The sequence below is a fragment of the Comamonas sp. Z1 genome (assembly GCF_008121555.1).
Classification (GTDB): domain Bacteria; phylum Pseudomonadota; class Gammaproteobacteria; order Burkholderiales; family Burkholderiaceae_C; genus Comamonas; species Comamonas thiooxydans.
This window is the reverse complement of the sequence record NZ_VOQT01000005.1, coordinates 115,091-172,761: the sequence shown is the minus strand read 5'-3', so window position 1 is coordinate 172,761 and position 57,671 is coordinate 115,091. Positions and strand designations below refer to the sequence as shown.

Genomic DNA, 57,671 nt, shown 5'->3' with positions numbered 1-57,671 from the left:
TTGTCGTTGGCCTGGAGATTGATCAGATTGGCGTCGGCAAAGCGGTCGGCTTCACGCTTTTCCTGTGCGAAGGCCTTGACCACGCGGATGCCGGGAATGGTGTCGGCCAGCACATTGGTCACCTCGGACCAGACGCGGTCTATCTTCTCGAAGCCCGTGCGCAGGCGGTCGCGCACGGTGTGGATCATCCAGGCGATGAAGGGCAGCGGCACCAGCGTGACCAGCGCCAGCCAGGGGTTGATGGAGAACAGGATGGCCGATGTCATCACGATCATCAGCACATCGGTTGCAAAATCAAGTGCGTTGAGCGACAGAAACAGATTGATGCGATCGGTTTCGGCACCGATACGCGCCATCAGATCCCCCGTGCGCTTGCTGCCGTAGTAATCCACCGACAGGTTCAGCAAGTGGTTGTAGGTGGTGGTGCGCAGATTGGAGCCTATGCGCTCGGACACCTTGGCCAGCACGAAAGTACGTGCCCAGCCCAATGCCCAGGCAAGCAGCGCCGACAGCAGCAGCATGCCCAGATAGAAGAAAACCAGATCCCGGTCGATTTTTTCACCGTTCTGGAACGGAATCAGTATCTTGTCCATCAGCGGGATGGTCAGATAAGGAGCCACCAACTGGGCCGCCGTGGTGGCCAGGGTCAGCAAGAAGCCCAGCAGCAGCTGGCCCTGATAGGGTTTAGCAAAACGCCACAGGCGCAGCAGCACCCAGGTGGAGGTCTGGGGCGCCTGCTGGCGTGCGCAGGCCGGGCATTCCTCGGTATCGGGCGGCAGCACCGAGTGGCAGACCGGGCAATGCGGGACATCCTCATCGCTGACCGCGCTATAGGCCTCCTGACGTGCGATGCGCTCGCGCTGGCGGTCGAACTGCTGCATCAGCTGCAGCATGGAGGTCTGATGCTTCAGCGTGATCAGCCACTGTGCAAGACGCGCGCTCCTGTCATGCAGTTCCAGGTTGCCCACACCGCCATGATCCTGCAGGCGCAGGCTTTGATCTACCGCCAGGGCCCATTCACGCCACTGCCGGGTCTTGGGATCGCAGGCCAGCAGACGCTCCTGGGTCAGGGCCAGAAGGCCGCTGCCGAACTGCAAATCCGCACTCAGGTCAACCGGGACGACGGCTAATACGTTTTCATGTTCAGCGAGTCTTGCTCGCAGCTCGCCCCCCAGGGGGCCGGCAAAGACTGCCGAGGCGTCCACAGTATGGTGATGTTGCATGTTGAGTTATTTTTCTCCGCCGATGGCGGCTCCAAGAGTCATGCGGGCAACCGCATCGGCATGGTGAATATGGCTGCGCCTGACGTCCGATATATCCTGGTTAACGCGCGAACCTGCATTTAGGCTGACAAGCTTCACAATGCAGATTCTGGGCGCACAATGCCAACCTATCAGGGGCAGGAGTTTAAGAAAACCTGCTCTCCTCATTCCTATCCGCTGATCAACATGGCGAAATTCAACGACATCCAACTCTTGCGCACAACTTTCCTGCGTGGCCCCAGTGTCTGGACCTACCGCCCGGTACTGGAGGTCTGGCTGGATCTGGGAGAGCTGGAAGACTATCCGTCCAACAAGATCCCCGGCCTCAACGAGCGCCTGACCAGCTGGCTGCCCGATCTGATCGAGCACACCTGCGGCGTCGGTGAACGCGGCGGCTTCATCCAGCGCCTGGAAGGCGGCACCTGGATGGGTCATGTGATGGAGCATGTCATCATCGAGCTGCTGAACCTGGCCGGCATGCCCGCAGAATTCGGTCAGACCCGCGAAATTTCCAGGCGCGGCGTGTACCGCATGGTGTTCCGCTGCCCCGAAGAGGCCGTGGCCCGCGTGGCGCTGGAATATGGGCACAAGCTGCTGATGGCGGCCATCAATGACGAGCCGTTCGACCTCAAGCCCGCCGTACATGCCATCAAGACGGCCATCAACGACCGCTACCTGGGCCCCTCGACCGGCTGCATCGTCGATGCCGCCAGCGAGCGCCGCATTCCCCATATCCGCCTCAACGACGGCAACCTGGTGCAGCTCGGTTATGGCGCGGCACAGCGCCGCATCTGGACCGCAGAGTCCGACCAGACCAGCGCCATCGCCGAAGGCATTGCCCAGGACAAGGACTTCACCAAGCGCCTGCTGGCCGCCTGCGGCGTGCCCGTGCCCGAAGGCCAGATCGTGGCATCGCCCGAAGAAGCCTGGGAAGTGGCGCAGGACATCGGCTTTCCCGTGACCGTCAAGCCCTCGGACGGCAACCATGCCCGTGGCGTGACCCTGGAGCTGTCCAAGGAAGCAGACATCAAGGCCGCGTTTGCACTGGCCCAGCCCGAAGGCTCGGACGTGATCGTCGAAAAATTCATCGACGGCGTGGAGCACCGCCTGCTGGTCGTGGGCGGCAAGGTGGTGGCCGCGACCAAGGGCGAGACGGTTTCCGTCTACGGCAATGGCAATGCCACGCTGCGCGAGCTGGTGGAAGTGCTGAACCAGGACCCGCGCCGCGGCCCCGAGCAGGAATACCCGCTGGACTGGATCAATCTGGAAGCCGGTGCCGTCAAGCTGGAACTCAATCGCCAGCATGTGACGCCCGACAGCGTGATTCCCCAGGGTCAGGGCGTGCTGCTGCAGCGCAACGGCAATATGGCCATCGACTGCCTCGACGATGTGCACCCCGACGTGGCTTACTACGCCGTGCTGGCCGCCAAGATCGTCGGCCTGGACATTGCCGGCATGGACATGATCCTCAAGGATGTCTCCAAGCCCATGCAGGGCCAGGGAGCAATTCTGGAAGTCAACGCCGGCCCCGGCCTGTTGATGCACCTCAAGCCCACCAGCGGCGCACCGCGCCCCGTGGGCATGGCGATTGCCGACCATCTCTTCCCCCGCGAAGACGGTGCCGGCGCCGGTCGCATCCCCGTGGTCGGCATTGTGGGCACACGCAACAACGCCTTCATTTCGCGCCTGGTCGGCTGGCTGCTGCAGCTGTCGGGCAAGCTGACCGGCGTGGCCAGCAGCGAAGGCATGTTCCTCGCCAATCGCCATACGCAAAAGACCAATACCGCCAACTGGGCCGGAGCCCATCGTCTGCTGACCAACCGTCTGGCCGAAGCCGCCGTCATCCAGACCACGGCCCGTTCCATTCTGGAAGAAGGCCTGGCCTATGACCGCTGCCTGGTCGGCGTGGTCACCGACATGGACGGCTACGAGCAACTGGCCGATCACGATGTGCTGGAGCCCGGCCAGATGCGCCGCGTGATGCGCACCCAGATCGACGTGGTACTGGACGAAGGCGCGGGCGTGCTCAACGCCGACCTGCCCGAAGTGGCCGATCTGGCCGAGCTCTGCGACGGCGAAGTCATTCTGTACGCCACCGGCGCCGACAATGAATTTGTCGCCGCCCACCGCGCCAACACCGAAGCCCGTCATGAAGGCGGCCGCGCCGTCTTCCTCAAGGGCAACAACGTGGTGCTGGCCACCGGCACGCAGGAACGTGTGCTGGGCACGCTGGAAGCGTTGTCCCTGGCCGGCGGCAAGCGCCCCGACACCAGCGCGCTGCTGGCTGCGATTGCCTCCGCCTGGGCGCTGGACATCACACCCGAGCTGATCGGCGCCGGCATCAAGACCTTTGAATACCAGGCTTGATTGCCCCATAAAACGCTTCAACAGATATAGCTGCTGACGCTTTCCTCACAAGCGTCAGACCAAGAAAAAGCTTGAAATTCAGCTGAAAGAAACACTATGCAGATCACTCGCAACCGAGCCTTGCGCGGCCCCAACCTCTGGACCCGCAGCACAGCCATCGAAGCCATCGTGCACTGCGAAGACAGCGAGCTGCTGTACACCGCCATGCCCGGCTTTGAAGAAAAGCTGCGCGCGCGTTTCCCCACCATCGGTACGCTGCAGCCGCATGGCGCAGACCAGCGCCTGTCGCTGGCCCATGTGCTGGAGGTTGCCGCCCTGTCGCTGCAGGCCCAGGCTGGCTGCCCCGTCACCTTCAGCCGCACCCACGAGACCGTGGAGCACGGCACCTTCCAGGTGGTGGTCGAGTACACCGAAGAATCCGTGGGCAAGCTGGCCATGGAGCGTGCCGAAGCCCTGATTCAGGCGGCATTGAACGACACGCCCTTTGACGCCGACGCCACGATTGCCGAGCTGCGCGAGCTGGACGAGGACGACCGCATCGGCCCCTCGACCGGCGCCATCGTCGATGCCGCCGTGGCACGCGGCATTCCCTTCCGTCGCCTGACCACCGGTTCGCTGGTGCAGCTGGGCTGGGGTTCGCGTGCGCGCCGCTTCCAGGCCGCCGAGATCGACTCCACCAGTGCCGTGGCCGAATCCATTGCGCAGGACAAGGATCTGACCAAGCGCCTGCTGCATGCAGCCGGCGTGCCCGTGCCCATGGGCCGTCCCGTCACCGACGTGGAAGACGCCTGGGCCGTGGCCCAGGAAGTGGGTCTGCCCGTGGTGGTCAAACCCCAGGACGGCAACCAGGGCAAGGGCGTGGTGGTGAACATCACCACCCGCGAAGGCCTGGAGGCCGCTTACAAGACCGCCAGCGAATTTGGCGACGAGATCCTCGTCGAGCGCTTTTTGCCCGGCCATGACTTCCGCATGCTGGTCGTCGGCGGCCAGCTGGTCGCTGCCGCCCGCCGCGAGCCTCCCCAGGTGCTGGGCGACGGCCAGCACACCATCCGCGAGCTGGTGAACATCGTCAACCAGGACCCGCGCCGCGGCTCCGGCCACGGCACGGCACTGACCAAGGTGCGGCTGGACGATATCGCCATCGCCCGCATCGCCAGCGAAGGCCTGACGCCTGACAGCGTGCCCGCCCAGGGCCAGCGCGTGGTGCTGCGCAACAACGCCAATCTGTCCACCGGCGGCAGCGCTACCGATGTGACCGATGATGTGCATCCCGAAATCGCCGCGCGCGCCATCGAGGCCGCACAGACCATAGGCCTGCATATCTGCGGCGTGGACGTGGTCTGCGAAACCATGCTCAAGCCTCTGGAAGAGCAAAGTGGCGGCATCGTGGAAGTCAACGCCGCCCCCGGCCTGCGCATGCACCTGGCGCCCTCCTTCGGCCGTCCCCGCAATGTGGGCGTGCCCATGGTGGACGAGCTGTTCGCGCCCGGCGACGACGGCCGCATCCCCCTGGTCGCCGTCACCGGCACCAACGGCAAGACCACGACCACGCGCGTGATCGCTCACCTGTTCACCTCGCATGGCTGGCGCACTGCCATGACCAACACCGATGGCGTGTACGTCAACGGCCGCCAGATCGACAGCGGCGACTGCTCGGGCCCCAAGAGTGCGCGCAACGCCCTGGCCCACCCCGAGACCGATGCGGCCGTGCTGGAATGCGCACGCGGCGGCATCTTGCGTGAAGGCCTGGGCTTTGACCGCTGCCAGGTCGCCGTGGTCACCAATGTGGGCGAAGGCGACCACCTGGGCCTGAACTTCATCACCACCAAGGAAGATGTCAGCGTTCTCAAGCGCGTCATCGTGCAGAACGTGGCTTCCACGGGCTATGCCGTGCTCAATGCCGCCGATCCACTGGTCGCGGCCATGGCCCATGTCTGCCCCGGCAAGGTCATCTTCTTTGCCGCCGACCGCCACCACCCCGTCATGGCCACGCACCGTGCCCAGGGCAGCCGCGTGGTCTATGTCGATGGCGACGCCATCGTGGCCGCAGAAGGTTCCTGGCGCGAGAGCATCGCGCTGCGCGACATTCCGCTGACCCGTAACGGCACCATCACCTTCCAGGTGGAAAACGTCATGGCCTCCATCGGCGCCGCATGGGCCGCAGGCCTGCCCTGGCAGACCATCCGTCGCGGTCTGGCAGGCTTCCTCAATGACAGCGACAACGCCCCTGCCCGCTTCAATGTGATGGATTACAAGGGCGCCACCATCATTGCCGACTACGGCCACAACCCCGACGCCATCCGCGCGCTGTCGCAGGCCGTGGAAGCCATGCCCGCCAAACGCCGCAGCGTGGTGATCTCGGGCGCCGGCGATCGCCGCGACCAGGACATCACCGAACAGACCCAGATCCTGGGCAAGGTGTTCGATGATGTGGTGCTCTATCAAGATGCCTGCCAGCGTGGCCGCGTGGATGGAGAAGTGCTGGCCCTGCTGAAAAAGGGCCTGGAAGGCGCTCCGCGCACCAGCTACAGCACAGAGATCCATGGCGAGTTCCTTGCCATCGACCATGCCCTGGCGCGCCTGCAGCCCGGCGACCTGTGCCTGGTGCTGGTGGATCAGGTGGAAGAAGCTCTGGAGCATCTGCGCAAGCATGTGAATGGACAGTGACCCCCTGAGGCGCTGACGCGCCTTCCCCCTGAGGGGGACGACGGCCTCGCCGCGAGGCGGCGCGGCCGGCCAGGCTCTTGCTTGCCATCTCTCGCTTGAGCGAGTGCCTATATTCCAGCCCAGGAGCCGTGCATGAACCCTCGGCACCTCCATACAGAACCCGGCCTTGCGCCGGGTTCTGTATTTGAAGTCACAGCACTTTGCACCTGCGGCAGGGCTTGCGCGGCGGTTTTCACGCATGCTCTGAGGCGGCGGACGACGTATGATGCGGACGCATATCAGCACCGCCCACCCATGACCTTGCAACAGCTTCGCCGCATTGCCACCTGCCTGCTGGGCCGGTGCGTGCTGGCATGGATGGCACTGTCCATGGGGGTGGCGGCAGCCGCGCCGCTGATCCAGTCTCAGGGGTTTGAGCTGATCTGCACCAGCACCGGCGCGGTCAAGCTGATCGTCAAGGGCGAAGACGGCGGCAGTGCCCTGGGTGCGGGCCACCTCGATTGCCCCATGTGCCTGCCCCATGCAGCACCGCCTCCGCCCGCGCTGCAGCTGCCGCCGCCTACCGAGTCGCCGCTGTGGCATGCGCTGCAGCCCGTGGAGCGGGCGCGCATTGCCTCACTCACCGCAGCCCCCCTGCCTGCGCGCGGGCCGCCCCCCGCTTACCTTTGAACCATTTCGGGCTCTAGCGCAGTTCCGATCTGCGCCGGCCGCTATCAGATTCATAGGGACGACCACGTCCCAAGGTAAGCATTCATGAAACAGATTTTTCTGCCACTGGTTGTCAGTGGTATCGCATGGCCGTGCCTGGCCCAGACCTCAACCGACTCCGCCGACCTGCCTGAGCGCTCCAAGACCCTGGGCGTGGTCACCGTCAACGGCGGCCAGCCCAGCTCGCTGCCCACGCAGATTCCGACCACCATCGAAGGCATCACGCGCGAGGAGATAGAGACCCGCATCAATGCCACCGACAGCGAGGACGCGCTCAAATATCTGCCCAGCCTGCTGGTGCGCAAGCGCTATATCGGCGACTACAACCACGCCATCCTCTCCACGCGGGCCTCGGGCACGGGCAATAGCGCGCGCTCGGCCGTCTATGCCGACGGCATTCTGCTGTCCAACTATCTGGGCAATGGCATTGCCAACGGCAGCAACTATGCGCCGCGCTGGGGCCTGGTGACGCCCGAGGAGATCGAACGAGTCGATGTCATGTACGGCCCGTTCTCGGCCGCCTACCCCGGCAATTCCGCCGGCGCCGTGGTGGACTATGTGACGCGCATGCCCGACAAGCTCGAAGCCCATGTGGCCGCCGGCTATGCCCACCAGAGTGCCGACGTGCTGGGCAGCAGCGGCCATTACCGCAGCTGGAATACCAGCGCCTCCATCGGCAGCAGAAGCGGCGACTGGTCGTACTGGATCAATCTGAGCCGCAGCGACAGCCAGGGCCAGCCCATGACCTTCCCCACCGTGCTGCAGTCCGCCGGCGTGGCGGGGGGTGCCGGCACGCCCGTGACCGGGGCGATTGCCGGGCTCAACACCACCAACCAGCCCTGGTACATCCTGGGCGCGGGCACGCAGTACCGCACCCGGCAGGATCACGCCAAGATCAAGCTGGCCTACGACATCACGCCCACGCTGCGCGCCAGCTACACCCTGGGCTGGTGGCAGAACAGCGCCAGAGGCAGCTCCGAGACCTATCTGCGCGGGCCCGACGGTCAGCCGGTCTATAGCGGCAACATCAATATCGACGGCAAGACCTACAAGCTGGCCGACACCGCCTTCGGCCTGAGCCAGGACCAGCAGACACACACCATGCATGGCGTCTCGCTCAAGAGTCATGCCCAGGGCGAGTTTGACTGGGAGCTCAGCGCCAGCCTCTATGACTACGGCAAGGATCAGCAGCGCGTGCCCGCCGTCGCCCAGCCGGCTGCCAATCTAGGCGGCAAGGGCACGCTGCAGGATCAGGACGGCACGGGCTGGAACACGCTGGCCGCCAAGGGCACATGGCGACAGAACGACATACTGGGCCTGCAGGGCACACATATCGTGGACTTCGGCCTGGGCCGCGATGCCTACAAGCTCAACATCAGCAAATACAACGTGCTGGGCGACTGGCAGTCCGGCCCGGCCAACGAGCAGGCTGTCGTCAGCCAGGTCGGCGGCAGGGCCGAGACCCGCTATGCCTGGGCACAGGACAGCTGGCAGCTGGCCAGGGACTGGAAGGCCGTGCTGGGTCTGCGCTGGGAGGACTGGACGGCCAGCCAGGGCCATACCGCCACGACCAGCAGCCAGCTGAGTTACGCCCAGCGCAGCGAATCGCATTTCTCGCCCAAGGCCGCGCTGGCCTACCAGCTGGCCCGCAACACCACACTCAAGGCCTCGCTAGGCCGTGCCGTGCGCTTTCCCACCGTGGGCGAGCTGTATGGCGCGACTTCGGGCGGCGCGCTGTCGTTCATCAACGACCCGAATCTGAAACCCGAAAAGTCCTGGACGGGCGAGCTGACGGCCGAGCAGGATCTGGGCAATGGTTTGCTGCGCGCCACCTGGTTCCATGAGCGCACGCGCGATGCGCTCTACAGCCAGCTGATTGCCGGCACCACTATCTCTGCGGTGCAGAACGTGGATCAGGTCCGTACTTCGGGGCTGGAACTGGCTTATTCGGCGCAGTCGGTGTGGATTCGCGGGCTGGACCTGGGCGGCAGCCTGACCTGGGCCAACTCGCGCATCACGGCCAATGCCGCCAATCCGGCCAGCGTGGGCAAATGGCAGCCGCGCGTGCCACGCTGGCGTGCCACAGCCTGGGCCACCTACAAGCCTGATGAACGCTGGGCCTTGACTGTGGCCGCGCGCTATAGCGGGCGCCAGTACTCGAATCTGGACAACAGCGATGTGCATGCCGACACCTATATGGGTGCCAGCCAGTACTTCAGCGTCGATCTGCGGGCCCGCTATCAGATCGACAGACAGCTGTCGGCAGCCTTTGGCATAGACAACGCCAACAATGCCAAGTACTGGAACTTCCATCCCTATCCGCAGAGAAGCTTTAGCGCCTCCCTGCGCTGGGATCTTTAAGCGGCCATAAGCCCGTGGGTCTTGCGCATTCTGAAAGTGCCCAGGCAGGCCAGCAGCGCCAGGGCCAGGCCCAGGGCGCAGGCACCCTGCCAGCCATTGATGCGCCAGGCGAGAGTCCCCAGCGCCGAGCCCGCCGCCGCGCCCGTGAAATAGCCCGTCATGTAGACGGCATTCATGCGGCCGCGCGCCGCGGGCAGGAGCTGGGCCACCGTGGCCTGGTTGGTGATGTTCAGGCATTGCAGGCCCAGATCGATCACCACCATGCCCAGCACGAACCAGCCCAGATGCGCTCCGCCCACCCATAGCAACGGCCAGGACAGCAGCAGGGCCAGCGCCCCGATGGCGCAGCTCACGCGGCCCAGGCCCTTGTCCACCAGACGCCCGGCCTGCGTGGCCACCAAGGCACCGGCCGCGCCAGCCAGACCGATCAAGCCTATCTGCCCGTCATCCAGGCCCAGGGGACCGCTGGAGAGCTGCAGCGCCATGGTCGAGAACAGCACGCTGACCGAGGCGAACGCAAGCGCGCTGACCAGGGTACGCTGGCGCAGACCCGGCTGACTGCGCAGCAGATGCCACATGCTTCTCAGCACCTGTGGATAACTGACAGGACTGGGGTTGCGCGATGCCGGCAGCGCCTTCCACAGCCACAGCGCGACCACGGCCATCACCAGCGCAGCGCCCTGGTAGACGGCCTGCCAGCCCCAGGCCTCCGAGACCATGCCGGCCACGCTGCGCGCCAGCAAGATGCCCAGCAGCAGACCGCTCATGACCCAACCCACGGCCCGCCCGCTTTGCCCCGGCTGGGCCAGGGCCGCCGCCATGGGCACCAGCACCTGGGCTGCAACCGAGAACAGACCGGCCATCAGCGTGCCCAGCAGAAACAGATCGAACTGGTCCGCCAGGCCGCATAGCGCCTGCCCCAGGGCAGCCAGCAACATCAGGCTCACGGCCAGGCCGCGGCGCTGCAGCTTGTCGCCCAGCGGGGCCAGCAGCAAAAGACCTGCCGCATAGGCCACCTGGGCCAGCGTCACGCTGGTCGCGGCCGCCGACTCGCTGACCGAGAAATGACCGGCAATCGAGTGCAGCAGCGGCTGGTTGAAATAATTGCCGCCCGCGCACAGGCCGCAGGCCAGTGCCATCAGCAACAGGGAGGAAGCGCTCAGACCGGGCGCGGAAACGTTAACCGACATAGATAACAGCCACATCCGGTGGATGCGGCGCTTGCATGGAGCCACCGCCCTGGGGGCCGTCGCAGATCAAAGAGGGAGTTAGCAAGTCCGGCATGCGCTGTGTCATGCCTGTGGCAGCGTCTCAGCTGCCGGTGCCCGCCAGCAGGCAGGGACAAACCGTGATGCAATACAGAAAGCTCTGCAGCAGCCGGTATTGTCCTAAGGCCGGCTGCCAATCCCTTGCCCGGGACACAATGCCCTGTCAAAAGACAAGGGTTAACCCTTAATTCACTGTATGCACACCACCATGAAATTGCTCTCCGCCGCTCTGGCCATTGCGACCGCCACCGTAGGAACCATGGCCTTTGTCGGCATGAGCCATGCCGAGCAGATCGGCGCCGTGGATACCGTCTTCAAGTGGATTGGTCCGGATCACAAGATCGTGGTCGATGCCTATGACGACCCCAAGGTGCCGGGCGTGACCTGCTATGTCTCGCGCGCCAAGACCGGCGGCATCAAGGGCGGCCTGGGCCTGGCCGAGGATCGCTCGGAAGCGTCTATCTCCTGCCAGGCCACGGGCAATATCCAGTTCCCCGCGCCGCTCAAGCAGCAGGAAGAAGTGTTCACCGAGCGTACCTCGCTGCTGTTCAAGCGCCTGCGCGTGGTGCGCATGGTCGATGCCAAGCGCAATGCCCTGATCTATATGACCTACTCGGACCGGGTGATCGAGGGCTCTCCGCAGAACAGCGTCACCGCCGTGGCCGTGCCCCAGGGCACGGCTATCCCGTTGAAATAGAAATCAGAGCAGGCTGCGCTTGTGCAGCCTGCGTTTGAGGTAGTTTTGACTGAGACCCAGCCCGGCGACTTACTGACTGAAAGTCAGGCCACCCGCGTCCAGCGCCGGCGGGCGCAGCAAATCCTCGTTCACGCCCATGGCCTGGCTGGCGCGCTCCACGGCCTGCCAGAGTCCGGCAGGCATCTGCAAAATGGCCTCGGGGGACTGCGCATCGTCGATCCAGTGGCTGATCTGCAGATGCTGTTCATGGGTGAGCAGGTCCAGGTGCAGCATTTCATCGATGGTTTTCATGGTGTTCCTCCCTGCTTGTGGAAGCCGGCGCTGTGCAACCCGCGCCCGACTTGTCTATCCAATATAGGGGCAAAACCGGCGCCGCAAGCAAAATCATTGTCAAGAAAACCATAGCTGCCTGCGACTGTCATTCAAGCGCTACAGCGTGTTTGGCGCTTGGGCTGTGGACGGCTCGCCGGCCTTGCAGGCATCGACAAAGGCCTGCAGCGCGGGCGAGCGGCGCTTTCCGGCGCGCTGCACCAGAGAGAAGTTGCGCCACATGCGCGGCAAGGTGGTGGGCAGAATCTCCAGCGCACGAGCCTGCAGCTGTGACTGCACCAGCACGCGCGACAGACAGCTGATGCCCAGCCCCTGCTCGACACAACGTGCAATGGCCTCGGAGCTGCCCAGCGTGGCAGCCGCAGGCAACTGGTGCAGATGCGGCAGCAGCGCATGCTCGACCATCTCGCGCGTGCCAGAACCCGCCTCGCGCAGCAACCATGCCGCCTTGCGCAGCGCTGCCACGCCCAGCGGCTTGCTGCGCGCCTGCTCGGCCAGCGGGTCCTGTGGCGATGCCACGATGACCAGTTCGTCGCGCAGCCAGGGCTCGACCTCCAGCCCCTGCCAGTGGCTGCTGCCCTCGATCAGGCCCATGTCGACCTCCATGGCCAGCACGGCTTCTCCCACTTCCTGGGTGTTGGCAATCTGCAGGTCCACGCGCACCAGCGGATGCGAGCGTGCCAGCCGCGCCAACACCTCGGGCAGCGCATAGGTGCCGATGGTGGTGCTGGCCGCCACGCGCAGGCGCACCGGCATATTGGCCGCACGCGCGGAAAACGTCTGCTCTATGCCTCTGGCCTGCTCCAGCACGCCCAGGGCCTGGGGCAGCAGCGCACGACCCGCATCGTTGAGCACCAGGCGCTTGCCCACGCGCTCGAACAGCTGCACGCCCAGGCCTTGCTCCAGCTGCTGCAGCGCGGCACTGGTGGCCGACTGCGAAAGCGCTACGGCCTCTGCGGCCGCCACCGTGGTACCGCTTTGGGCCACGGCGCAGAAGATCTCGAACTGACGCAAGGTGAGGTGCAGCATGACGATGATTCGTATATTCGTATCGATGACAGCAGGCTCGCCAGCAGCCCCTGCCTGCCAGCAGAAAACGGGCAGCCCGGCCATTCGATAGCGACTCAGGCCGTCAATGATTGAGTCAAATTGCAGGCGCCAGAAAGCCCAATCTACCTGTTTTATAGGTTGTTCTTACAAAAACTATTAGTTATACAAATATAACCAAGAAATCTAAAGTGATCTCCATGCCGGCAATCAGACCTGTTGTCTTGCCTGCTGCGAAAGGTCACGATGAACACTACAACACTGAAAAACTCCGCACCCTCGCAAGGCTGGATGCACAAGACCGGCGGGATGATTCCCGGCCTGCTGCTGGCGGGCGCCATCGCTGCCGTGGCCACCTGGGCCGCGCAGTTTCCGGCCATCAAGAACAACGGCCTGAGCGCGCTGACGCTGGCCATCATCATCGGTTTGCTGGTTGGCAACACCGTCTACCCAGCCATTGCCAGCCAGTGTGCCAGCGGCATCGCCTTCACCAAGGCCCGCCTGCTGCGCACCGGCATCGTGCTCTACGGTCTGCGCCTGACCTTCCAGGACATCGGCCAGGTCGGCATGGCCGGCGTGGTGATCGATGCGCTGGTGCTGTCCAGCACCTTTTTGCTGGCGCAGTGGATAGGCCAGAAGCTGCTGGGCATGGACAAGCGCACCACCATGCTGGTGGGGGCTGGCGCCTCCATCTGCGGCGCTGCCGCCGTGCTGGCCACCGAACCCGTGGTCAAGGGCCGTGCCGAGGACGTGGCCGTGGCCGTGGCCACCGTGGTGGTGTTCGGCACCATAGGCACTTTTCTCTACCCGGCGCTGTTCCACTGGAATGCCGAGTACGGCTGGATAGACACCAGCATGCAGCAGTACGGCGTTTTCGTCGGCTCCACCGTGCATGAGGTGGCCCAGGTCGTGGCCGCCGGCGAAGCCATAGGCAGCCAGGCTGCGGACACGGCCGTGATCGCCAAGATGGTGCGCGTGATGATGCTGGCTCCCTTCCTGCTGGTGCTGTCCATGTGGCTGACGCGCAGCGAACGGGCCCTGGGCGTGAACGACGGCCAGCCCGGCAACCGGATCACCATTCCCTGGTTTGCCGTGGGCTTCGTGGCCATGGCCGGCGTCAACTCCCTGGGCGTGCTTCCCAAGGAAGCGGTCAGCGTCGGCATTCAACTCGACAACGCGCTGCTGGCATTGGCCATGGCCGCTCTGGGCCTGACCACCCATATCCGCGCCGTGCGTGCTGCCGGCACCCGGCCGCTGATTCTGGCCCTGGCGCTGTTCGCCTGGCTGCTGATCGCCGGCCTAGCATTGAACCTCTGGATTCCAACACTGTTTTGATAGCAGCTTACGCCTGACTGGATTAAAACTAGAAAATCTACAGGTCTGAAACCCTTTGAAAGAGAGCGCTTGGCGCTCTCTTTTTTTGCTGCATAAATACAAGGGAATACCCTTGCTATAAATGCAGACTCAATTAATTTGAATTGCAAATTAATTGAGCAAGCATCAAAATTCGGCTATGTCTTTTGCCGATGCTCCCTCCCGCGACCGCCTGGGCTTTCTCATGGTTACCCTGACCCGCCAATGGCGGCGTTTTGTCGAAGAACAGCTGGCGGCCAGCGGCCTGACCGACGCCACCTGGACGCCGCTTCTGCATCTGCGCGCCTGGGGCGACGGCGTGACGCAAAAGGAGCTGGCCGAGCGCGTGGGCCTGGACGGCTCCAGCCTGGTGCGCCTGCTGGACATTCTCGAAGGCAAGGGCTGGGTGGAGCGCCGCGCCGATGCTGCCGACCGCCGCAGCAAGCGCATCTTTCTCACGGCCGAAGGCAATAGCGCCGTGGACAGCATCCGCGCCACCATGCTCGAGGCCGAGCTCAGTCTGCTGCAGGACCTTGAGGACTCCGAGGTCGAGGCCATGCTGGACGGCGTCAACAAGATTCGCGCCCGCATCGAGCAGATGCACGAGCAGCGCTCAGCCCAAGCCCAGCCCGACACCGAGGAGCGCGCATGAGCGTGGCTGCCTACGACCGCCTGCTGGAGAGCGCCACGCGATGGGGCTTTGACAGCGCCCGCCTGCGCCAGCATCTGCGCACGGCTTTTGCAGCCTGTATTGCCGTGTTCGCCGCCTGGGCCCTGGGGCTGGAACATCCGCAATGGGCGGGCATGACGGTCTGGGCCGCCTCCCAGCCGCTGCGCGGCCAGTTGCTGGAGAAAAGCTTTTTCCGTACCACGGGCACGCTGGTCGGCACGGCCGCCGGCGTGGTGCTGGTGCTGGTGGCCAATGGAGATCTGCTCTGGCTGGTCACGGGGCTGGCGGTGTGGATAGGCATATGCGCGGGCCTGGGCAATCTGCAGCGCAGCTTTGCCTCCTACGGCACCATGCTGGCCGGCTATTCGGCCTCCATGGTGGCCCTGCTGGACAACGGCAACCCCGCCCATGTCTACGCACTGGGCTGGGATCGTTTGTTCACCGCACTGACCGGCGTGGCTGCCGCCCTCGTCGTGGGCTGGCTGTTCACGCCCGTGGGAGCTGAAGTCCCCGGCGACGGCAGGGTACGACGACTCTGCGCGCGTCTGCTGCGCGATATCGCCGATGCGGCACAGGCCACGGCTAGCGGGCATAGCGCCCTCAGCCCCAGGGACCTGGCCGAGCGACTGGCCGTGATGGCTGCCATCGAAGAAGGGCTTGACCCGCATGCAGCGGGCTCGCAGCGTTCACGCCGCGCCGTGCGGGCGCTGCGTCGCCTGATCAATACCCAGATCTCGGCCCTGCTCTGGCTGCGCGACAGCACGGGCAAGACCATCACTCCCGAGTTCTCGCCCGACCACGCCCAGGCCATGACGGCCGCACTGGAGCAGGCTGCCATGCTGCTCGAAACCCAGCCCGCACCGCTGGCCGCCATCGACGCCATTGCCACGGCCCGCAACGCCGCCGCAGGCTGGGGTCATGCCGAGGAAATCCTGGGCAATATCGGCCTGGCCCTGCAGGCCCACTTTGTGGCTGCCAGCGACCTGACTCTGCCGGCCCACCATCGCGCACGCCAGTTGCCCGTGGTCCTGCACAGCGACTGGGTGGGCGCACGCCGGGCCATGCTGCGGGCCTTCAGCTCCATTTTTCTGGTCGGCCTGATCTGGGTCGTCACGGGCTGGCATGGCGGCGCCTATATGCTGCTGGGCCTGTCGGTGATGATCACCGTGTTCTCCTCGTTCGAGAACCCGGCCTTCACCATGCGCTTTGTGATTCTGGGCCAGGCCATGGGCGCGGGCGTGGCGCTGGCCTGCCAGTGGTTTGCCTGGCCGTTTGCCAACAGCCAGTTGCAGATGGTGCTGATGATGCTGCCCTTCATCTTCCTTGGCGCCCTGCTGCTCAGCCACCGCCGCACCACGCTGTACGGCTTTGACTGCAATATGGTGATCCTGCTGGCGCTGTCGCCGCATTTCCCCTATCAGCTCGATGTGGGCCACTCGCTGTCCATGGCTTTTGCCATCGTCACCGGCCCTCTGGCCGGCTGGGCCGCCTATCGCTTCATCCTGCCCGTCACCGCGCAAGGCAGGCTCAACGGCCTGCGCGCCATGATGGTTCATGAGCTGCAGGACATGGCCTGTGCCCCGGTGCACGCCCGCGACGTGCGCGTCTGGCGCGCCCGCCTCTACCACCGCCTGCTGCGCCTGGTGCGCGCCTCCGAAAAAGTCAGCGCCCCTGCCGTGCAGGATGCTGCCGACTGCGGTCTGGCCGCGCTGCGTGTGGGCAAGGCCGTGCTGATCCTGCACCAGCTGCAAGCGGATGTACTCCTGTCCGAAAGCAGCTTGCGCGGTGTGCGCAGCGCGCTGCAGAGACTGCAGCAACTGCCCACCAGCGCTCCCGCCAGGGCCGTGCCGCTGCTGCAAGCCCTGGCCCGGCGCATACAGCAGCGCCTGCCCGAGCAGGCGCTGCAACTGCGGCTGGCCGCCCAGGACATCAGCGAGCATCCGGCCTTCTTTGCCTCCAGCGCCGCGTTGCGCTGAGCGCTTCAGCGGCCGCCCGATAGATGGGCGGCAATCGCCGCTTCGCTGACGTCATAGAGTTCAGCCAGCGCTGCGGGCGTGGCCACGGCGCGCGGCTCGCCCACGCCCAGCAGCCGCCCGTGGCCCAGCAAAGCGATCCGGCTGGCCACACGCAAGCCGTGCTCGGGCTGGTGGGTGGACAACAGCATGGCCATGCCCTGGGCGCTCAGCGCCTCGATCTGTTCCAGCACGCGGATCTGGTTGCCGAAGTCCAGGCTGGCCGTGGGCTCGTCCATGACCAGCAGCGCCGGCTCCTGCGCCAGCGCGCGTGCAATCAGCACCAGTTGCCGCTCGCCGCCGCTGAGCTCCGTGTAGCGGCATGCGGCCAGATGGGAGATCTGCAGCCGCTCCATGCAGGCCAGTGCCATGGCCCGGTCTGCGCCGGAGGGCCTGGCCAGCAGGGGCAGGCGCGCAGCGCGGCCCATGAGCACCATGTCCAGCGCCTCGAAGGCAAACACCCCGGCCTGGGCCTGAGGCACATAGCCGACGCGGCGCGCGAACTCCGCGCGCGGCCAGTGCTGCACCGGCTGGCCCTGCACCAGCACCCGACCCGCCAGTGGCGGCAACAGGCCCAGAACCGTGCGAAACAGCGTGGTCTTGCCACAGCCGTTGGGGCCGAGCAGACACAGTACCTCGCCGGCGGCAATGGACAGATCCACCGCTTCGCTGACCACGCTGCGGCCATGGCCGGTACGCAGACCCTGCAAGTCCAGCACCGTCATCAGGTATCTCCTTCGCGGTGGCCCGTGCGGGCCAGCAGATACAGAAAGAATGGTGCACCGACCAGGGCCGTCAGAATGCCCAGCGGCAGCTCGATACGCGCCATGGTACGGGCCAGCGTATCGGCCGCGACCACAAAGCCCGCGCCCAGCAGAGCCGAAGCCGGCAGCAGCCGCACGAAATCGGGACCGACCAGCAGGCGTGCCACATGCGGCACCACCAGCCCGACCCAGCCAATGATGCCGGCCAGCGACACGGCCGCCGCCGTGCCCAGCGTGGCGCAAACCACCAGCACCAGGCGCAGCCGCCCGACCGGAACGCCCAGAGCCCGTGCTTCCTCATCGTGCAGTGCCAGCAGATTGATACGCCAGCGCAGCAGCAGCAAGGGCAGCAGGGCTGCCAACATCACGGGCGTCGTGGCGCCCACTTCCTGCAGCGTCACGGCCGACAGGCCACCCATGAGCCAGAAGGTGATGGACGGCAGCTGGGTGTTCGGGTCGGCCAGGGTCTTGATCAGGGCAATGCCGGCACCCAGCAAAGCGCCCAGAGCAATACCTGCCAGTACCAACACCAGCACCGGATCGTGCCTGCGCACGCAGGCGCTGATAGCCACCACGACGGCCACTGCGACCAGTCCGCCGCCAAAGGCCAGCCACTGCACGGCAAACATCGACAGGCCCAGATAGATGGCGACGACGGCCCCCAGGCCGGCACCGGCCGAAACGCCCAGGATGTCAGGCGAGACCAGCGGGTTGCGAAACATGCCCTGGTAGGCCGCACCGGCTGCAGCCAGCATCGCACCGACCGCCACGCCGGCTGCGATGCGCGGCAGCCTGATGTTCCAGAGCACGGTTTCGGCCGCTGGCGGCAGCGGCGAAGCCGCCCCCGTGGCCCGCGCCCACAATGCTTCGACCAGTTGTGCCGGCTCGAGCGCAAACTGGCCCGAGCCCAACGCCCACAGCAGCACCAGAGCCAGCAGGACCAGGGCCAGCCACCAGCCCATGCCCACACGCAGATGACTGCGCTGGCGACTATGCCCGGAGGCATTGCTGGATGCCGCGCTTTCCGGGCTTCCCGCTTCTTTCGGGCTTTGAGCGCCTTCGCTGATATCGAATGACTTCATGCCAGCCCCATGCATTCAGCGCGCCGCCTGCAGCAGCGCTTGCAACTGCGCAGGCGACAGCTGGACACCATAGAACAGCGCATAGAACTCACGCACCGCCTGCTCCAGGGGCGTGGCGCCATGCCGCGCAGGCCGGCCAGGATGCAGCTTCTCAAGCAGCCAGCGTACGCCGATCAGCCGGTTCACGCTGGGCGGGCCGTCCAGCCAGCCGAAAGGCAGCACGGGCGCACAGTGCACTCTGCCGCTGCGCACGGCGCTGATGCCGCGCCACAAGGGGTCCTGGCGCACGCGCTCTGCAAAACCCGCCTCCTGGGTAAGTATGACTTCGGGGTCCCAGGCCAGGATCTGCTCCATGGAAACGCGCGTGAGTCCGCCCCTGGCGGCCTGAGCTGCCACATTGCGGCCGCCCGCATACTCGATCACCTCGACATTGATGGAGCCGGCCAGCCCGGTTTCCAGGCCGTTGGCGCCGCGCCCCAGATAGATACGCGGCCGGGCCTGCTCCCCCAGCCCTGCGGTCACGGCGCGCACCAGTCTGGCCACTTCGTCGGCATGTCGGGCCAGGGTCTCGCCACGTTCGGACGCACCCAGCAAGCTACCGACCTCGCGCAGCTGGCGCGCATGGTCGCTCAGACTGCCCTGCACCAGCACACATGCCAGGCCCGTCTGGCGGGCCAGACGTTCAGTGGCAGAGACATGGGTGGCGTCGGAGGTCCCGGAGTCCAGCACCAGATCGGGTTGCAGCGCCAGCAGCTTTTCAAGCGACAGCGTGCTGCCGCGCCCCGACAGGCGCCCCAGATAGGGTAAGGCCTGCAGCGGCGATCCCAGATGGGCGCGCGCCGCATCGCCAAGCTCCATGGGCCAGCCCAGCAGTTGCTGCGGCGCCAGCGCGGCCAGCAGCACGCCGGCCGGCGGACCTGAAGCGAAAACGCGACCCGGCCGTGCCGGCAGCGAGCCAAAGCGGGCTGCGATGACCGAGCCGCCATCCTGGGCCCAGGCCCCGGGGGCCAGCGTCGCAGCACCGGCCTGCAGCCATTGGCGCCGCGTCAGCATGACCGGTCTCCCTGGTCTTCGCGCTGCAGCTGCTGACGGCACCAGTGCAGCAGTGCCTGTTCGTCAACCGGCAGGCGCACGAAGGCGCCACCGGTAAAGCTCTGCCAGCCAGCCTCGTGGCGGGCCGCCACGGCCGTGACCACGGGAATGCCGGCCTCGACAAAAGCGGCGATCTCCTGGACAAAACCGCCGCCAGCGGCTTCGAGCTGGCCGAAGCAGTTGACGACGGCCAGCTCCACACCATCGGCCAGTGCCTGGCGCAGCACCACGCTGGCCCGGGCCAGGGCCTGCGGATTGAGGCTGCAGGCCTGCGAGGCAGCGCCCAGGTCCTCGGTCATCTCGAACTGCTGGCCGCTGCGCAGATCCAAGAGACGCATGCACTTGTTGCCATTGGCATAGCGGCTCTGGCGATGCACCAGCCCGCCCACCTGCCGGCCCGACTGTTGCAGCCGCCGCGCCACGCCTTCGAGCAAGTCCTCGATATCGTGCCGCTCATCGGGGTAAATCAATGCCGCCAGCGGCGGCGTCATAGCGGTGCTCATGCTGCTCCTTCGCTCAAGTCTGTCCATCGGCACCGGCGCTCATGCCGGCGGGCACGCTGTCGCGCCCAAACACCCAAGGGCCGCCCGCGCCGCTGGCCGCTTCCAGCGCCTGCTGGCCGGCCTCAGACAGCAGGTACTCGGCCAGCAGGCCCGCCGCCCGGCGCTGCTCCGGCGTGGCCGGATGGCGCGAGCCGGGCGTGAGCAGCACATAGGGTCTGCGCATCAGCGGATCGCCATGCAGCAGAAGTTCTATGCCAGGGGCGCCCATCTTGCCGAAGGCCAGGGGAATATGGCCGACCACGGCATAGGCCTGCTCGCGCGCCGCCAGCTCCAGCACGGCCTGTGGTCGCGGGCCGGTGTCGGCGCGCAGCCAGCGCGCATCGGGTCGTATGCCGCCGCGCCGCCACAGACGCTGCACCACGGTATAGCTGCCGGGGTCGCGCAGCGCGATGAAGGGCGAGCCGGTCTCGGCAATGCGCCGCAGCGCCTGCGTGCCGTCAGCGACCGAACGCACGCCTGCGGGGTCATGAGCGGGTCCGGCAATCACATGCTGGTTCCAACCCCAGATGCGCGCGGCGGAAGCCATGCCGCTGGCCTCCAGTGCCATGGCTTCGTCGCTGGCGTGGATCAGCAGCATCTGCGCCTCGCCGCGCGCGAAGGCGGGCACCACGCCCTCCTTCGGCGCGGCCGCTACGGTGGTGACCGGCATGGCCAGGGCCTGGCTGGCCTGCTCGGCCACGCGCGGCCACACGCCGCACAGCACGAGTCCGCCCACGGCCGCCACCTGTATGCCGGTGCCCGAAGCGGGTTGTGCCCTCACCGCCAGGGCCGGGCCACCGGCCATGCCCAGGGCAGCCAGACTGCGCAGCCAGTCACGCCTTGCCAGCGATGTCCGAAGCAGGTTTTGCATGACCGTCAGAACCGGTAGCCCAGGTTCACATACCAGCTGCGCCCCGGCATGGGCAGGCCGTCGGCCAGCTGATACCACTTGTCGCCCAGATTGGCCACGCCGAAGTCCAGCGTGGTGTCCGGACGCGGCAGATAGCGCGCGCGCAGATTGGCCACGCCGTAGCCGGCCATCTGATAGACCTGGGCCTGGCCGCTGGCCGACAGCGGCACCTTGCGGCCCTGTTCTGCCTCCAGCTCGGCGCGCAGCTGCCACTGGGCCTGCGGATTCCATTGCAGGGCCGCTGTCAGGCGCTGGCGCGGCGTGTCCGTCAAGGTGATGCTGCGGTCGCTGAGGTTGGTGCGGCTCAGATAGGTGTAGCCCGCATGCAGAGTCCATTGGGCCGACAGTTGCTGCGCCAGCGACACCTCAAAACCGGCATTGCGCGTGCGTCCCACGTTCTGCGCCTGGTTGCAGGTCTTGCCGCCGCAGGCCGTGGAGTCAACGACCATGGTCTGGATCTGATCGCGCACCCGGCTGTAGAACAGCGCCGCCTGGCCCTTGCCGCCCTGCCAGGGCTTGCCGCTCAGGCCCAACTCCAGATGGTTGGCCACCTCGGGCTTGAGGTCGGGGTTGGCCAGGGCCGTGCCCATGCGTGCCGAATAGCGGTCCTTGATGGTCGCAAAACGGGTCTTGTGCGAGGCAATCAGATAGACCTCGTCGCCCTGAGCCGTGAGCGCATAGCTCAGGCGTGCCAGGCCGTTGGTGGCGCTGGTCGAGCCCGTGGGCCACTGGTAGACCTGCTTGGCGTCGCGCTGGTCATGGCTCAGGCCCAGCGTCAGGCGCCAGCGCTCGGCCAGGGCGATGTGATCCTCGAGCACCAGCGAGGTGGTCACATCGCGGTAGTGCTTCTGCGGGTCCTTGCCCGAGGCCGCGTCGGTGTGCTCGTCCTGCTTGTAGTGGAAGGCCGCATGCAGCTCGTGGCCGGAGAAGGCGTAGTTGACCCACTCCACGCTGGCCCCCTTGCTCACATCCTTGTAGCTGCTGGTCGGATCGTGGGCCGTGTAGCTGGCGTCCTTGTACATGTCGAGACCGTTTTTGTAGGTATCGTGGTAGAGACGCGTCTTGAGCACATTGCTGCCGTTCAGACGGGTGGTGCTCAGGAAATACAGGCTGTCCTTGTCCCAGTAGGGCCAGCGCCAGTAGCGCACGGCGTTCTTCTGCGTGGACTGGCCGGTGTAGACGGGATTGCCCTTCTCGCCTTCCTGGCGCACATAGCCGATGGCGTATTCGTCCGTGGCATTGGGCGTGAGTCCCAGCTTGAAGGACAAGCGCTTGTCGGTGCGGTCCGCGTTCTCGCGCTTGCTGCCGGTATCGGTGGGCTGCTTCTTGTAATCCCTGAAGCCCCGGGGCAGAGGAAAGCTGTCGGCATCCAGGTAGGAGGCACCCAGCTGGTAGTACCAACTGCCCTGGTTACCTCCCAGGTTGAAGCTCGCCCTGCGCTCGCCGCCGCTGCCCACACCCAGGCGCACATCGCCTTCGAAGGGCTTGACCGGTTTGCGCGTGACCAGATTCACGGCACCGCCCAGCGTATTGGGGCCGTACAGCAGCGAGGCGCCGGCCTTGGCCACATTGATCTCGGCCAGGTCGAAGGTGGTGAAGCGGCCCAGGTCCACATAGCCGTCATAGGGCACGTATAGCGGCACGCCATCCACAAAAATCGGCACCTGGCGCGAGTCGAAGCCGCGCAGGCTGATCATTTCCTCGTTGCGGTTGTTGCGCGACAGGCTCACGCCGGGGAGATTGCGCACGGCATCGGCCACGGTGCTGGCGTTGCTGCGCTCCATCTCGGCACTGCCCACGCGCTGCATATCGCCGGCCCCGAGTTCCTCGGCCTCGCGCCGCGCGCTGACTTCCACCGTCCCCAGCGTGAAAGTCTGGCTGGCGGCTTCGGCTGCGCCCGCAGCTGCCACCTGGGCCCAGGCCGTGCCCATGGGCACGATGGCCAGCGCGCCCCACAACCAGCTGCGGCGTAGAACAAAACTTGGAGGATGGATCTGGGAAACCGTGGAGTGCAATGGCATGGCGCGGGCTGGAATTTGTTGTCGAATGTAAAAAACCGTCGATTCTAGCCACCGCTATTCATTTATGGAATAACGATCGACAAACAGTCCCCATACGCCCCACGGCATACACATCCCATGAAAAAAGGCCACCCGAGGGTGGCCTTGCATCAAATGCCTTGCAGATTCAAACGCAGCTGATCGCCACGGCCTTGGCCACCAGATAGGCCTCCAGCGCCTCCGGGCCGCCTTCGGAGCCATAGCCCGAATCCTTGATGCCGCCAAAGGGCAGCTCGGCAGACGGCAGTGCCGGCTGGTTGATCCACAGCATGCCGGCTTCCACATCCTGCGACAGCTGGTGCGTCGTCTTGAGCGAGCGCGTGAAGGCATAGGCGGCCAGGCCATAGGACAGGCGATTGGCCTCTTGAATGGCGTCTTCGATCTTGTCGAAGCCGCGAATCGCCGCCACGGGGCCGAAGGGCTCCTGGTTGAAGATATCGGCCGTCAAAGGCACGTCGGCCAGCACCGTGGGCGCAAAGAAGTTGCCGGCAGAGCCAAAGGATGCGCCGCCCGTCATCAGCTTGGCACCGCTTTGCTCGGCGTTCTGGATCAGCTGGGTCAGCGCCGTCACGCGACGCGGATTGGCCAGCGGGCCCATCTGCGTGCCCTGCTCCAGGCCGTTGCCGACCTTCAATGCCTCGGCATGGGCCACCATGGCACGCGTGAACTCCTCGCGCACGCTGTTGTGCACCAGAAAGCGCGTGGGCGAGATGCAGACCTGGCCCGCGTTGCGGAACTTGGCCGCACCCGCGGCCTTGACGGCCAGTTGCACATCGGCATCCTCGGCCACGATCACGGGGGCATGGCCGCCGAGCTCCATGGTTGAGCGCTTCATGTGCTGGCCGGCCAGCGCCGCCAGCTGCTTGCCCACGGCCGTGGAGCCCGTGAAGGTCACCTTGCGGATTACGGGGTGAGCAATCAGATATTCGGAAATCTGTGCGGGGTTGCCATAGACCAGGCCCACAACACCGGCAGGAATGCCGGCATCGACAAAGCACTTGAGCAGGGCTGCGGGCGAGGCCGGGGTTTCCTCGGGCGCTTTGACCAGGAAGGAGCAGCCCGAAGCCAGGGCCGCGCCGATCTTGCGCACGATCTGGTTGACGGGGAAGTTCCAGGGCGTGAAGGCGGCGACCGGGCCTACGGGGTCCTTGATCACCAACTGCTGCTGCTCGGGGCGACGCGAAGGCACGATGCGGCCATAGACACGCAGGGCCTCGTCGGCAAACCATTCGATGATGCCGGCGCCGGCAATGATTTCCACCTTGGCCTCGGCCAGCGGCTTGCCCTGCTCCTGCGTCAGCAGCGCGGCGATCTCGTCGGCACGCTCCTTGAGCAGAGCTGCGGCACGGCGCATGATGGCGCCGCGCTCATGGGCAGACACCTTGCGCCAGACCTGAAAGCCCTTGTCTGCCGCCGCCAGGGCGCGGTCCAGGTCGGCAATATCGGCATGGGCCACACGGCCAATCACCTCGCCGCTTGCAGGGTTGCGCACATCAATTTTCTTGCCGCTGGCAGCGTCCTGCCACTGTCCGTCGATCAAAAGCTGGGTATCGGGATATGCAGTGCTCATCGCATGACTCATAGGTGTCGGCCGCCGCTATCCCCCTGCAGACTGACGAGGCCGGGTGTGACAAATGTTCAGGGGTTACCGGACAAATTCTAGTCATGCGGGCTCGGCACTCAGACAAAAGGGAGACAGCTGTCAGCAATCGGCCTCATGCGCCCACGGCCCGGCGCAGCTGCGCCTGCTCCAGCAGCCCGTCCAAGCCCTCGGCGGACGATGTGGCCTGCCTGACCACCTCGCCCACCACGAACACGCAGGGACTGCCCAGTCCGCTGCATGCCAGCGCCTGCGTCATCTGCCCCAGATCGGTCAGTATTTGCTGCTGTGCGGGCAGGCTGGCGCTCTGGACCAGGGCCACCGGAGTAGATGCCGGCAGTCCGCCGGCCAGCAGCTGCTGCTGGATGAGGGCGGCAGTGGCAACGCCCATGTAGATCACCAGCGTCAGCCCCAGCATGCGGGCCGTGCCGGCCAGCAACTGCCAGTCGTGACCGGCACTGCCTGGCTTGGCATGACCGGTGATGAACACCACACCATGGGCATGGTCGCGATGGGTCAGCGGCACGCCGAGGCTGGTGGCCGCGGCCAGCCCGGCAGTGATGCCGTTGACCACTTCGACGGCTATGCCCGCCATGCGCAAATGCTCGATCTCCTCGCCGCCACGGCCAAAGATGAAGGGGTCGCCGCCCTTGAGGCGCACCACCAGCTCACCCTGGCGGACCGCCATGATCATGAGCTTTTCGATGAATTCCTGCGAGGTGCTCTCGCGCCCGCCACGCTTGCCCACATGAACGATGCGGGCGCTAGCGCTGGCAAGCTTCACGATGTCGGCAGACACCAGATCGTCTGCCAGCAGCAGCGTGGCGGACTGGATCAGTCTCAGCGCCTTGAGCGTGAGCAGCTCCGGATCACCGGGGCCGGCACCGACCAGGTAGCAGCGGCCCACGGGCGGCAGGGAAGTGGCATGGCTGTTTGTCATGGCTGGCCTTTCATATGCATTGCCGGACATCGGAATCTAGGCGGCAACCGGCAAGGCTGCCGACTGCGGCGCAGGCATCGCATGCACCAGTTGTTTGATCCTGGGAATACAGGAGCCGCAGCGCGTGCCGCAACCCAGAGAAGTCTTGAGCTGCGCGAGTCGCTCGTCGGCGGAGCCCTCGCAGGTGGTCAGCGCCGAGTTGATGCTGGCCTCATCCACATTCATGCAGGCACAGATCTGCGGCGACCGGGCCGGCATGGCGGCGGGCGGCCTGGCCCCCGAGGACAGCAGCAGACGCCCATAGCTTTGCACCGATTGCTCGTCGCGCAATACCGGCCCCAGCCAGCGGCCAGCGCTGGCGTCGCCGCAGAGCAAAAAGGCATCGAGCCTGGGCTCCTCGGTCTGCCGGCCAATCGCCATGGCACGGCTGCATTGGCGACGTGCGTCGGCATAGCGCATGGCCTGCGGGCCATCGAGCTGCAGCAGACCATGCAGCCGCGCCAGCACCTCGGCGCCGGGCTGGGCATAGGCCGCTGCGCGAAACTGCACGCCGGCGCGCCCCTGATCCGCTTGCTCCAGCGGCACGGCGCGCCCGAACAACACGCAGCTGGCGAAGTCGAACTCGGCCATCAATTCAGTCAAAGCCTGGCGAACCGACTGCACCTGCTGCTCATCCAGCCAGGCCATGCCCAGACAAGTCCAGGGCAGCTCGGCCTTGAGCAGCTTGACGGCCACATGCTTGAGCTCGGGCTGCTTCGAGCGCGGGCAGCGCTCGGGCGTGGTCAGGGCGTTGACGCCCGCAAGCCGCTGCCCCTTGGAGCCCATGCCGCTCAGATACATGCTGCCCCAGTGCATGGGCAGATAGAGCTGCGCGGGCTGCAGGCCCGGGTCCATCTGCACGGGCAACACGATGGCGCCATAGCGGTTGGAGACATGGACCAAATCGCCGTCCTGCAGCTGCAGGCGCTGCATGTCCTGGAGACTGACTTGCAGCTGCGGTTCGCTGACATGGGCGAACAGGCGCCCCAGCTGGCCGGTGCGCGTCATGCCATGCCATTGATCGCGCAGGCGACCGGTATTGAGACTGAACGGATGCCTTGCATCGCGCGGCACGGCCGGCGCCTGCCAGGGCTGGGCATCAAAGCGTGCGCGCCCGTCATCGGTTGCAAAGACTGCGTCGCCATACAGACGCTGACGGCCCTGGCTGGCGCCTTGGGGCATGGGCCATTGCTGGGGTCCCTTGACTTCCAGCACCGTCCAGCTCAGACCCGTGATATCCAGATCGCGCCCGCGTGTGGACTCGCGGTGCTCGTTCCAGATGGCTTCGGCACCCACGTCCGCATTCACAGTGTCATAGGGAAACAAGCTTGGCAGCGAGGGCCGCAGATGCTGCTCCAGGCGCCGCGCCAGCTGCACGCCTATCTGCCAGTCATGGCGTGCCGCCCCCGGCGCGACCACGGCAGCGCGCACCCGCGAGATGCGCCGCTCGCTGTTCGTGACCGTGCCCAGCTTCTCGCCCCAGGTGGAGGCAGGCAGCAACCAGTCGGCATAGGCCGTGGTCTCGGTCGCGGCAAAAGCCTCCTGCACCACCACCAGCTCGGCACGCTCCAGCGCCCTGCGCACCATGGCCTGTTCGGGCATGCTCTGCGCGGGATTGGTGCAGGCAATCCACAAGGCCTTGATCTGCCCGTCGGCAGCGGCCTCGAACATCTCCAGCGCAGACTTGCCTGGCCGCTGCGGAATCGACTCCACACCCCATAGCCGCGCCACTTCGGCCCTGTGCCCTGCGTTGGAAAGATCACGATGCGCGCTCAGCAGATTGGACAGCCCGCCCACCTCGCGCCCGCCCATGGCATTGGGCTGGCCCGTCAGCGACAGGGGCCCGGCGCCAGGCCTGCCGATCTGGCCCGTTGCCAGATGCAGATTGATCAGCGCGGCGTTGTTCGCCGTGCCGCTGCGGCTTTGGTTCAGACCCTGGCAGTACAGGCTGAGCGTGGGACGACGCGCTTCCGCCGACTCCTCGGCACCGCCCAGCGCCATCCAGCGCGCCGCCCGGTACAGGTCCGCCACGGGCAGGCCGCAGATGGCAGCGACCTTCTCGGGCGTGGCTTCGCGCACCAGTTCCTTGAGCGCTGCAAAGCCGCTGGTGTGCTGCGCGATGAAGGTGCTGTCCGTCCAGCCCTCCCAAAGCATGATGTGCAGCAGACCGTGAAACAGCATCACATCGCTGCCCGGCTGCAACGGCAGATAAAGATCGGCCAGTTCGGCGGTCTCGGTACGGCGCGGATCGGCCACGATGATCCTGAGTTGCGGATTGCGCGCCCTGGCCTCCTCCACACGCCGGCACAGAATGGGATGCGCCCAGGCCATATTGCTGCCCGTGATGAACATGCAGCCGGCCAGGTCTATGTCCTCATAGCAGGCCGGTGGTGCATCGGCGCCCAGCGTGGCCTTGTAGCCGGCCACGGCGCTACTCATGCACAGGCGCGAATTGGTGTCGAGATTATTGGTGCCCAGCAGGCCTTTGACCAGCTTGTTGAAGACGTAGTAGTCCTCGGTCAGCAGCTGGCCACTGAGGTAGAAACCCAGCGCGTCGGGACCATGGGCTGCATGAATCTGGGCGATGCGCCCGGCCAGTTCGTCCAGTGCCAGATCCCAGCTGACCGCCTGCGGTACGGCTGTACGCTCCAGCCGGCGCATGGGCTGCAGCAAACGTGCCTGCTGGGCATAGGCGGGCGCGGCCGTCAGATGCAGGGTGCTGCCCTTGGTGCACAGACGGCCCAAGTTGGCAGGATGCTCGGGATCGCCGCGCACGCCGGTAATCTGCAGGCCATCGGACTCGATGACCACGCCGCAGCCGACACCGCAATAGGGACAGGTGGACTTGGTTTCTTTCATGGCGTCACCAGAGAGAGGCGGCGGCGTTCAGATTCACTCCTACGCGGACCGCCGAAGTCGAGTTCGCAGCCCACACGGCAACAAGGGCAGCTGGATTGGGTCTCACACATGGCAGACTTTCAGTGAAATCATGCTGTAACGCTTTCTGAACAAGCGCATGCAGCTATTTATTTCATATCAACAGAGACACTAGGCCGTGGCGCAGCCTGACCTGGCTGCGCAATGCGCAGGACCGGCATGCGGGCGGGTCTGCTCCAGGGCACGGCTGGCCAGCTCGTCGGCGCGCAGCTGCACCTCGCCGTCCTGCACACGCACGCTGAAATAGGGCGTGCAGCCCTCATCGGGCGCCGCCGCCTCGCCGGTGCTGAGCGCAATCGTCCAGTTGTGCAGCGGGCAGGCCACGCTGCGGCCGAACACAATGCCTTGCGACAGCGGGCCGCCCTTGTGCGGGCAGCGGTCCAGCAGCGCAAACACCTCATCGTCGGCATTGCGAAACACGGCCACATCCAGCCCTTGTGCACGCGCCACGCGGCGTGCTCCCAGCACGGGGATGTCATCGATCGTGCAGATAGAAATCCATTCGCTCATTTCTGGCTCCTCGGTGCTTGTGATCAGACGCTGGCGCTTTCGGTTTGCGCAGCCATCAATCGCTGGAACTGCCGCGTATCCACGGATGCCTTGTCGGCTTCGAACCAGGGGTCGGGCTCGCCGTCCAGTGCAAACTGCAGCTGCTCCCACAGCGCCTTGCGGCCCTCGGCATCGTCGAGAATGCGGCGCTTGACATAGTCCAGACCCACGCGATTGATGTAGTGCACCGTGCGCTCCAGATACCAGCCTTCCAGGCGATACAGCTGCATGAAGGCGCCCGTGTACTCCATCACCTCTTCGGCGGTCTTGAGCTTGGTGAAGAAATGCGCGACCTCGGTCTTGATGCCGCCGTTGCCGCCCACATACATCTCCCAGCCCGAATCCACACCGATGATTCCCACATCCTTGATGCCGGACTCCGCGCAGTTGCGCGGGCAGCCGCTGACGGCGAACTTCACCTTGTGCGGTGCGTACATGCGCCACATGGCGCGCTCCAGGTCCTTGCCCATCTGGGTGCTGTCCTGCGTGCCCATGCGGCACCATTCGCTGCCCACACAGGTCTTGACCGTGCGCAATGCCTTGGCATAGGCATGGCCGCAGGGCATGCCTATATCGTTCCAGACGGCCTGCAGATCCTCCTTCTTCACGCCCAGCAGATCGATGCGCTGACCGCCCGTGACCTTCACGGTGGGGATCTGGTACTTGTCCACCACATCGGCAATGCGGCGCAACTCGGAGGCCGTGGTCTCGCCGCCCCACATGCGCGGAATCACGCTGTATGTTCCGTCCTTCTGGATATTCGCGTGGCTGCGTTCGTTGATGAAGCGGCTTTGCGGGTCGTCCCTGGCCTCCTTGGGCCAGGTGCTTACAAGATAGTAGTTGACGGCCGGACGGCAGGAGGCACAGCCATTGGGCGTGCGCCACTCCATGAAGCGGAACACCGCATCGGTGCTGAGCAGCTTGTGCTCAGCGATCGCGTCGCGCACAGCCTGGTGCCCGTGGTCGGTGCAGCCGCACATGGCCTTGGTCTTGGGGGCCGCCGAGTAGTCGCCACCGGCCGTGAACATGATGATCTGCTCCACCAGGCCCGTGCAGGAGCCGCAGCTGGCACTGGCCTTGGTGTGCTTGCGCACATCGTCGAGCGTGAACAGGCCCTTGTCCTTGATGGCCTTGCAGATCGCTCCCTTGGTCACGCCGTTGCAGCCGCAGACCTCGTCGCCGTCGGCCATGGCCGCGGCCTTGCTCTGCCCCTGGTGGCCGGTGTCGCCGAGATTGGATTCGCCGAACATCAGCTTGTCGCGGATATCGGCCACGCTGCGCCCTTCGCGCAGCAGCTTGAAGTACCAGCTGCCGTCCACCGTGTCGCCGTACAGGCAGGCACCGACCAGCTTGTCATCCTTGATGACCAGCTTTTTGTAGACCCCCGCATAGGGGTCGCTCATGAGGATTTCCTCGGTATCGCCGCCGCCCTGGAAATCGCCTGCAGAGAACAGATCGATGCCCGTGACCTTGAGCTTGGTCGAGGTCAGCGAACCCAGATAGCGACCGATGCCGAACTCCGCCAGATGGTTGGCCAGTACCTTGCCCTGCTCGAACAAGGGCGCCACCAGTCCGTAGGCAATGCCTCGGTGTGCCGCGCATTCGCCCACCGCATAGATGCGCGGATCGGTCACGGTCTGCAGCGTATCGCTGACCACGATGCCGCGACTCACATGCAGGTGCATGGACTCGGCCAGTTCGGTGCTGGGGCGAATGCCCACGGCCATCACCACCAGTTCGGCCGGGATCTCGCTGCCGTCCTTGAAACGCACGGCACGCACGCGGCCACTGCGCCCACCGTCTTCGTCGCCCAGCAGCTCCTGTGTCTGTGCCTGCATGCGGAACTGCATGCCGCGCTCAGCCAGCGATTTCTGCAGCATGCGGCCCGCCTGATCGTCGAGCTGGCGCTCCATCAGCCAGTCGCCGACATGCACCACGGTGACCTGCATGCCGCGCTTCATGAGGCCGTTGGCCGCTTCCAGTCCCAGCAGGCCACCGCCGATCACCACCGCATGCTTGAGCGTCTTGGCCGCCTCGATCATGGCCTCGGTATCGGCGATGTCGCGGTAGGCCAGCACGCCCTCCAGGTCCTTGCCGGGGATGGGCAGGATGAAGGGCCTGGAGCCCGTCGCCATGATCAGGCGGTCGTACTCGGCGCTGGCGGTCTCGCCCTGGGCATTGACTGCATGTACCGTGCGCCGTGCCCGGTCAACGGCCGTCACGGTATAGCCGGCGTGCAGCAAGATATGGTGGTCCTGGTACCAGGACCAGTCGTTGAGCACGATATCGCCGAGCGTCTGCTCGCCGGCGAGCACGGGCGACAGCAGAATGCGGTTGTAGTTGGGATGCGGCTCGGCGCCGAAGACCGTGATGTCGTACAGATCGGGGGCAATGGCCAGCAGCTCTTCCAGCGCGCGCACGCCTGCCATTCCGTTACCAATCATGACCAGTTTGGATTTTTTCATCTGAGTCCCCGTGGGCATTTGCAAAGCCAAAAAAAAGACGTCTGCGCGCTTCATGACTTGCATGAACGCGTAGACGTCTTTGTCTGTGGGTTCTGGTCCAGCCTTGCACCATCCCCCGGTGACCCACCTTGGCCACGCTGAACAACACGCAATTGCTGTGCCAGCTTTTCTCAGCCTGCAGAGACTATTTCATCCTGCGGCATGCACTGCTTTTGTGCATGGCCGCTTTATTGCTGTGCAAAACAAACATGGCGCCCCAAGGCGCCATGCAGCTTGAAATCAAAAAGGCTCAGGCCGCCTTCTCCACATGGCCCTGACGCGTGTAGAGAAAGTCGATCACGGCCTTGCGATAGCTTTGGTAATGCGCATCCTCGGCCAACTCCACCCGGCTGCGCGGGCGTGGCAGCTCTACATGCAGCACCTCGCCAATCGTGGCAGCGGGACCGTTGGTCATCATCACGATCTTGTCGGACAGCAGCACGGCCTCATCCACATCGTGCGTGACCATGACCACGGTGCTCTGGGTGCGTTCCACGATCTCCAGCAGCTCGTCCTGCAGCTTGGCACGCGTCAGGGCGTCGAGAGCGCCGAAGGGCTCGTCCATGAGCAGCACCTGGGGCTCCATGGACAGGGCGCGGGCAATGCCCACGCGCTGCTTCATGCCGCCCGAGATTTCGCCAGGGCGCTTTTGCGCCGCATGGCTGAGGCCCACCATGGCCAGCGCCGCATCGGTGCGCTGCGCCAGCTGTGCCTTGCTTTCGCGCTTGCCGAAGACACGCTCCACGGCCAGGTGCACATTGCCCCAGCAGCTCAGCCAGGGCAGCAGCGAATGATTCTGGAAGACCACCGCACGCTCGGGGCCGGGGCCCTTGATTTCCTTGTTGGCGCACAGCAATGCACCGCCCGAGGGAATGGTCAGGCCGGCAATCAGATTGAGCAGCGTCGACTTGCCGCAGCCCGAATGCCCGATGAGACTGACGAACTCGCCCTTGGCAATGTTCAGATTGATGTCGCGCAGTGCGGGAAACAGGCCCTTGGCGGTCTTGAAGGTCTGCTCCACCCCGTGGATCTCGATGTACTTGGTGCTGAGAGATGTATGCATGAGGTACTCCTTGCTTTGTTCCGAGACCACCGTGGCGCCGGCTTTGCCGGGCCACCGGTGGTGCCCCCTTGAGGGGGTGACGCGCCCGAGGGCGCGGCTCAGGGGTGGGTTAAGTCTTGACCTCTTCAAACGTAAAGGCCGAAGCCAGCTTGACCAGGGCCCACTCCAGCACCAGGCCCACGATGCCGATCACGAAGATGGCGATGATGATGTTCTTGACGTTGAGGTTGTTCCATTCGTCCCAGACCCAGAAGCCTATGCCCACGCCGCCCGTCAACATCTCGGCGGCCACGATCACCAGCCAGGCCGTGCCCACGGCCAGGCGCACGCCGGTCAGCATATAGGGCAGCACCGCAGGAAACAGAATGGTGGTGGCGATCTTCCACTCCGACAGATTGAGCACGCGCGCCACATTCATATAGTCCTGGGGCACGCGCTGCACGCCCACGGCGGTGTTGATGACCATGGGCCAGATCGAGCAGATGAAGATGGTCCAGATGGCTGCCGGATTGGCGCCCTTGAACACCAGCAGGCCGATCGGCAGCCAGGCCAGCGGCGAAACCGGACGCAGCAGGCTGATCAAGGGGTTGAACATGCGCGACAGAAAGCTGAAGCGTCCGATCGCGAAGCCCAAAGGGATGCCGACCAGTGCCGCAAGACCGAAACCCAGGGCCACGCGCTGCAGCGAGGACAGCACATTCCAGCCCACGCCCTGGTCATTGGGTCCGTTGCGGTAGAAGGGATCGCTGAACACCTGCAGGGCCTGTTCCCAGGTCTCGGCCGGGGTCGGAATGCTCTTGCCGGTGCTGCTCGAGACCAGCGACCACAGGCCGACCAGCAGTGCCAGCCCCAGCACCGGAGGCAGGGCCTGACCAAATAGCTGTTCAGCCCATTGGCGTAGGCGGCTGGGTACCACCGCAACCGGAGCCGTGACTATCGCTTTGGGTTTGATATCTTTTTGCACTTCAGCCTTTACAAGTTCTGAGCCAGCAGCTATCTCTTTTGAAGTTTCGAGCAGCGCATCGTTGGCCGCCTGGGCTGCCAGTTGCGGATCGTGCGGGGGGTCGAGTTCAAGCGGTGAGTGAAGTACGGCACTGACCATGATGGTTCTCCGTTAAGGTGGCGGCCTCAGGCCTTGATCTTGAAGCTGTCGGCGTACTGGGCAGGGTTCTTGCCGTCCCACACCACGCCGTCGATCAGCTTGCTGGTGCGCAGTACATCCTTGGGCACGCTGACCTTGAGCTGGCTTGCCGCCTGCTGGTAGAGGTCGATGCGATTGATCTGCTTGGCCACGGCCAGATAGTCGGGATGGGCCTTGAGCAGACCCCAGCGCTTGTGCTGGGTAAGAAACCACATGCCGTCCGACAGATAGGGGAAGTTCACGGCACCATCGTTGAAGAACCTCATGTGGTTGGGGTCGTCCCAGGTCTTGCCCAGTCCGTTCTGGTAGCGGCCCAGAATGCGCTGATTGATGGCGTCCACACTGGTATTGATGTACGACTTCTGGGCCACGGTCTCGGCCATCTTCGTCTTGTTCTGCAGGCTGGCATCGATCCAGCGGCTGGCCTCGAGAATCGCCATCATCACGGCGCGGCAGGTGTTTGGATTCTTCTGCGCGAACTCGCCCGTGGTGCCCAGCACTTTCTCGGGGTGATCCTTCCAGATGTCCTGCGTGGTATTGGCCGTAATGCCGATGCCGTCCATGATGGCGCGATGGTTCCAGGGCTCGCCCACGCAGAAGCCATCCATATTGCCCACGCGCATATTGGCCACCATCTGGGGCGGCGGCACGGTGATCAGCTTGGCCTCGGATAACGGGTTGATGCCCGCAGCCGCCAGCCAGTAATGCATCCACATGGCATGGGTGCCTGTGGGGAAAGTGCCGGCGAAGGTGTATTCGCGTTTTTCCCTGGCCATGACCTTGGCCAGGCTGGCTCCGTCGACCGCGCCCTTGTCGGCAAGAGCCTTGGACAGCGTTATCGCCTGGCCGTTGTTGTTCAGGCTCATGAGCACAGCCATGTCCTTCCTGGGGCCGCCTACGCCCAGGTGCAGACCGTAGACCAGGCCGTAGAGCACATGGGCAAAGTCCAGCTCGCCGTTGACCAGCTTGTCGCGCACGCCGGCCCAGCTTGCCTCCTTGCTGGGGACGATCTTCACGCCGTATTTCTGATCGAAGCCCAGCACAGAGGCCATGACCACGCTGGCGCAATCGGTCAGCGGTATGAAGCCGATCTTGACCTCTTTCTTCTCCGGCGCGTCGGAGCCTGCGGCCCAGGCGCCATGGTGGCCCAGCATGCCATAGAGGGCGGCAGCGCCGGCCACGCGCAGAAACTCACGCCGGCCACCGGCAGATACGGGCTCGGGCGCAGGAGCAGTAGTCGAAGGAAGGCGCTGGCTCATGAGAAAACTCCATCAAGAATCGTGGTGAAGGCGATCCGGAAAACAAAAAGGCGCCCTTCCCTCCTCGGGTGTGAGGAGAAAAGGACGCCGTTGTCCCAGGTCACTCGTAATAACGCTTTAAGCGCGACCGCCTTTGGTCTGCTTGACATCAACAGTCATGCACAAACCATGCCAGACCTTGATCAGAGGCGGAGCATGCTTTGCGCCTCCGGTTTTGGCCCATATTTGGTGCAGCGCAACAAACACCGAGCTGCCAAGCGCTATGAATTGGTGCTGCCCGGCAACAGGTCCACCGTGGCCAGAATCGCCTCGGCCACATCCAGCATGCGCCGGTTCTGGTTCATGGCCGTCTGCCGGATCAACTTGTAGGCCTCGCCCTCGCTGAGCTGGCGGTAGTTCATCAGCACGCCCTTGGCCCGCTCTATGGTCTTGCGCTCCTTGAGCGTGGCACGTGCCTTGTCGATTTCGGTCTGCATGTCCTGCAGGCGCATGGATTGCTCCTGCACCAGCAAGACAATGCTTTTCTCGAGCTGCAACCCGTATGCGCCCTCCGCAGGCAAGGAGGCAGTTGACTGCGCGCCCCCCAGAAAGGCCGCAGCCGCTTCGGCGCGAGTCCCGGGCTGCGGCTGCATCTCCAGCAGCGCCAGTTGCTGGCAGAGCGCTGTACGGGCCTGCTCCAGCTTGCGCAGACATTGGGCCTGCAGCTCTTCGGCCAGGAATGCCTCAATCTGGTGCATGGCATCGAGCCGGCTGGAACAGGCTTCGAACCATGGCGAGCTCAGGCTGCAGTCCAGCGCCATGCCGTCCCCAGCCGTGCAGCCCAGGCGCCGCAGCCGCTCGATCACCGTCATATCGGGACAGGCCCCGCATTGCTGCTGCCAGCGCTCCATCCCCGAGGGAGTGGCGAAGTCTGCAAACACCTGAAAGCAGCGCTCCTGCGATTCGATCAGATGCAGCCAATGGCGCTGACGCTCCGTCCTGCCTACCCCTGTGGTAAACGCCGCGACCCCCGTGGCACGCTCCTGGCCCGCCAGTTCCTTGCCCTGCATAAAATGAAACAGCGCCACCAGCGATTTCGCGATATCGGGATCGCAAGCGCTGTCCGCCGCCTCGAACACCACGGTCAGGCAGGCCGCAATCATGCGGATCAGCGCCTGCGTGCAGTCCTCGGCACTCAGCTGCAGCGCATCGCGCCGGCGGCGCAGCAACGGCAGGGCTTCAAAGCCTTGCAGCGCATTGGCGATCGCATTGAACAGGCGAGCGCCATGCGCACCTGGCGCCCGCGCGCCCAGCTCTTCAAGCGCGAGGCAGACTCGCTCCATGACCTGGTCCACATGAAGGCCGTGGTCGAGCAGGCTCTGCTGCGCCTGTGCGCCGCCGCTGACCAGAAAGATATTCGATAGACCGCGCTCTTTTTGCAGCGCATGGACGAGCTCGGACATGCTCGCCACCAGGCTGCTGGCGCGGCTGATCTGCTCCAGCTCGGCAATCTCGCTTTGCCTTGCAGCCACCAGATAGTGCAGAGGCGTTTTCATGGGGTAGTGCTTGTCGTCATGTTGATGCCATGGACGACCAGCACATTTCATGCCATCTCAGGCAAGGCGACGCTGCCGCCTCTCCCAGAGCCGGTCCACCATGGCACCCGCACCGATTCCCACGACATAGGCCAGCAGATCCAGGGGATCGAAGCCATTGCCCAGCACCAGGTAGGCCAGCTTGTTGGCGCGCAGGGCCTGCATCCAGGGGGCCTGATAGAGCTGCAGCAACTCGACGGCAAAGGCGATGACCAGGGTCCAGGCCATGAGCTTGCCGCGCGTGATGGCCGGCCGCAGCCAGGCCACGCACAGCAGCACCACCCAGGCCCAGAGCGCATCGCCCGGATAGTTGCCCAGCACGGCGGGAAAGGGCATGTAGCCCCGGCGCGATGCCAGCCCGATGGCGATGACCGCCACAATGAGCAGGGTCAACCCCATCCGTGAGCGACGAAAGGGCCCGGCAGCGGCCAGATGTATCAACAAGCTGTCGTCCCCTTTAGTCGATATGCGCGCCGGAGTCCTTGACCACCTGCTTCCAGTACGCCAGCTCGGCCGGCAGCATGGCCTTGAAGCTTTGCGGCGTGGACTCCACGCGCTCGGCGCCCAGAGTCTTGAGGCGCTCGGCCATCTCGGGCCTGGCCAGCACGGTCTTCACGGTCTGATAAAGCGTGTCCACCACCGGCTGCGGCGTACCGGCCGGTGCAAACAAGCCATACCAGCTGGTCACGGCCAGCCCCTTGCCCAGCACGGGGATCTCGGGCGCCAGCGATGTCGGCCTGTCGGACGCCACGCCCAGCACGCGCAGCTTGCCGCTGCTGACAAAAGGCATCACACCGGGAAAGCTGCCAAAGGTCACCGGCAACTGGCCGGCCACCACATCGGTGGCGGCAGCCGACGCCCCCTTGTAAGGCACATGCAGCAGGCTCACGTTCTTCTGCTTTTTCAGCATCTCGCCCAACAGATGGTTGAGCGTGCCATTGCCGGCAGAAGCGTATTCCACCTTGCCCGGATGCGCCTTGGCATAGGCCACCAGTTCGTCCAGATTCTTGGCCGGGAAGTTCGGATTTACCACCAGCAGATAAGGCGCGACGGCCAGCTGCATCACGGGAGTGAAATCCTTGATGGGATCGAACGGCACCCTGGAATAAAGCGCCGGATTGATGGTGTAGGCGCTTTGCGCCGTCACCAGAAAGGTGTAGCCGTCGGCCGCGCTGCGCGCCACCTGGCCCGTACCCAGATTGCCGTTGGCACCGGCGCGGTTTTCCACGATGACGGGCTGGCCCAGCGAATTCTCCAGCCCCTGCGCCACGGCACGCGCAATCACATCGTTGGCACCGCCAGGTGCCTGGGGCACGACAAAGGTAATCGGCTTGGCAGGCCAGTTGCTGCCCTGCGCCAGTGCTTGCGTCAGAGGAGCCGCCACCACGGCAGCCACCGCAGCCAGCAGCAGCGGGCGGCGTCGGGTTCCGGATATAAAAACAGCGTTTCGCGCCATCTCGGTGCGCGCAGCTTCTTCAAACTTCATGGCAATCACTTTCTGTGGTGGTGGACATGGATGCTGCCAGCCCTCCATGCCGGCCTGTCGTCCCATGCAACAGGCCATTCTTGTATCGCTGGTCGGGCGACCTGAGCAGCGCTCACTGTTCGGCCATCGCGTTTGGCAGTGGCAGCCTCCTGCAAATGCCGTGACCAAAAGCCTGGCCGCAGCGGCACGGCCTCTTCACAGCAGCACCAGCCCCGGCGGCAGACTATCGCCCAGACTGCGCCTGTGATCCTCTGCCTCCATCTGCACCACCTGCTCGACCATGGCCATCCAGCGCTCGGGAGCGCCGCTGCTTCGCATCTTCTCCAGCACCTGCGCCCTGACGGCATCGGGCAGATCGCGCGCGCGGTCACCCGTCATGCGGGCCATCTGCACGGCGGCAAACATAGCGGTTTCGTTCTTGCGCCAGTCCTGAGCCAGCGTGGCGTTCAGGAACTCCAGCGCCGCGTCGGGCGGCATCACCAGATGGGCGTTGGCGGCCAGCGATTGGCGTGCCGCCAGGCGGCCTATGGCCCACCAGGTCTGCACGGTTTCATCCTCGCGCCTGAGACGCTGCAGCATCCACTGCCCCATTTCCTGGCGGTACTGCCAGGGCACTGCCTCCATGGCCGCGAACAGGCGCAGCATGTCGTCATAGCTGCCATGGCTGGATTTGCCGCGCGTATTCTGCTGCACGGCTTTTTGCATCTGACCGGCCACGTCTTCGAGCAGCTCCATCTGCCGGGCCTCGTTCAGACCCGCAGCCACGCGGCGCCAGAACACCCACCACTCCGTCCAGTTGGCAGCCTCTTTGGCATGACCCAGGCCCTGGCCATACAGGGCCCAAACCTGGTCTATGCGCCAGCCATCGAGCTGCGCCCCCACGCCTGGGCGCAGACACCAGCCTGCAAGGTTGAACCAGACGCGCTCATGGTCGGCCGTGCGGCGGCGGCGCCTGGAACGGGCCAGCAGTGCATCGAACAAGGCACGCAGCAGGTCCAACTCCCAGCCCTCGCGCGGGCCGAGGACTCTCTCGAGCGACTGGCGCAGCTGGCGCACTTCCCGGGCCGTCACCTCCTGCGCCTGCGTGCCGAAGATACGGTCCAACAGTGCCACGGCTTCGGGCAGCCTGGCTGCCAAAGAGTCAGACTGTTTTTGGCCTTCAGCGCTTTGCCCACCCGCACTGCCAGCTTTGGGCTCCGAAGCCGAAGCACCGCGTACAGCAAAGGGCAGCAGCCAGGACTGGCCCGCATCCTGCACGGCCACGCAGCGCACTTCCAGCGTGCCGACCTCGCTCATGCAGGCTTGCAGTTGCACCTCGATCTGGGCCGCAGAGCGGCCTTCGGGCGCTGGCAGAACGGTGGCCAGTGGCGGCAGCTCCACCCAGCCATCGCCGGTCAAGGGTGCAATCTGGCCGGCCTGCACGGGCGCGTGGCTCTGGCTATTGGCCAGCAAATTGAAGCGCACGGCCTGGCCCAGCTTGAGCGCAAAACGCCGGCCAGAGAGCACCATGCGCACACCCTCTTCCGTGCCACGCGGCAGCAGGCACAGGCCTTGCGGAGCCTCACCCCTCTTGCCCGGCAGCAGCAGCCAGTAGCTGCGTGCCGAACCGCCGCCAATGCGCGGCACCATGGGCTTGATCGCTGCCGACGCCTGCCCGGCCCGTGCTGCTGGCTGATTGGGCGCAGCAATCTGTGCCACCGACAGCTCTGCCTGATGGCGGGCCAGCCCGTAGGCTGCCGCACCGCGCGCCACGGCCCAGTCGGGGTGCGGGTTGTGCAGCACGCGCACCGGGCTGCCGCGCCAGCGGCCAAGCAATTGCGTCAGACGCTGAACCATGACATGGGCATGGAACACGCCGCCGTTGAGCAACACGGTATCGGGCAGACCTTCACTTGCATGCTGGGCGAGAAAATGCGCCAGATGACGACTGATCGCCGCATCGGCCGGATAGGGCAGACCAAAGCCGCGCAGCGCGCCCTGCCGCCTGGCGGGCATATCGCTGATCTGCACGACCGGCAAAAAGCCATCGACCACCGACTGCAGCACCTGCTCACGGGTCAGCGTGACGCTTTGAGTCGCCGCCATCAGCTTGCTGCCGCCCCCGAGCAAGGTGATGCCGATCTGCTCTGGCGCGTTCTGCGCCAGCAACTGCTCCTTGGCCATGCGGCAGCGCTGGACCAGCTGGGCAAAGCGCTGGGCAGGGAGCTTCTGACCTTCGCCAGCAAATGCAGATTCGAGTTGGTGAGCCAGCGCCAAATCCATGTTGTCGCCGCCCAGCATCAGGTGCTCGCCGACGGCCGTACGCGTCAGCGTGGGCAGGCTGCCGTCAGCCGATGCACCCACGCGGATCAGCGTCAGATCGGTAGTTCCCCCGCCCACATCCACCACCAGCACCAGCCGGCTGTCCGCCAGTTGCGCGGCCAGCTCATCGCCCTGCAGCACCAGCCAGTCGTGAAACGCGGCCTTGGGCTCCTCCAGCAATTGCACGCGCGGCAGACCGGCCAGCTGTGCAGCCTCCAGCGTCAGCGCGCGTGCGCCTTCATCAAACGAGGCAGGTACGGTCAGCACCACGGCCTGCTGATGCAACGGCGCCTCGGGATAGGCTCTGTCCCAGGCCGTTCTGACATGGGCTAGATAGGAGCTTGACGCGACCAGTGGGGAGACCTTGACTACATCGTCACCCGCGCCCCAGGGCAGTATGGGCGCCGTGCGATCCACGCCGGTGTGCGAGAGCCAGCTTTTGGCACTGGCCACCAGCCGCCCCGGCACGGCAGCCCCCAGATCTCGCGCCCAGCGGCCGATGACGGCAGGCGCAGCTTCATCCGCGCCCTGCGGCGGCCAGGGCTGCTGCCAGGCCTCGCCCAGCTCGCCCTTTGCCGCCTGGTAACGTACCGAAGGCAGCAGAGACTGAGCCACGACCTCGCCTGCCGTGCTGCGCTGCGGAATATCGAGCAGCGCGATATCGCTTGTCGCAGCGTCCAGCGCAACGCTTGCCACGACCGTGTGACTGGTGCCCAGGTCGATGCCGACGGCGTAGGTGGGGCGAGATGAATGCATGGGCTGAGGCGGAGACACGTAAAAATCTGTCGCCGATCGTAACAAGAGCCGGATGCCCGAACCGCCTGCCGGGATGAGCTGCTGCCGCGACAACAACTGTCCAAAGCAGTGCACGGTGGCTGGCACGGGATTTGCCTTGTAACAAGCGCGCAGATTCGCGCAAGTTTCATAGCAAAGATCGAAGGCTAGTCGCTACATGCCAGTCAAAACAACAACTGTGTCTCGTGTCCTCCTCGCCGCTCTGGCCACCGCCGGAGCTTCCGTCGCGCTCGCACAAAGCAGCGTGCAGATCTATGGCCGCCTCAATACCTCGGTCGAGCATCAGAAGGTCGGAAACAGCAGCCTGACCGGGCTCTTCAACAACAACTCGCGCTTTGGCTTTGTGGGCAGCGAAGACCTGGGCGGCGGCCTCAAGGCCGGCTTCCAGCTCGAATCCGGCTTCGAATCCGATACCGGCGCCGGTACCGGCAGCACCGGCGCCCTGGCCTTTCAGCGCCAGAGCGAAGTCAACCTCTCGGGCAGTCTGGGCAAGCTGCGCCTGGGCCGTTTTGGTGCCGCCACCTATTTCGGCATTGCCGACTATGGTGCACTGGATGAGCCCAACCACGACACCGGCTCCATCGCCGATGCGCTCTACGACTACGTGATGCGCAACACCAACAAGATCGCCTACCGCAGCCCTGTGATGGCCGGGCTGACCTTGGAAGCTCAGGCATCGCTACACGAAAAGACGACAGGCGCCGTGCAGAAGAACGGCTATGACCTCTATGCAAACTGGGAACGCGGCCCGTTGGCCCTGGGCGCGGGCTTTACCCAGCTGGGTGACGACAAGCAGTTTGCCCTGCGCGGCCACTACATCTGGAATGCGCTGCAGGTCGGTGCCTACTACCAGCGCTCGGACAACGGCTCGGGTTCACTGTGCAGCAATGGCGGTGCCGGTTGCGGCAGCCGCGATGCCGCCCGCGTGACTGCGGTCTACCGGTCCGGCGCTTCGGAGCTTGCCCTGGGCTACGGCTGGGCGAGCCGATGGAGCCATGTGCCCGGCAGCAGCGCACGCCAGTGGATTCTTGGCTACAACCACCACCTGAGCAAACGCACCAAACTCTACGCGGCCTACACGCACATAGACAACGGATCCGGCGTGGCCTATGGCTATAACTTCAAGGGTGGCGTGGGCTACGGGCAGGATGCCAGCAGCCTGAGCGTGGGTCTGCGCCACGCGTTCTGACCTGCTTGAGTGGCGGGCGCGTGCCATGTTGCTGGTGGGCATGGTACGCGCCCTGCTTCTCGAAAGAAGAGCTTCATGATCTTGCTCCTGGCGTGATTGGGCCTGAACCTTTTTGTGACATGCCTTTGTCACGGAAAGAGGGCGGGTCTCGGCCAAAAGCGCAGCCGCAAACGAGAGAACAAAAGAGAGAACAAAAAAGCCCGCCAACCAATCGGCCAGCGGGCTTTCGCAGTCAAGCAATTCAACAGCCTTACTCGGCGGCCTCCGCAGAGGTCTCCGCGCGCACATCGAACTCCACCTTCCAGCGCTCGCTTCCGCCCACAGGCACGGCATTGAGCTCCAGGGTGCCGATATCGGTCACGCGCGCCGCCAGGGTCACGGGCACCACCTCGCCGGCCGCACGGCCGGCGGCGGGCAGATTCAGCTCGATCTCCTGCAGCTCCACCAGCTCTTCGGGCGACCAGAAGTCCAGCATGGTGCCGACCTGATCGGTGCGGCGCACGGACGAGCCAAAGAAGCGCAGACGCACAGGCTCGCCCACGACCAGGCCGAACTCCTCGTCAGGCAGAGCGACTTCCGTGCCCTCCTCCATGCCGAACGGTGCCAGGCACAGGGCGGACAGGGGCGGCTCCATGCCAGGGATGGCGGGCATATTGCTCTCCACACCCACGTAATAGGACTGGGCCGTTCCACCGCGAATGCGCACGCCGCGGCCGCTGGTGGCGATATGGCCGTAATAGGCTGCACCGCGGGCCACGGCCAGATCAAGGTTGGCACCGTCCAGCAGGCGCGCAGGCTCGCAGGCCTCGTCGTCCAGCCAGCCGTTGATGACCTCCAGGATGCGCTGCTCGATCTGGGGCGCCTTGAGCACGCCGCCGTTGAACAGAATGGCCGTGGGATGCAAAAAGGTGGAGCCGTCGATCTGATCGCCGTCCAGGCCCTCGATCTCGGCCAGCGCATGAACCTGGCGGCTCAGAAAGGCCGCCAGATGGCGCGTGACGGCGGCATCTTGCGCATAGGGCAGGCCCAGTTGCGTGAGCGCGCCGCGCGCACGGGTCTTGGGCTTGTCGCTGACGGCCACCTTGGGGAAAAAGCCCTCGACCAGCATGGCCAGCACTTCGTCGCGTGTCACTTCGGTACGGATGCTGCCGCCGATGAGCTTGCTGCCCCGGCTGGGTACGACCACGGGCACGGCTTGCAGGCTTGCGTCAGCCAGCAATTGCTCCTTGGCTGCGCGGCAGCCATGGGCCAGCGCACGGGTTTGCCAGGCATCGAGCTGCTTGCCTTCGGCCGCCAGCTTGCGTGCAACGCCATAGGCCAGGGCCAGGTCCATGTTGTCGCCGCCCAGCAAAATGTGTTCGCCCACGGCAATGCGCTGCAGCTCCAGATTGCCATCGCGCTCCAGCACGGCGATCAGCGAGAGGTCGGTGGTGCCGCCACCCACGTCCACGACGAGGATGATGTCGCCATGCTTGACCTGCTTGCGCCACTGGCCGCCACTGGCCTGGATCCAGCTGTAAAGCGCGGCCTGAGGTTCTTCGAGCAGTGTCAGCCTGGCAAAGCCCGCAGCCTTACAGGCCTCGGCCGTCAACTCGCGCGCGGCGGGGTCGAACGATGCCGGGATGGTGACGGTGATGTCCTGCTGGGCAAACGGGGCCTCGGGGTGGGCCTGCTCCCAGGCGCGGCGCAAATGCTCGAGATAGCGGGTTGAAGCGGTCAGCGGTGAAATGCGGCTGACTTCCTCGGGGGCATCGGCCGGAAGAATGCCGGCGCGGCGATCGACGCCAGGGTGGCAGAGCCAGCTCTTGGCGCTGCTGACCAGACGGATGGGCGTGGCCGCGCCGCGGCTGCGGGCAAATTCGCCGGTGATGAAGTTGCAGGGCGCACCGGGCAAGCTGCGCTCGGCTTCGGTCAGCTCGCTGTCGTGCGGCAGATAGAGAAAGGACGGCAGCAGGGGCCTGGCCTCGACACTGCCGGGAGCCGTGAGCTGGGGAATGTCCAACACGCCCTGCACCACCTTCTCGCCATCGCTGGCGCTCTTGTTCACATAGGACAGCGCGCAATGCGTGGTGCCCAGATCGATGCCGATACTGAACTGAGTGCCGGCAGATGGAGCATCGACTTGGCCAGCAGCGCTTTGCGGCTGAGCGGTGGCAGCCACGGAATCAGGAGCGTCCGCAGCTTGACTGGCCGCACCCGATGCGGCGATGGAGGCAAACATATTCATGGCTCACAGCTCCACATCGGCTTGGGCGATGACCTTGGCGGCCTGAATGTCGGTGAGCTGGGGCAGCTTGACCTGCGTCACCAGCCAGCCGCGATGGGACAGCGTGCCGGTAAACGGAGGCTGGCCGACCACATTGCCCGTCAGTCGCACGGCAGCAGCGTCAAAACCGGCCTGCAAAGTGATGCGCGAGCCTTCGGCTTCGCTGCAAACGGGGGAGAGCGTGAAATGCTCGCGCAGCACCTTGCGGCAGCCTTCATGCACCACGCGCGCAGCCGCGCCGATCTCGGCATCGGTATAGGGCGCGACGTCTTCCTGGATGAAGTCCACAAAACGGGCCTCGCGCTGCATCAGGCCCAGCAGTTGCAGGGCGGCGCTATCGGTGGCGACGCGCTTTTCCACTTCGACGGTTTTTTCGATCAGCTTCTCGACCGGAACCTCGACGGTCTTTTCCACGATTTTTTCGACCGGCACTTCGACGCGAACCTCGACGATCTTCTCGACCGGCACTTCCACGCGTACTTCCCTGGGGGCGACGTCGGCGGCAAAAGCCTCACCGGCGCGCACACGACTCACGTCGGCGGCCAGACGGCCGTTACCAAGGATGGCAAAGAAACTGCCGATCGCGATGGCGATGCGGCTCAGGAATGAGGGGGGGGTATTGGCAGTCATGGAGTCTGTCTCAAAACGGGTTCACGCATGCAGAGTCATTCTGTGGCGCCCTTGCGGGCTGCGCTGCGCGAACCGAAAACGGAGCCTGACCAGGCGGCAGCAGCACGGCCGACCCTGGCGACACAAGGCTGGACGCGCCGCAAGCGATGCGCGCGGGCCTGTGCAACAGGCGCAGATATTACCCAAAAAGCCCGGTCAGCCGTCCCGCTATGGCTTTGCCGCGCCGGCTGCCGCACCTAGACACGCGCTGCCGGGTCATACGCCGCAAGCATGACCTTCTTCCGTTTCATCGTTATGAAACCGCTGCCATTTGCCGGATAGTTGATGCAGGATCTTGACAAACAGGCCGCCCCGGCAACGGGTCTTGCCGATTCATGGGCTGCAGGCAATGCGCGGCACCATGGACGACCGCACAACAATTGCATTGCGTTTTCGATACGCCCACTTCCCGAGGAGACTTCCCCCATGCGCCTGATGACCGCGAACATAACGCTGGCATGTACCGCCCTTGTAGCCGCCATGGCCGCCTCCGGCAGCACGCTGGAAAAACTGCAGAAGACCGGCAAGGTGGTCATAGGCGTGCGCGAAAGCTCGGCCCCCATGGCCTATGCCATAGGTGCCAACCACCGCTTCACCGGCTACCACGTGGAGTTGTGCGAAAAGGTACTGGCCCAGATCGCGCCCAGTGCCAAGATCGAATACATGGCCATCACCGCGCAGAACACCATGCCACTGGTACAGAACGGCACGGTGGATCTGGGCTGCGGCCCCACGACCAACAACCTCAGCCGCCAGAAGCAGGTCTCGTTTGCCGTCACCACCTATGTCAGCCAGGTGCGCATGGCCGTGCGCGCAGACTCGCCTGTGACCTCGTTCAAGCAGCTCGACGGCAAGACCGTGGCAGCTTCGGCAGGCACCACCGCCGTGCAGTTGCTGCGCAAGTACAGCCATGACAACAATGTGAAGCTGCCGACCCAGCTGGGCAAGGACCATTTCGAGAGCTTTCTGATGCTGGAGTCCGGCCGCGCTGACGCTTTTGTGCTTGACGACAATCTGCTGGCCGGCGTGATCGCCAACTCCAAGGATCCCAAGGGCTACAAGATCGTGGGCGAGGCGCTGGGATCGGAGCCCATCGCGCTGCTGATGCGCAAGGACGATCCCGGCTTCAAGAAGGCCGTGGACGATGCCCTGGTGCGCATGATGAAGTCCGGCGAAGTGGCAAAGGTCTACGACAAATGGTTTATGCAGCCCATTCCGCCCAAGGAAATGCCGCTGAACCTGCCCATGAGCGAGACGCTCAAGCAGCTGCTGCAAGCGCCCAATGACAAGCCGCTGGAAGCCTATAACAGCTGAAACGACCGCAAGCCTGCGCCTGAAGTCATGCTTTATTGATAGCTGGTTGCGCTTGTTGAACAACAAGTTCAGGCATATTCATTGCTGAACTCATTGAAGGATCTGCGCTAGCAGCTCCTTTTTTCATTACAGCGGCGCAGAAGAGGCAAACTCCTGCGCGACCTGCTTGAGCCAGCCCTGGAAGGCCTGCAACGGCGGATAGGCAGAGCGGCTGGTCGGCCAGGCCAGGTAGTAGCGCTCGGCGCTTTGCACCTCGGGCAGCTGCGGCAGAGCCTGGACCAGATCACCGGCCTGCAGCTCGCGCAGGATCAGAAACTTGGGCAGCAGCGCCACGCCCACGCCGGCAATCGCGGCCTGCGCCGCCGTGGCGAACTGATCGAACAGCATGCCCTGCATATCGCCGCCCTGGCAGCCCTGGCTGCCAAACCAGCGCTGCCAGGCGTCGGGGCGCGACGCCAGATGCAGCAGCGGCGCGTGCAGCAGGTCCTGGGGCCGGGCAAAGCCATGGCGGGCCGCCACATCGGGGCTGCAGGCCGGCACCACGGTCTCGCTCATGAGGAACTCCAGCTCCGCGCCCGGCCAGTTCGGCAAGCCGAAATGAATGGCCGCATCCACGGCCTCGAGCTGGAAATCGAACTGCGACAGCCGCGTTGTCAGATTGATGGTGATGCCCGGATGGGCGCTGAAGAACTGCGGCAGCCGCGGCGCCAGCCAGCGCGTGCCGAAGGTCGGCAGGATGGCCAGGTTCAGGCTGCCGCCCTGCGGATTGGTGCGAAAGCCCAGCGTGGCATTGGAGATGCGCGCCAGGGCAGCGCGTATCTCCTGCGCATAGGCCTGGCCCGCAGCGCTCAGGCGCACGGTCTGGCGCTCGCGCACGAACAGCTCGGTGCCCAGGCGCTCCTCCAGCGCGCGGATCTGGCGGCTGACGGCGCTTTGCGTGAGATGCAGCTCGGCGGCCGCCGCAGTAAAGCTCTGGTGCCGCGCCGAAGCCTCGAAGGCGCAGAGCAGGGACATGGGGGGCAGAAAGCGACGGGATAACTGCATGGCGGCAAGGATGTGGGAGGGATTCGGGTGCAGGTTCATTCCATCCGGGTATGACCTGCAGGCCGGATTATCGTTTGACCAAAGTCATGACGGCGCAGAACATGCTGCATATTCCTGCGGCCCCGCCAGCGGCGCGGCCATCCCTCGAACCCCAGCCCTTCTGTTTTGTCATGAGCGCCACGCCCCACGCCTCTTCCACCGCAGCCCGCTTTGTCAGCGTCGACGAGATCCGCACGCGCTTCTCGCGTGCCATGTCCGAGATGTACCGCAAGGAAGTGCCGCAGTACGGCACCCTGATCGACCTGGTGGCCGATGTCAACGCCGTGGCGCTGCAGGCCGACCCCGAACTGCGCCAGCGCATGAACAGCAGCGGCGAGCTCGAGCGCCTGGATGTGGAGCGCCATGGCGCCATCCGCGTGGGCACGGCCGAGGAACTGGCCACGCTGCGCCGCCTGTTCGCCGTGATGGGCATGGAGCCCGTGGGCTATTACGACCTCTCGGTGGCCGGCGTTCCCGTGCACTCCACGGCCTTTCGCCCCGTGCACGACGAGGCACTGCTGGCCAACCCGTTTCGTGTCTTCACCTCGCTGCTGCGCCTGGAGCTGATTGCCGATGCAGCGCTGCGCGCGCAGGCCGCCGAGATCCTCGAGCGCCGCAGCATCTTCACGCCACGCGCACTGGAGCTCATTGCCCAGGCCGAGCGTGACGGAGGCCTGGACAGCAGCAACGCCGACGCCTTCGTGCAGCAGGCCCTGGAGACCTTCCGCTGGCACAGCGACGCCACTGTGGATGCCGCCACCTACAAGGCCCTGCAGCAAGCCCACCGCCTGGTGGCCGATGTGGTGTGCTTCAAGGGCCCGCACATCAACCATCTGACGCCACGCACGCTGGACATAGACATGGCCCAGGCCGATATGCCCGCGCGCGGCATGGATGCCAAGGACGTGGTCGAAGGCCCGCCGCAGCGCGCCTGCCCCATCCTGCTGCGCCAGACCAGCTTCAAGGCACTCAAGGAGGCCGTGCGCTTTACCGATGCGGACGCCGCGGACAGTTCCGGCGCCCATACCGCGCGCTTTGGCGAGATCGAGCAGCGCGGTGTCGCGCTGACACGCAAGGGCCGCGCCCTGTACGACGAGCTGCTGGGCCTGGTGCGCGGCATAGACAGCGCGGGCAGCGCCGCGCCCGACTATGCACACCGCCTGCAGCAGGTCTTCACGCAGTTTCCCGACACGCACGAACAATTGCGCCGCCAGGGTCTGGCCTTCTACCGCTACCGCCTGACCGAGCAGGCTCAGGCCTCGCTTGCCCAAAGCCCTGCCGGTGCAGACCTGGAAGCACTGATCGACCGGGGTCTGGTGCAGGCCGAGCCGATTACCTATGAAGATTTTCTGCCCGTGAGCGCGGCCGGCATCTTCCAGTCCAACCTCGGCGGCGAGGAGCAAAAGCAATACCAGGCCCATGCCGCGCAGCAGGTCTTCGAAAGCGCGCTGGGCGCGCGCGTGCATGACGAGATCGCCCTGTACGAGGCCTCCGAGCAGCAATCCAGGGCTCAGGTTCTCGCAATGCTGTCGGGAGCTGTGGCATGAGTCGGGACAGCGCACTGGCTCCCTTTGCCGCGGTGTTTGCCGAGCCTGCGGGGTCTCCGATACGCGAGCTATTTCCTTACCTCTCGCGCCCCGGCATGATCTCGCTGGCCGGCGGCTATCCATCGCCCAGCCTCTTCGATGCCGAGGGCCTGGCCCAGGCTGCACAGCAGTCCATGGCCCAGGGCCCCGGCGCGCTGCAGTATGGCGCCACCGAAGGCCTGAGCGAGCTGCGCGAGGCCCTGGCGCAGCAGGCGCGCGAGCGCGGCATGCATGCGACGGCCGCCGACATACTCGTGACCACCGGATCGCAGCAGGCCTTTGACCTGCTGGTGCGCGTGCTCGTCGAGCCCGGCGACACGGTGCTGGTCGAGGTGCCGGCCTATCCCGCCACGCTGCAGGCCCTGCGTCTGGCCCAGGCGCGCATCCTGCCCGTTCCCATGGACGAGCAAGGCCTGCAGACAGAAGCCCTGGCCGATCTGCTGGCCGCACTGCCCGCCGGCCAGCGCCCCAAGCTGCTCTACACCGTGCCGAACTTCTCCAACCCGCGCGGCACGCTGCTGGCGGCCGAGCGCCGCGAGGCTCTGGTGCAACTGGCCAGGCAGCACGGCTTCTGGGTGGTCGAGGACGATCCCTATGGCGAGCTGCGCTTCGACGAGCCCGGCGACGTCCCCCAGGCCATGCCCGGCACCGTGCGCGCCGCTGGCGAGCGGCTGGCAGCGGGCGGCAGCAACCCGGTCGTCTATCTGTCCAGCCTGTCCAAGACCGTGGCCCCCGCGCTGCGCGTGGGCTGGATGCTGGCCGACGCGCCGCTGCTGCGCCGCTGCACGGTGGCCAAGCAGACGGCCGACCTGTGCACCTCGCCGCTGACGCAGTCGGTGGCCGCCTGCTATCTGGGCAGCGGGCGCTACCCGGCCACCGTGCAGCGCGCGCGCCAGGAATACCAGCGCCGCATGCAGGCACTGGTCCAGGGCCTGAACGCAGCGCCGGACAGCGGCATACGCTGCTCGCGTCCCGCGGGCGGCATGTTCGTCTGGGCCGAGCTGGACCACCGCATCGACCCGCAAAAGCTCTTCGACGCTGCCGTGGCCCAGGGCGTGGTCTATGTGCCTGGCAAGGCCTTCTATCCGGCCGACCCCGACCTGCACACGCTGCGCATGTCGTTTGCCGCGCCCGAGGTGCCGCAGATCGCGCAGGCCGTGGAGCGCCTGTGTCAGGCCGCCGCGCAAAGCCGCTGAGATAAAGCCCACCCTGTGCCGCTTCGCGTCTTCCCCCTCTCTGGCTTCGCCGGAGGGGGACGGCACCAACGCTGCGGGGCGGCCCTTGCGCGGCGTCCGGCCATGCACAGCGCCATGAAATCACGGAGATACAGGAGCCCGGCTGCACCGGCCCGGGCCGCGCGGCATAATCGGGGCTCAGTCATCTTCTTAGCCATGGCCTGCCTGCACCTGTCCACCGCCGCCCGCCTGCGCCGCTCTGCCCTTGCTGCAGAGCTGTCCGCGCGTGCCTGCGTGCTGCGTGCGCTGCACACCCGCCGCCATGGCATTCCCACCGCATTCGTGAGCCTGAGCGGTGTCACGGCCATGCTTTCCGCCGCCGTGCGGAAGGCTTGAAGCACACAGCTCACATCCTCCGCACGGCCTTCCCAAACAGCATTTCCCTGGTGCATGGGAGAGGTACGTCCACGTCTAAGGCGTCCGCACTGTCACGCGCACCGCATCTTGCTCAAAGGACGATCCGGAGGTCAGCCATGGACATGGAACTCACTCAAAATTTCTTGCGCGGCAAAAACCCATGTGCCATGGGCTACCGCTGGTTTGTGCGCAACAACCTGGCCGGCGGCGACTACCAGGCGGCCATGGACACCCAGGTGGCCGCCGGCCGCGTGGAAGACGCACGCTGGCTGCTGGAGAACTTCGGCTCCACCAACAGCGTGCTGGAGCTCGAGCACCTGGAGGCCGACAACTTCGTCTATGCCGGCACGCTGATCGTGCACGGCGATGTGCGCGTCCCCGGCCAGCTGCTGGTGGGTCGCAGCCTGCAGGCGGGCGGCGGCATACGCGCGGGCAAGCTGGAAGCGGGCGAAGAGATTCAATGCGGCGGCGCCATCTTTGCCGGTGAATTGCTCCAGGCCGGCGGCAGCATCAAGGCGGCCTGGAGCGTGGAGGTGCAAGGCGAGGTGCGCGCCGAAGACCTGCGCTGCGGCTGGGAGCTGCGCGGCGGCAGCCACGTGAAGCTCAAGGGCAATGCCCATATCGGCCAGGAAGTGCAGGTGCAAGGCGATATGCACTGCAGCAAGGGCCTGAAGGCAGGCGGCGCCATCGAGGTGCAGGGCCTGCTCGATGTAGGCCATGGCATTGCCGGCAACGACGGCATTCTGTGCGGCAACCATATTCAGGCCGGCTGGGGCATCAAGGCACAGGGCGATATCCGCGCGACCTGCAGCATCCGCAGCGGCGAGACCCTGCAGGCCGATGGCGAGATCGCGGCCGGCCCGGGCTATGGCGTGTTTGCCGGCATGAATGTGCAGATGCAGGCCTGGCCCGACTGCGCCTGGGTGCGTGCGCTCAAAAAGCCCGAGGCGCTGATCAGCGGCTTCTGGGAAGGCCGGCCGGCCTTCGCCTAGACGCTGGTCGGGTTAAGGTGCAAGCAGGCAAAATAGCTTTTTTGACCCAAGGCCAGCGCCCGGCGCCCGCCTGTTGATAAGAGAGTCTGCCCCGTGTTTACCGGCATCATTCAGGCCGTGGCAAAGATTGCCGCGCTGCGCGACCAGGACGGCCTGCGCACCTTCATCATGGAGTTCCCCGAAGGCTTCTGCCAGGACCTGGCCATTGGCGCCAGCGTCTCGCACGACGGCGTCTGCCTGACGGTGACCGAAAACCTCTCGCCCACCAGCGCCAGCTTTGATGTGATGCTGCAAAGCCTGAACATCACCACGCTGGGCAGCTACAAGGCCGGCGACACGCTCAATGTAGAGCGCGCTGCCAGGGATGGCGCCGAGATCGGTGGCCACCCGCTGTCGGGCCATGTGGACTTCACGGCGCCGCTGCTGGAGGTGATGCAGACCGAGACCAATCACAAGATCCGCTTCGGCATTCCCGAGGCCTTTCGCCCCTATGTGTTTGCCAAGGGCTATATCGCCGTCAACGGCGCCAGCCTGACGGTGGCCGAGGTGAATCGCAAGGAGGGCTGGTTCGAGGTCTGGCTGATTCCCGAAACCCTGCGCATGACGGTGTTCGGCGACAAGAAGGTCGGCGATCTGGTCAATATCGAGATCGAGCGCAGCACCCAGGTGGTGGTCGATACCGTGCGCGAGACCGTGGAAGCCAGCCTGGGCCGGCTCAAACCCGTGCTCGAAGCCCTGCTGCAGGAAAAAGGTCTGAGCCTGGACGATTTTGTGGATGTGCCGCAACTGCCCAAGCAATAGCCCCGGGTCAGAGGCAAGCGTCAGAACATCTTCCGGCGCCCACCCCATGCCCTCTTTTCAGAGAGCCGGTTTGAAGCGCTTGAGCCGCAGCGCGTTGGAGAGCACGAATACGCTCGAAAGTGCCATGGCTCCGGCCGCAAACACCGGTGACAGCAACATGCCGTTGAACGGATAGAGCAGACCTGCCGCCACCGGTATCAGCGCCACGTTGTAGGCAAAGGCCCAGAACAGGTTCTCGCCAATGTTCTTCATGGTGGCCTTGGACAGCGCGATTGCATTCGGCACGCCCGAGAGATCGCCCGACATCAGCACCACATCGGCCGCCTCGATGGCGATATCGGTGCCCGTGCCTATGGCAATGCCCACATCGGCTTCGGCCAGGGCTGGCGCGTCGTTGATGCCGTCGCCCACATAGGCCAGCGTGCCATGCTCAGCCTTGAGGCGCTTCACGCTCTCGACCTTGCCGCCGGGCAGCACTTCTGCCACCACCTCATCAATGCCCAGCTGCCTGGCGATCGCCTCGGCCGTGTGGCGGTTGTCGCCGGTAATCATGGCCACCTTCAGGCCCAGCGCATGCAAGGCATCGATCGCCGGCTTGGTGGTGGACTTGATCGGATCAGCCACGGCAATCATGGCCGCCACCTTGCCGCCGATGGCCGCATACAGCGGCGTCTTGCCTTCGCTGCCCAGGCGCTCGGCCTCGGCCGCAAAGCCGTCAACGCTCAGGCCAAGTTCGCGCATGAACCGGTCGGCACCAATCTCCACCTGGTCGCCCAGCACCAGGGCACGCACGCCGAAACCGGTCACCGATGCGAAGTCGCTGATGGCCGGAACCTCCAGCCCCTCGGCCTTGGCTGCATCGACAATGGCGCGTGCAATCGGATGCTCGCTGCGATCTTCCACGGCAGCCACCTGCGCCAGCACGGCGGCACGTTCAAAACCATCGGCCAGCACCAGGTCGGTGAGTTCGGGACGGCCACGGGTCAGCGTGCCGGTCTTGTCCACCGCCACCACCCTGGCATCCTTGAGCTGCTGCAGTGCCTCGCCCTTGCGCAGCAACACGCCCATTTGTGCGGCACGGCCGGTGCCCACCATGATGGAAGTCGGCGTGGCCAGCCCCATGGCGCAGGGGCAGGCAATGATGAGCACGGCCACGGCATTGACCAGGGCAAAGCTCAGCGCGGGATCGGGACCCCAGATCAGCCAGATCACAAAAGTCAGCAGGGCCGCCGCCATCACGGCCGGCACAAACCACATGGTGATCTTGTCCACCAGCGCCTGGATCGGCAGCTTGCTGCCCTGGGCCTGCTCCACCATGCGGATGATCTGCGCCAGCAGCGTATCGGCGCCCACCTTGGTGGCCCTGAATGCCAGCGCACCGTTCTGATTGACGGTGCCGCCCACCACTTCGGCGCCCTCGGCCTTCTCGACCGGCACGGGCTCGCCGCTGATCATGGATTCGTCGACAAAGCTGCGGCCTTCGATGACCTCTCCATCGACGGGAATACGCTCGCCCGGCCGCACTTCGATCAGGTCGCCGGCGCGCACCTGGGCGATATCGATTTCCTGCACCAGGCCTTCGCGACGCACGCGCGCGGTCTTGGCCTGCAACTGCACCAGGCGGCGAATGGCCTCCGAGGTATTGCCCTTGGCACGCGCCTCCAGAAAGCGGCCCAGCAGGATCAGCGCGACGATGACGGCCGCGGCTTCGAAGTACACATTCACCGTGCCTGCGGGCAGCCATTGCGGCACAAAGGTCGCGACTACCGAATAAGCGAATGCCGCCGAGGTGCCCACCGCGACCAGCGAATTCATATCGGGCGCAGCGCGCAGCAGGGCGGGCACGCCTTTCTCGAAAAAGCGCCGGCCCGGCCCGAACAGCACCACGGCCGTCAACGCGAACTGGATGTACCAGCTGTTCTGCGTGCCGATGCTGCCTGCAATCCAGTGGTGAAACGCGGGCACCATGTGACCGCCCATTTCCAGCAGAAACACGGGCAGTGCGAACACGGTCGCAAAGATCAGCGAGCGCTTGAGCGACTCGCGCTCCTGCGCCTGGCGCTGGGCTGCGGCGTCCTCACCGGTTGCGGCAACGTTGTGCAGCACGGGTTGAGCTTCATAGCCGGCCTTTTCGATCGCCGCAATCAAGCTGCTCACATCCACGCTGCCCTGCAGTTGCACGCTGGCACGCTCGGTCGCAAGATTCACCACGGCATTCTGGACACCGGGCACTTTCTTGAGCGCACGCTCCACACGGCCCACGCAGGACGCACAGGTCATGCCGCCCACCTGCAGGTCCACGCTTTGCGCGGGCACCGCATAGCCCGCTTTTTCAATCGCCGCCACGGCCTGCGGCAGGATGGCCGATGCCTGGGTCGGGTCTGCCACGGTAAGGCTGGCTTTTTCCGTGGCCAGATTGACCACGGCCTCCTGCACACCGGGCACTTTCTTGAGCGCCCGCTCCACCCGGCCCACGCAGGAAGCGCAGGTCATTCCTTCCACAGACAGCTCAAAGGCTCCGCTTTTGGTCAGTGCATTCATCGCGTTCTCCATTCACGTTGAAGGCCACTGTAGAGATTGACATCATGTAAAGGTCAACCCCCGGCAAAAACCTCTTTCGGCAGGGTGCAAACATGCGGAGTTTGGCCTGTGCGCAGCAAGGCCAGAAAAGACAAAGCGCGACACAGAGGTCGCGCTTCGAGCGGGGCTGGCTATGCCTATCGGATATGCGCGATCACGGCACCCAAGGTCTGTGCAGAGCCTGCCTGTGCGGCCAATGTGACACGACCGCTCTTGTGGGCCGAGACCTGCATTTCCATTTTCATGGCTTCCATCACTGCGATCACATCGCCTTCCTTGACCTCGTCGCCATCGGCGACCTTCCAGGCATGCAGATTGCCGGCAATCGGCGAGATGACCGCCTCAGGGTCCACGCTTTGCTGCGTGACGGACTGAGACACGCCAGTCGTCGGCGCGGACAGACCTTGCAGCAGCATGGCGGGCAGGCCCAGTTGCACGCGGCGGCCGTCGATCTCGATGGCGGTGCGCAGCAGGCTGGTATCGGCCACAGGTTCGGCGCGGGCAGCCGCTGCCAGCGGCTCGGCAAACTCGGTCTCGATCCAGCGGGTGTGGACATTGAAACCAGCAGTCCCCACAAAGTCGGCCTGATTCAGCACGGCCTTGTGGAAAGGCAGCACCGAAGCCACGCCCTCGATGCGGAACTCGGCCAGCGCACGTCGGGCGCGGGCCAGGGCCTGCTCACGCGTGGCCCCGGTGACGATGAGCTTGGCCATCATGGAGTCGAACGTGCCGGGGATCACCGAACCGGTTTCGACGCCCGAATCGAGTCGCACGCCCGGCCCCGAAGGAGGGGCAAAGCGCGTGATCAGACCCGGTGTGGGCAGAAAGCCGCGCCCCACATCTTCGGCATTGATGCGGAACTCGATGGAATGAGCCCGTGGTGCAGGAGTCTGCGTGAAAGACAGCGGCAAGCCGTCGGCCACGCGCAACTGCTCCTGCACCAGATCGATGCCCGTGGTTTCCTCGGTCACGGTGTGCTCGACCTGCAAGCGGGTATTGACCTCGAGGAAGGAGATGGCACCGTTGCCGCTGAGCAAAAACTCCACGGTTCCGGCGCTGACATAGCCGGCTTGCGCACAGATCGCCTTCGCCGCGCTGTGAATGCGTTCACGCTGCGCCTCGGTGATGAAGGGTGCGGGCGCTTCTTCCACCAGCTTCTGGTTGCGGCGCTGCAGCGAACAGTCGCGCGTACCCAGCACCACCACATTGCCATGCGTGTCGGCAATCACCTGCGCCTCGATATGGCGCGGCTTGTCGAGGAACTGTTCCACAAAGCATTCACCACGGCCGAAAGCCGTCACGGCCTCGCGCACGGCAGAGGCATACAGCTCGGCCACTTCGTCCATGCGCCAGGCGACCTTCATGCCACGGCCACCGCCACCAAAAGCAGCCTTGATGATGATGGGCAAGCCATGCTGCTGGGCAAAGGCCAGCACTTCGTCGGCATCCTTGACGGGATCCGGCGTGCCAGCCACCAGCGGCGCTCCGACCTGCAGCGCAATCTTGCGCGCCTCGACCTTGTCGCCCAGCTTGGCAATGGTGTCGGGACGCGGACCGATCCAGATCAGACCCGCATCCAGCACGGCCTGGGCAAAGGCTTCGCTCTCGGACAGAAAGCCATAGCCGGGATGGACGGCGTCGGCGCCCGAGCGCCTGGCGATCGCAATCAGCTTGGCGATGTTCAGATAGGTGTCGGCGGGCTTGTCGCCGTCGAGGCCGTAGGCTTCATCGGCGCGGCGCACATGCAGAGCATCGATATCGGCATCGGCATAGACGGCGACGGACTTCACTCCGTAATCCGCGCAGGCTCGCGCGATGCGCACGGCGATCTCGCCACGGTTGGCAATCAGAACTTTGGTAATCATGGAAGGTCCTCACAAAGTGGGTGTGAGTTCTTCAAAAGAACGAACAGGGTTAAAACGAATCCAGGCACCTACGGGAATCTGCCCCGCAAGGTCCAGATGATGGGGTGCTACGCAACCGATCACGGGATAGCCACCGGTCAAGGGGTGGTCGGCCAGAAACAGCACGGGCTGGCCGCTGGCGGGGACCTGGATGGCCCCCAGCGGCGTGCCTTCGCTGGGCAGCTCGCTGGTCACGGCGCGCGTCAGCGCCTGCTCGCCGGCAAGGCGCAAACCCACGCGATTGGACTGGGGCGTGACCTGCCAGCGCTGGGCGGCCAGCAAGGCCACGGCCTCGGGCTTGAACCAGTCGGTGCG

General features: G+C 65.2%; 44 protein-coding genes (2 of these 44 running past the window's edge). 16 read left to right on the top strand and 28 right to left on the bottom strand.

Annotation, left to right across the window (positions count from 1 at the left end):
* Positions 1-1,223, bottom strand: partial view of an ABC transporter ATP-binding protein gene (locus tag FSY45_RS11670; protein WP_046461028.1) — the 5' portion only. Its footprint begins 1,075 nt before the window's first position; only the first 1,223 of its 2,298 coding nucleotides appear in the window; its start codon is at positions 1,221-1,223; its stop codon lies beyond the left edge, outside the window.
* Between the two features lie 225 nt (positions 1,224-1,448).
* Between FSY45_RS11670 and cphA (FSY45_RS11665) the strand changes: the two genes are divergently transcribed.
* The 4 genes from cphA (FSY45_RS11665) to FSY45_RS11650 all read left to right on the top strand — a co-directional run bounded on the left by cphA (FSY45_RS11665) (position 1,449) and on the right by FSY45_RS11650 (position 9,365).
* Positions 1,449-3,629 (top strand): cyanophycin synthetase, encoded by a 2,181-nt coding sequence (gene cphA, locus FSY45_RS11665; RefSeq protein ID WP_034409253.1) that lies wholly within the window; start codon positions 1,449-1,451, stop codon positions 3,627-3,629.
* A gap of 96 nt (positions 3,630-3,725) precedes the next feature.
* Positions 3,726-6,296 (top strand): cyanophycin synthetase, encoded by a 2,571-nt coding sequence (gene cphA, locus FSY45_RS11660; RefSeq protein ID WP_003061870.1) that lies wholly within the window; start codon positions 3,726-3,728, stop codon positions 6,294-6,296.
* 294 nt (positions 6,297-6,590) lie between these two features.
* Positions 6,591-6,965, top strand: a complete 375-nt coding sequence (locus FSY45_RS11655; RefSeq protein WP_003061869.1) for a DUF2946 family protein — start codon at positions 6,591-6,593, stop codon at positions 6,963-6,965.
* Between the two features lie 84 nt (positions 6,966-7,049).
* The gene (locus FSY45_RS11650; protein WP_046461027.1) at positions 7,050-9,365 is read left to right on the top strand and encodes a TonB-dependent receptor; all 2,316 of its coding nucleotides are present in this window, start codon (positions 7,050-7,052) and stop codon (positions 9,363-9,365) included.
* Here the strand turns inward: FSY45_RS11650 and FSY45_RS11645 are convergent.
* Positions 9,362-10,555 (bottom strand): MFS transporter, encoded by a 1,194-nt coding sequence (locus FSY45_RS11645; RefSeq protein ID WP_046461026.1) that lies wholly within the window; start codon positions 10,553-10,555, stop codon positions 9,362-9,364. The genes FSY45_RS11650 and FSY45_RS11645 overlap by 4 nt on opposite strands.
* Positions 10,556-10,829: 274 nt before the next feature.
* Here FSY45_RS11645 and FSY45_RS11640 point away from each other — a divergent pair, with 274 nt between their 5' ends.
* Positions 10,830-11,330: a CreA family protein gene (locus tag FSY45_RS11640; RefSeq protein ID WP_046461025.1), complete on the top strand. Its 501-nt coding sequence runs from the start codon at positions 10,830-10,832 to the stop codon at positions 11,328-11,330.
* Positions 11,331-11,399: 69 nt separating this feature from the next.
* Here the strand turns inward: FSY45_RS11640 and FSY45_RS11635 are convergent, their stop codons facing one another.
* Together FSY45_RS11635 and FSY45_RS11630 are read right to left on the bottom strand one after the other, a co-directional pair.
* Positions 11,400-11,621 carry a hypothetical protein gene (locus FSY45_RS11635; RefSeq protein WP_003058848.1) on the bottom strand — a complete coding sequence of 74 codons (222 nt, stop codon included), beginning with the start codon at positions 11,619-11,621 and terminating at the stop codon, positions 11,400-11,402.
* Between the two features lie 138 nt (positions 11,622-11,759).
* Positions 11,760-12,689, bottom strand: a complete 930-nt coding sequence (locus FSY45_RS11630; RefSeq protein WP_046461123.1) for a LysR family transcriptional regulator — start codon at positions 12,687-12,689, stop codon at positions 11,760-11,762.
* 264 nt (positions 12,690-12,953) lie between these two features.
* Here FSY45_RS11630 and FSY45_RS11625 point away from each other — a divergent pair, with 264 nt between their 5' ends.
* The 3 genes from FSY45_RS11625 (at position 12,954) to FSY45_RS11615 (ending at position 16,706) form a co-directional block, all read left to right on the top strand.
* Positions 12,954-14,042 (top strand): YeiH family protein, encoded by a 1,089-nt coding sequence (locus tag FSY45_RS11625; protein ID WP_046461024.1) that lies wholly within the window; start codon positions 12,954-12,956, stop codon positions 14,040-14,042.
* A gap of 178 nt (positions 14,043-14,220) precedes the next feature.
* Positions 14,221-14,712 (top strand): MarR family winged helix-turn-helix transcriptional regulator, encoded by a 492-nt coding sequence (locus FSY45_RS11620; protein ID WP_003061853.1) that lies wholly within the window; start codon positions 14,221-14,223, stop codon positions 14,710-14,712.
* Positions 14,709-16,706, top strand: a complete 1,998-nt coding sequence (locus FSY45_RS11615; RefSeq protein ID WP_046461023.1) for an FUSC family protein — start codon at positions 14,709-14,711, stop codon at positions 16,704-16,706. The genes FSY45_RS11620 and FSY45_RS11615 overlap by 4 nt, the downstream gene beginning before the upstream one ends.
* A gap of 5 nt (positions 16,707-16,711) precedes the next feature.
* Here the strand turns inward: FSY45_RS11615 and FSY45_RS11610 are convergent, their stop codons facing one another.
* The 11 genes from FSY45_RS11610 to nirB all read right to left on the bottom strand — a co-directional run bounded on the left by FSY45_RS11610 (position 16,712) and on the right by nirB (position 31,722).
* Positions 16,712-17,467 (bottom strand): ABC transporter ATP-binding protein, encoded by a 756-nt coding sequence (locus FSY45_RS11610; protein WP_003061849.1) that lies wholly within the window; start codon positions 17,465-17,467, stop codon positions 16,712-16,714.
* Positions 17,467-18,468 carry an iron ABC transporter permease gene (locus tag FSY45_RS11605; protein ID WP_080944430.1) on the bottom strand — a complete coding sequence of 334 codons (1,002 nt, stop codon included), beginning with the start codon at positions 18,466-18,468 and terminating at the stop codon, positions 17,467-17,469. Before FSY45_RS11605 ends, FSY45_RS11610 begins: the two co-directional genes overlap by 1 nt.
* Positions 18,469-18,603: 135 nt before the next feature.
* A complete protein-coding gene (locus FSY45_RS11600) occupies positions 18,604-19,641 on the bottom strand; it encodes an iron ABC transporter substrate-binding protein (RefSeq protein ID WP_046461022.1) in 1,038 nt (345 codons plus the stop codon).
* The gene (locus FSY45_RS11595) at positions 19,635-20,171 is read right to left on the bottom strand and encodes a DUF2478 domain-containing protein (protein ID WP_080944422.1); all 537 of its coding nucleotides are present in this window, start codon (positions 20,169-20,171) and stop codon (positions 19,635-19,637) included. The genes FSY45_RS11600 and FSY45_RS11595 overlap by 7 nt, the downstream gene beginning before the upstream one ends.
* Before the next feature lie 25 nt (positions 20,172-20,196).
* Positions 20,197-21,093 carry a substrate-binding domain-containing protein gene (locus FSY45_RS11590; RefSeq protein WP_046461020.1) on the bottom strand — a complete coding sequence of 299 codons (897 nt, stop codon included), beginning with the start codon at positions 21,091-21,093 and terminating at the stop codon, positions 20,197-20,199.
* Between the two features lie 5 nt (positions 21,094-21,098).
* Complete coding sequence (locus FSY45_RS11585) at positions 21,099-23,063, bottom strand: TonB-dependent siderophore receptor (protein WP_046461121.1); 1,965 nt, start codon at positions 23,061-23,063, stop codon at positions 21,099-21,101.
* A gap of 256 nt (positions 23,064-23,319) precedes the next feature.
* Positions 23,320-24,762 (bottom strand): NAD-dependent succinate-semialdehyde dehydrogenase, encoded by a 1,443-nt coding sequence (locus FSY45_RS11580; RefSeq protein ID WP_003061837.1) that lies wholly within the window; start codon positions 24,760-24,762, stop codon positions 23,320-23,322.
* Positions 24,763-24,907: 145 nt separating this feature from the next.
* Complete coding sequence (gene cobA, locus FSY45_RS11575) at positions 24,908-25,732, bottom strand: uroporphyrinogen-III C-methyltransferase (RefSeq protein WP_046461120.1); 825 nt, start codon at positions 25,730-25,732, stop codon at positions 24,908-24,910.
* Between the two features lie 36 nt (positions 25,733-25,768).
* On the bottom strand, positions 25,769-28,630 hold the full coding sequence (locus FSY45_RS11570; protein WP_046461019.1) for a nitrate reductase: 2,862 nt from the start codon (positions 28,628-28,630) through the stop codon (positions 25,769-25,771).
* A 189-nt stretch (positions 28,631-28,819) separates the two neighbouring features.
* A complete protein-coding gene (gene nirD, locus FSY45_RS11565; RefSeq protein WP_046461018.1) occupies positions 28,820-29,218 on the bottom strand; it encodes a nitrite reductase small subunit NirD in 399 nt (132 codons plus the stop codon).
* 23 nt (positions 29,219-29,241) lie between these two features.
* Positions 29,242-31,722: a nitrite reductase large subunit NirB gene (gene nirB / locus FSY45_RS11560; RefSeq protein WP_122975079.1), complete on the bottom strand. Its 2,481-nt coding sequence runs from the start codon at positions 31,720-31,722 to the stop codon at positions 29,242-29,244.
* A gap of 128 nt (positions 31,723-31,850) precedes the next feature.
* On the opposite strand from nirB, the gene FSY45_RS11555 reads away from it, so the two are divergent.
* Positions 31,851-32,039 (top strand): hypothetical protein, encoded by a 189-nt coding sequence (locus FSY45_RS11555; RefSeq protein ID WP_046461016.1) that lies wholly within the window; start codon positions 31,851-31,853, stop codon positions 32,037-32,039.
* On the opposite strand, the gene FSY45_RS11550 is transcribed toward FSY45_RS11555, so the two are convergent.
* From FSY45_RS11550 to FSY45_RS11520, 7 genes are all read right to left on the bottom strand, one after another.
* Positions 32,012-32,824: an ABC transporter ATP-binding protein gene (locus tag FSY45_RS11550; protein WP_046461015.1), complete on the bottom strand. Its 813-nt coding sequence runs from the start codon at positions 32,822-32,824 to the stop codon at positions 32,012-32,014. The genes FSY45_RS11555 and FSY45_RS11550 overlap by 28 nt on opposite strands.
* A 109-nt stretch (positions 32,825-32,933) precedes the next feature.
* Positions 32,934-33,926 carry a nitrate ABC transporter permease gene (gene ntrB / locus FSY45_RS11545; protein WP_046461014.1) on the bottom strand — a complete coding sequence of 331 codons (993 nt, stop codon included), beginning with the start codon at positions 33,924-33,926 and terminating at the stop codon, positions 32,934-32,936.
* Positions 33,927-33,952: 26 nt separating this feature from the next.
* The gene (locus FSY45_RS11540) at positions 33,953-35,224 is read right to left on the bottom strand and encodes a CmpA/NrtA family ABC transporter substrate-binding protein (protein WP_080944420.1); all 1,272 of its coding nucleotides are present in this window, start codon (positions 35,222-35,224) and stop codon (positions 33,953-33,955) included.
* A 260-nt stretch (positions 35,225-35,484) separates the two neighbouring features.
* Positions 35,485-36,759, bottom strand: a complete 1,275-nt coding sequence (locus tag FSY45_RS11535) for a nitrate regulatory protein (RefSeq protein WP_046461013.1) — start codon at positions 36,757-36,759, stop codon at positions 35,485-35,487.
* A gap of 57 nt (positions 36,760-36,816) precedes the next feature.
* Complete coding sequence (locus tag FSY45_RS11530) at positions 36,817-37,197, bottom strand: DUF2809 domain-containing protein (RefSeq protein ID WP_046461012.1); 381 nt, start codon at positions 37,195-37,197, stop codon at positions 36,817-36,819.
* Between the two features lie 58 nt (positions 37,198-37,255).
* Positions 37,256-38,284 (bottom strand): tripartite tricarboxylate transporter substrate binding protein, encoded by a 1,029-nt coding sequence (locus FSY45_RS11525; protein WP_046461118.1) that lies wholly within the window; start codon positions 38,282-38,284, stop codon positions 37,256-37,258.
* Positions 38,285-38,479: 195 nt separating this feature from the next.
* Positions 38,480-41,341, bottom strand: coding sequence for an Hsp70 family protein (locus FSY45_RS11520; RefSeq protein ID WP_046461011.1), 2,862 nt, complete (start codon positions 41,339-41,341; stop codon positions 38,480-38,482).
* Between the two features lie 196 nt (positions 41,342-41,537).
* Between FSY45_RS11520 and FSY45_RS11515 the strand changes: the two genes are divergently transcribed.
* Positions 41,538-42,569 (top strand): porin, encoded by a 1,032-nt coding sequence (locus FSY45_RS11515; RefSeq protein WP_046461010.1) that lies wholly within the window; start codon positions 41,538-41,540, stop codon positions 42,567-42,569.
* Positions 42,570-42,819: 250 nt separating this feature from the next.
* On the opposite strand, the gene FSY45_RS11510 is transcribed toward FSY45_RS11515, so the two are convergent.
* Positions 42,820-44,796 carry an Hsp70 family protein gene (locus FSY45_RS11510; protein WP_046461009.1) on the bottom strand — a complete coding sequence of 659 codons (1,977 nt, stop codon included), beginning with the start codon at positions 44,794-44,796 and terminating at the stop codon, positions 42,820-42,822.
* A gap of 3 nt (positions 44,797-44,799) precedes the next feature.
* Positions 44,800-45,465 (bottom strand): DUF2760 domain-containing protein, encoded by a 666-nt coding sequence (locus FSY45_RS11505; RefSeq protein WP_148748082.1) that lies wholly within the window; start codon positions 45,463-45,465, stop codon positions 44,800-44,802.
* A gap of 465 nt (positions 45,466-45,930) precedes the next feature.
* Between FSY45_RS11505 and FSY45_RS11500 the strand changes: the two genes are divergently transcribed.
* Positions 45,931-46,818, top strand: coding sequence for a transporter substrate-binding domain-containing protein (locus FSY45_RS11500; RefSeq protein WP_046461007.1), 888 nt, complete (start codon positions 45,931-45,933; stop codon positions 46,816-46,818).
* Positions 46,819-46,944: 126 nt separating this feature from the next.
* On the opposite strand, the gene FSY45_RS11495 is transcribed toward FSY45_RS11500, so the two are convergent.
* Complete coding sequence (locus FSY45_RS11495) at positions 46,945-47,862, bottom strand: LysR substrate-binding domain-containing protein (RefSeq protein ID WP_046461117.1); 918 nt, start codon at positions 47,860-47,862, stop codon at positions 46,945-46,947.
* 170 nt (positions 47,863-48,032) lie between these two features.
* Here FSY45_RS11495 and FSY45_RS11490 point away from each other — a divergent pair, with 170 nt between their 5' ends.
* From FSY45_RS11490 to FSY45_RS11465, 5 genes are all read left to right on the top strand, one after another.
* Positions 48,033-49,448, top strand: coding sequence for a VOC family protein (locus FSY45_RS11490; RefSeq protein WP_034361363.1), 1,416 nt, complete (start codon positions 48,033-48,035; stop codon positions 49,446-49,448).
* Positions 49,445-50,683, top strand: a complete 1,239-nt coding sequence (locus tag FSY45_RS11485; RefSeq protein WP_046461006.1) for a PLP-dependent aminotransferase family protein — start codon at positions 49,445-49,447, stop codon at positions 50,681-50,683. The genes FSY45_RS11490 and FSY45_RS11485 overlap by 4 nt, the downstream gene beginning before the upstream one ends.
* A gap of 195 nt (positions 50,684-50,878) precedes the next feature.
* A complete protein-coding gene (locus tag FSY45_RS11475) occupies positions 50,879-51,058 on the top strand; it encodes a hypothetical protein (RefSeq protein ID WP_046461005.1) in 180 nt (59 codons plus the stop codon).
* Positions 51,059-51,201: 143 nt separating this feature from the next.
* Positions 51,202-52,071, top strand: coding sequence for a hypothetical protein (locus tag FSY45_RS11470; protein ID WP_046461116.1), 870 nt, complete (start codon positions 51,202-51,204; stop codon positions 52,069-52,071).
* Positions 52,072-52,164: 93 nt separating this feature from the next.
* Entirely contained in the window at positions 52,165-52,872 is a 708-nt protein-coding gene (locus FSY45_RS11465; RefSeq protein ID WP_012836952.1) for a riboflavin synthase, read from the top strand.
* A gap of 57 nt (positions 52,873-52,929) precedes the next feature.
* Here FSY45_RS11465 and FSY45_RS11460 read toward each other — a convergent pair whose 3' ends face one another.
* The 3 genes from FSY45_RS11460 to FSY45_RS11450 all read right to left on the bottom strand — a co-directional run.
* Positions 52,930-55,413 (bottom strand): heavy metal translocating P-type ATPase, encoded by a 2,484-nt coding sequence (locus FSY45_RS11460; RefSeq protein ID WP_046461004.1) that lies wholly within the window; start codon positions 55,411-55,413, stop codon positions 52,930-52,932.
* A 176-nt stretch (positions 55,414-55,589) separates the two neighbouring features.
* Positions 55,590-57,314, bottom strand: a complete 1,725-nt coding sequence (locus FSY45_RS11455) for a biotin carboxylase N-terminal domain-containing protein (protein WP_148748098.1) — start codon at positions 57,312-57,314, stop codon at positions 55,590-55,592.
* A gap of 12 nt (positions 57,315-57,326) precedes the next feature.
* Positions 57,327-57,671, bottom strand: the 3' end of a protein-coding gene (locus FSY45_RS11450; RefSeq protein WP_046461003.1) for an urea amidolyase family protein. 1,275 nt of this gene lie beyond the right edge of the window; the window shows 345 of its 1,620 coding nt (coding positions 1,276-1,620); the start codon falls outside the window, past its right edge; it ends in the stop codon at positions 57,327-57,329.

Excerpts from the sequence above, each read along its gene's own strand:
- cphA (WP_034409253.1), top strand. The coding sequence starts at position 1,449 with ATGGCGAAATTCAACGACATCCAACTCTTGCGCACAACTTTCCTGCGT.
- cphA (WP_003061870.1), top strand. The coding sequence starts at position 3,726 with ATGCAGATCACTCGCAACCGAGCCTTGCGCGGCCCCAACCTCTGGACC.
- FSY45_RS11655 (WP_003061869.1), top strand. The coding sequence starts at position 6,591 with ATGACCTTGCAACAGCTTCGCCGCATTGCCACCTGCCTGCTGGGCCGG.
- FSY45_RS11650 (WP_046461027.1), top strand. The coding sequence starts at position 7,050 with ATGAAACAGATTTTTCTGCCACTGGTTGTCAGTGGTATCGCATGGCCG.
- FSY45_RS11645 (WP_046461026.1), bottom strand. The coding sequence starts at position 10,555 with ATGTCGGTTAACGTTTCCGCGCCCGGTCTGAGCGCTTCCTCCCTGTTG.
- FSY45_RS11640 (WP_046461025.1), top strand. The coding sequence starts at position 10,830 with ATGCACACCACCATGAAATTGCTCTCCGCCGCTCTGGCCATTGCGACC.
- FSY45_RS11635 (WP_003058848.1), bottom strand. The coding sequence starts at position 11,621 with ATGAAAACCATCGATGAAATGCTGCACCTGGACCTGCTCACCCATGAA.
- FSY45_RS11630 (WP_046461123.1), bottom strand. The coding sequence starts at position 12,689 with ATGCTGCACCTCACCTTGCGTCAGTTCGAGATCTTCTGCGCCGTGGCC.
- FSY45_RS11625 (WP_046461024.1), top strand. The coding sequence starts at position 12,954 with ATGAACACTACAACACTGAAAAACTCCGCACCCTCGCAAGGCTGGATG.
- FSY45_RS11620 (WP_003061853.1), top strand. The coding sequence starts at position 14,221 with ATGTCTTTTGCCGATGCTCCCTCCCGCGACCGCCTGGGCTTTCTCATG.
- FSY45_RS11615 (WP_046461023.1), top strand. The coding sequence starts at position 14,709 with ATGAGCGTGGCTGCCTACGACCGCCTGCTGGAGAGCGCCACGCGATGG.
- FSY45_RS11610 (WP_003061849.1), bottom strand. The coding sequence starts at position 17,467 with ATGACGGTGCTGGACTTGCAGGGTCTGCGTACCGGCCATGGCCGCAGC.
- FSY45_RS11605 (WP_080944430.1), bottom strand. The coding sequence starts at position 18,468 with ATGGGCTGGTGGCTGGCCCTGGTCCTGCTGGCTCTGGTGCTGCTGTGG.
- FSY45_RS11600 (WP_046461022.1), bottom strand. The coding sequence starts at position 19,641 with ATGCTGACGCGGCGCCAATGGCTGCAGGCCGGTGCTGCGACGCTGGCC.
- FSY45_RS11595 (WP_080944422.1), bottom strand. The coding sequence starts at position 20,171 with ATGACGCCGCCGCTGGCGGCATTGATTTACCCCGATGAGCGGCACGAT.
- FSY45_RS11590 (WP_046461020.1), bottom strand. The coding sequence starts at position 21,093 with ATGCAAAACCTGCTTCGGACATCGCTGGCAAGGCGTGACTGGCTGCGC.
- FSY45_RS11585 (WP_046461121.1), bottom strand. The coding sequence starts at position 23,063 with ATGGGCACGGCCTGGGCCCAGGTGGCAGCTGCGGGCGCAGCCGAAGCC.
- FSY45_RS11580 (WP_003061837.1), bottom strand. The coding sequence starts at position 24,762 with ATGAGCACTGCATATCCCGATACCCAGCTTTTGATCGACGGACAGTGG.
- cobA (WP_046461120.1), bottom strand. The coding sequence starts at position 25,732 with ATGACAAACAGCCATGCCACTTCCCTGCCGCCCGTGGGCCGCTGCTAC.
- FSY45_RS11570 (WP_046461019.1), bottom strand. The coding sequence starts at position 28,630 with ATGAAAGAAACCAAGTCCACCTGTCCCTATTGCGGTGTCGGCTGCGGC.
- nirD (WP_046461018.1), bottom strand. The coding sequence starts at position 29,218 with ATGAGCGAATGGATTTCTATCTGCACGATCGATGACATCCCCGTGCTG.
- nirB (WP_122975079.1), bottom strand. The coding sequence starts at position 31,722 with ATGAAAAAATCCAAACTGGTCATGATTGGTAACGGAATGGCAGGCGTG.
- FSY45_RS11550 (WP_046461015.1), bottom strand. The coding sequence starts at position 32,824 with ATGCATACATCTCTCAGCACCAAGTACATCGAGATCCACGGGGTGGAG.
- ntrB (WP_046461014.1), bottom strand. The coding sequence starts at position 33,926 with ATGGTCAGTGCCGTACTTCACTCACCGCTTGAACTCGACCCCCCGCAC.
- FSY45_RS11540 (WP_080944420.1), bottom strand. The coding sequence starts at position 35,224 with ATGAGCCAGCGCCTTCCTTCGACTACTGCTCCTGCGCCCGAGCCCGTA.
- FSY45_RS11535 (WP_046461013.1), bottom strand. The coding sequence starts at position 36,759 with ATGAAAACGCCTCTGCACTATCTGGTGGCTGCAAGGCAAAGCGAGATT.
- FSY45_RS11530 (WP_046461012.1), bottom strand. The coding sequence starts at position 37,197 with ATGGGGTTGACCCTGCTCATTGTGGCGGTCATCGCCATCGGGCTGGCA.
- FSY45_RS11525 (WP_046461118.1), bottom strand. The coding sequence starts at position 38,284 with ATGAAGTTTGAAGAAGCTGCGCGCACCGAGATGGCGCGAAACGCTGTT.
- FSY45_RS11520 (WP_046461011.1), bottom strand. The coding sequence starts at position 41,341 with ATGCATTCATCTCGCCCCACCTACGCCGTCGGCATCGACCTGGGCACC.
- FSY45_RS11515 (WP_046461010.1), top strand. The coding sequence starts at position 41,538 with ATGCCAGTCAAAACAACAACTGTGTCTCGTGTCCTCCTCGCCGCTCTG.
- FSY45_RS11510 (WP_046461009.1), bottom strand. The coding sequence starts at position 44,796 with ATGAATATGTTTGCCTCCATCGCCGCATCGGGTGCGGCCAGTCAAGCT.
- FSY45_RS11505 (WP_148748082.1), bottom strand. The coding sequence starts at position 45,465 with ATGACTGCCAATACCCCCCCCTCATTCCTGAGCCGCATCGCCATCGCG.
- FSY45_RS11500 (WP_046461007.1), top strand. The coding sequence starts at position 45,931 with ATGCGCCTGATGACCGCGAACATAACGCTGGCATGTACCGCCCTTGTA.
- FSY45_RS11495 (WP_046461117.1), bottom strand. The coding sequence starts at position 47,862 with ATGCAGTTATCCCGTCGCTTTCTGCCCCCCATGTCCCTGCTCTGCGCC.
- FSY45_RS11490 (WP_034361363.1), top strand. The coding sequence starts at position 48,033 with ATGAGCGCCACGCCCCACGCCTCTTCCACCGCAGCCCGCTTTGTCAGC.
- FSY45_RS11485 (WP_046461006.1), top strand. The coding sequence starts at position 49,445 with ATGAGTCGGGACAGCGCACTGGCTCCCTTTGCCGCGGTGTTTGCCGAG.
- FSY45_RS11475 (WP_046461005.1), top strand. The coding sequence starts at position 50,879 with ATGGCCTGCCTGCACCTGTCCACCGCCGCCCGCCTGCGCCGCTCTGCC.
- FSY45_RS11470 (WP_046461116.1), top strand. The coding sequence starts at position 51,202 with ATGGAACTCACTCAAAATTTCTTGCGCGGCAAAAACCCATGTGCCATG.
- FSY45_RS11460 (WP_046461004.1), bottom strand. The coding sequence starts at position 55,413 with ATGAATGCACTGACCAAAAGCGGAGCCTTTGAGCTGTCTGTGGAAGGA.